This is a genomic window from Bradyrhizobium sp. USDA 4538 (assembly GCF_024171045.1).
Lineage (GTDB): Bacteria > Pseudomonadota > Alphaproteobacteria > Rhizobiales > Xanthobacteraceae > Bradyrhizobium > Bradyrhizobium australafricanum.
The window spans coordinates 8,121,633-8,177,773 of record NZ_JALJZE010000001.1 but is presented as its reverse complement, the minus strand read 5'-3'; the positions used below and the strand labels follow the sequence as shown (position 1 = coordinate 8,177,773).

Annotated in this window: 56 protein-coding genes and 1 tRNA gene (2 of these 57 cut by a window edge); 33 read left to right on the top strand and 24 right to left on the bottom strand. The window is 64.5% G+C overall.

Annotated features, from left to right (window positions below; genetic code table 11):
• The 4 genes from J2R78_RS37715 to J2R78_RS37700 all read left to right on the top strand — a co-directional run.
• A protein-coding gene (locus J2R78_RS37715) for a cysteine desulfurase (protein ID WP_253608770.1) crosses the window boundary here: on the top strand, window positions 1-405 show its 3' portion. It extends 843 nt beyond the left edge of the window; the window shows 405 of its 1,248 coding nt (coding positions 844-1,248); its start codon lies beyond the left edge, outside the window; it ends in the stop codon at window positions 403-405.
• Window positions 402-773 (top strand): SUF system Fe-S cluster assembly protein, encoded by a 372-nt coding sequence (locus tag J2R78_RS37710; RefSeq protein ID WP_016845787.1) that lies wholly within the window; start codon window positions 402-404, stop codon window positions 771-773. Before J2R78_RS37715 ends, J2R78_RS37710 begins: the two co-directional genes overlap by 4 nt.
• A 158-nt stretch (window positions 774-931) precedes the next feature.
• Entirely contained in the window at window positions 932-1,321 is a 390-nt protein-coding gene (locus tag J2R78_RS37705; RefSeq protein WP_146984699.1) for an iron-sulfur cluster assembly accessory protein, read from the top strand.
• Between the two features lie 176 nt (window positions 1,322-1,497).
• Complete coding sequence (locus tag J2R78_RS37700; RefSeq protein WP_253608769.1) at window positions 1,498-1,965, top strand: TfoX/Sxy family protein; 468 nt, start codon at window positions 1,498-1,500, stop codon at window positions 1,963-1,965.
• 115 nt (window positions 1,966-2,080) lie between these two features.
• Here the strand turns inward: J2R78_RS37700 and J2R78_RS37695 are convergent, their stop codons facing one another.
• The 4 genes from J2R78_RS37695 to J2R78_RS37680 all read right to left on the bottom strand — a co-directional run bounded on the left by J2R78_RS37695 (window position 2,081) and on the right by J2R78_RS37680 (window position 7,209).
• Window positions 2,081-3,148, bottom strand: coding sequence for a GGDEF domain-containing protein (locus tag J2R78_RS37695; RefSeq protein WP_253608768.1), 1,068 nt, complete (start codon window positions 3,146-3,148; stop codon window positions 2,081-2,083).
• Window positions 3,149-3,565: 417 nt separating this feature from the next.
• A complete protein-coding gene (locus J2R78_RS37690; RefSeq protein WP_057018600.1) occupies window positions 3,566-5,059 on the bottom strand; it encodes a DEAD/DEAH box helicase in 1,494 nt (497 codons plus the stop codon).
• A 251-nt stretch (window positions 5,060-5,310) separates the two neighbouring features.
• Window positions 5,311-6,027, bottom strand: coding sequence for a helix-turn-helix transcriptional regulator (locus J2R78_RS37685; RefSeq protein ID WP_253636036.1), 717 nt, complete (start codon window positions 6,025-6,027; stop codon window positions 5,311-5,313).
• A gap of 228 nt (window positions 6,028-6,255) precedes the next feature.
• Window positions 6,256-7,209: a helix-turn-helix transcriptional regulator gene (locus J2R78_RS37680; protein ID WP_253608765.1), complete on the bottom strand. Its 954-nt coding sequence runs from the start codon at window positions 7,207-7,209 to the stop codon at window positions 6,256-6,258.
• A gap of 230 nt (window positions 7,210-7,439) precedes the next feature.
• Between J2R78_RS37680 and J2R78_RS37675 the strand changes: the two genes are divergently transcribed.
• A complete protein-coding gene (locus J2R78_RS37675; protein WP_253608764.1) occupies window positions 7,440-8,936 on the top strand; it encodes a caspase family protein in 1,497 nt (498 codons plus the stop codon).
• A gap of 72 nt (window positions 8,937-9,008) precedes the next feature.
• Complete coding sequence (locus J2R78_RS37670; protein ID WP_253608763.1) at window positions 9,009-10,253, top strand: FAD-dependent oxidoreductase; 1,245 nt, start codon at window positions 9,009-9,011, stop codon at window positions 10,251-10,253.
• A 36-nt stretch (window positions 10,254-10,289) separates the two neighbouring features.
• On the opposite strand, the gene J2R78_RS37665 is transcribed toward J2R78_RS37670, so the two are convergent.
• From J2R78_RS37665 to J2R78_RS37650, 4 genes are all read right to left on the bottom strand, one after another.
• Window positions 10,290-11,060, bottom strand: coding sequence for an SDR family NAD(P)-dependent oxidoreductase (locus J2R78_RS37665; RefSeq protein ID WP_253608761.1), 771 nt, complete (start codon window positions 11,058-11,060; stop codon window positions 10,290-10,292).
• A 197-nt stretch (window positions 11,061-11,257) separates the two neighbouring features.
• Window positions 11,258-12,049: an outer membrane protein gene (locus J2R78_RS37660; RefSeq protein WP_076828706.1), complete on the bottom strand. Its 792-nt coding sequence runs from the start codon at window positions 12,047-12,049 to the stop codon at window positions 11,258-11,260.
• A gap of 226 nt (window positions 12,050-12,275) precedes the next feature.
• Window positions 12,276-14,336 carry a DNA topoisomerase IV subunit B gene (gene parE / locus J2R78_RS37655; protein WP_253608760.1) on the bottom strand — a complete coding sequence of 687 codons (2,061 nt, stop codon included), beginning with the start codon at window positions 14,334-14,336 and terminating at the stop codon, window positions 12,276-12,278.
• A 126-nt stretch (window positions 14,337-14,462) separates the two neighbouring features.
• On the bottom strand, window positions 14,463-14,831 hold the full coding sequence (locus J2R78_RS37650) for a hypothetical protein (protein WP_253608758.1): 369 nt from the start codon (window positions 14,829-14,831) through the stop codon (window positions 14,463-14,465).
• 185 nt (window positions 14,832-15,016) lie between these two features.
• Here J2R78_RS37650 and J2R78_RS37645 point away from each other — a divergent pair, with 185 nt between their 5' ends.
• From J2R78_RS37645 to J2R78_RS37615, 7 genes are all read left to right on the top strand, one after another.
• Complete coding sequence (locus tag J2R78_RS37645) at window positions 15,017-15,547, top strand: DedA family protein (RefSeq protein ID WP_028332199.1); 531 nt, start codon at window positions 15,017-15,019, stop codon at window positions 15,545-15,547.
• A gap of 141 nt (window positions 15,548-15,688) precedes the next feature.
• Window positions 15,689-18,340 carry a DUF3857 domain-containing protein gene (locus J2R78_RS37640; RefSeq protein ID WP_253608757.1) on the top strand — a complete coding sequence of 884 codons (2,652 nt, stop codon included), beginning with the start codon at window positions 15,689-15,691 and terminating at the stop codon, window positions 18,338-18,340.
• Between the two features lie 217 nt (window positions 18,341-18,557).
• Window positions 18,558-19,547: an MBL fold metallo-hydrolase gene (locus J2R78_RS37635; RefSeq protein ID WP_253608755.1), complete on the top strand. Its 990-nt coding sequence runs from the start codon at window positions 18,558-18,560 to the stop codon at window positions 19,545-19,547.
• Between the two features lie 337 nt (window positions 19,548-19,884).
• A complete protein-coding gene (locus tag J2R78_RS37630; protein WP_253608754.1) occupies window positions 19,885-20,559 on the top strand; it encodes an FMN-binding negative transcriptional regulator in 675 nt (224 codons plus the stop codon).
• Window positions 20,556-21,602 (top strand): N-acetyl-gamma-glutamyl-phosphate reductase, encoded by a 1,047-nt coding sequence (argC, locus tag J2R78_RS37625; RefSeq protein ID WP_253608753.1) that lies wholly within the window; start codon window positions 20,556-20,558, stop codon window positions 21,600-21,602. The genes J2R78_RS37630 and argC (J2R78_RS37625) overlap by 4 nt, the downstream gene beginning before the upstream one ends.
• Before the next feature lie 120 nt (window positions 21,603-21,722).
• Complete coding sequence (gene argC, locus J2R78_RS37620) at window positions 21,723-22,703, top strand: N-acetyl-gamma-glutamyl-phosphate reductase (protein ID WP_253608752.1); 981 nt, start codon at window positions 21,723-21,725, stop codon at window positions 22,701-22,703.
• Between the two features lie 14 nt (window positions 22,704-22,717).
• Window positions 22,718-23,308 (top strand): class I SAM-dependent methyltransferase, encoded by a 591-nt coding sequence (locus J2R78_RS37615; RefSeq protein WP_253608749.1) that lies wholly within the window; start codon window positions 22,718-22,720, stop codon window positions 23,306-23,308.
• 50 nt (window positions 23,309-23,358) lie between these two features.
• On the opposite strand, the gene J2R78_RS37610 is transcribed toward J2R78_RS37615, so the two are convergent.
• Both J2R78_RS37610 and J2R78_RS37605 read right to left on the bottom strand, forming a co-directional pair.
• Window positions 23,359-23,757 carry an MAPEG family protein gene (locus J2R78_RS37610; RefSeq protein WP_253608747.1) on the bottom strand — a complete coding sequence of 133 codons (399 nt, stop codon included), beginning with the start codon at window positions 23,755-23,757 and terminating at the stop codon, window positions 23,359-23,361.
• 73 nt (window positions 23,758-23,830) lie between these two features.
• Window positions 23,831-25,639: an alpha/beta hydrolase gene (locus J2R78_RS37605; protein ID WP_253608746.1), complete on the bottom strand. Its 1,809-nt coding sequence runs from the start codon at window positions 25,637-25,639 to the stop codon at window positions 23,831-23,833.
• A gap of 291 nt (window positions 25,640-25,930) precedes the next feature.
• Between J2R78_RS37605 and J2R78_RS37600 the strand changes: the two genes are divergently transcribed.
• The 7 genes from J2R78_RS37600 (at window position 25,931) to J2R78_RS37570 (ending at window position 33,652) form a co-directional block, all read left to right on the top strand.
• Entirely contained in the window at window positions 25,931-26,206 is a 276-nt protein-coding gene (locus J2R78_RS37600; protein WP_253608743.1) for a hypothetical protein, read from the top strand.
• Window positions 26,207-26,424: 218 nt separating this feature from the next.
• Entirely contained in the window at window positions 26,425-27,645 is a 1,221-nt protein-coding gene (locus tag J2R78_RS37595; protein WP_016842955.1) for an LL-diaminopimelate aminotransferase, read from the top strand.
• A gap of 38 nt (window positions 27,646-27,683) precedes the next feature.
• A complete protein-coding gene (locus J2R78_RS37590) occupies window positions 27,684-29,003 on the top strand; it encodes a homoserine dehydrogenase (RefSeq protein WP_028342125.1) in 1,320 nt (439 codons plus the stop codon).
• Between the two features lie 79 nt (window positions 29,004-29,082).
• Window positions 29,083-30,081 (top strand): class II fructose-bisphosphatase, encoded by a 999-nt coding sequence (glpX, locus tag J2R78_RS37585; RefSeq protein WP_050420275.1) that lies wholly within the window; start codon window positions 29,083-29,085, stop codon window positions 30,079-30,081.
• A gap of 120 nt (window positions 30,082-30,201) precedes the next feature.
• Window positions 30,202-30,921: a haloacid dehalogenase type II gene (locus J2R78_RS37580; protein ID WP_253608742.1), complete on the top strand. Its 720-nt coding sequence runs from the start codon at window positions 30,202-30,204 to the stop codon at window positions 30,919-30,921.
• Between the two features lie 55 nt (window positions 30,922-30,976).
• Window positions 30,977-32,818 carry a single-stranded-DNA-specific exonuclease RecJ gene (gene recJ / locus J2R78_RS37575; RefSeq protein ID WP_253608741.1) on the top strand — a complete coding sequence of 614 codons (1,842 nt, stop codon included), beginning with the start codon at window positions 30,977-30,979 and terminating at the stop codon, window positions 32,816-32,818.
• 18 nt (window positions 32,819-32,836) lie between these two features.
• Window positions 32,837-33,652, top strand: coding sequence for an SDR family NAD(P)-dependent oxidoreductase (locus J2R78_RS37570; RefSeq protein ID WP_253608740.1), 816 nt, complete (start codon window positions 32,837-32,839; stop codon window positions 33,650-33,652).
• A gap of 223 nt (window positions 33,653-33,875) precedes the next feature.
• Here the strand turns inward: J2R78_RS37570 and J2R78_RS37565 are convergent, their stop codons facing one another.
• Window positions 33,876-35,111, bottom strand: coding sequence for a lytic murein transglycosylase (locus J2R78_RS37565; RefSeq protein WP_253608739.1), 1,236 nt, complete (start codon window positions 35,109-35,111; stop codon window positions 33,876-33,878).
• 113 nt (window positions 35,112-35,224) lie between these two features.
• Window positions 35,225-35,800 (bottom strand): MarR family winged helix-turn-helix transcriptional regulator, encoded by a 576-nt coding sequence (locus J2R78_RS37560; protein ID WP_253608738.1) that lies wholly within the window; start codon window positions 35,798-35,800, stop codon window positions 35,225-35,227.
• A 95-nt stretch (window positions 35,801-35,895) separates the two neighbouring features.
• On the opposite strand from J2R78_RS37560, the gene J2R78_RS37555 reads away from it, so the two are divergent.
• The 3 genes from J2R78_RS37555 to J2R78_RS37545 all read left to right on the top strand — a co-directional run bounded on the left by J2R78_RS37555 (window position 35,896) and on the right by J2R78_RS37545 (window position 37,963).
• Window positions 35,896-36,375, top strand: coding sequence for a carboxymuconolactone decarboxylase family protein (locus J2R78_RS37555; protein WP_253608737.1), 480 nt, complete (start codon window positions 35,896-35,898; stop codon window positions 36,373-36,375).
• Window positions 36,376-36,416: 41 nt separating this feature from the next.
• The gene (locus J2R78_RS37550; RefSeq protein ID WP_253608736.1) at window positions 36,417-36,923 is read left to right on the top strand and encodes a cupin domain-containing protein; all 507 of its coding nucleotides are present in this window, start codon (window positions 36,417-36,419) and stop codon (window positions 36,921-36,923) included.
• A 146-nt stretch (window positions 36,924-37,069) separates the two neighbouring features.
• Entirely contained in the window at window positions 37,070-37,963 is an 894-nt protein-coding gene (locus J2R78_RS37545; RefSeq protein WP_253608735.1) for a dihydrodipicolinate synthase family protein, read from the top strand.
• Window positions 37,964-37,984: 21 nt separating this feature from the next.
• Here the strand turns inward: J2R78_RS37545 and J2R78_RS37540 are convergent, their stop codons facing one another.
• From J2R78_RS37540 to efp, 3 genes are all read right to left on the bottom strand, one after another.
• Window positions 37,985-38,407, bottom strand: coding sequence for a DUF805 domain-containing protein (locus J2R78_RS37540; RefSeq protein WP_253608734.1), 423 nt, complete (start codon window positions 38,405-38,407; stop codon window positions 37,985-37,987).
• A gap of 329 nt (window positions 38,408-38,736) precedes the next feature.
• Window positions 38,737-40,341: a M23 family metallopeptidase gene (locus J2R78_RS37535; RefSeq protein ID WP_253608733.1), complete on the bottom strand. Its 1,605-nt coding sequence runs from the start codon at window positions 40,339-40,341 to the stop codon at window positions 38,737-38,739.
• Between the two features lie 128 nt (window positions 40,342-40,469).
• A complete protein-coding gene (efp, locus tag J2R78_RS37530) occupies window positions 40,470-41,036 on the bottom strand; it encodes an elongation factor P (protein WP_016844580.1) in 567 nt (188 codons plus the stop codon).
• A gap of 416 nt (window positions 41,037-41,452) precedes the next feature.
• Here efp and epmA point away from each other — a divergent pair, with 416 nt between their 5' ends.
• From epmA to J2R78_RS37510, 4 genes are read left to right on the top strand one after another with little or no spacing between them, the layout of a single operon-like run.
• Window positions 41,453-42,505, top strand: a complete 1,053-nt coding sequence (epmA, locus tag J2R78_RS37525; protein WP_253608732.1) for an EF-P lysine aminoacylase EpmA — start codon at window positions 41,453-41,455, stop codon at window positions 42,503-42,505.
• Window positions 42,502-43,593, top strand: a complete 1,092-nt coding sequence (locus tag J2R78_RS37520) for a lysine-2,3-aminomutase-like protein (protein ID WP_253608731.1) — start codon at window positions 42,502-42,504, stop codon at window positions 43,591-43,593. The genes epmA and J2R78_RS37520 overlap by 4 nt, the downstream gene beginning before the upstream one ends.
• Window positions 43,562-43,813, top strand: a complete 252-nt coding sequence (locus J2R78_RS37515; RefSeq protein ID WP_225644190.1) for a hypothetical protein — start codon at window positions 43,562-43,564, stop codon at window positions 43,811-43,813. The genes J2R78_RS37520 and J2R78_RS37515 overlap by 32 nt, the downstream gene beginning before the upstream one ends.
• 43 nt (window positions 43,814-43,856) lie before the next feature.
• Window positions 43,857-44,102: a hypothetical protein gene (locus tag J2R78_RS37510; RefSeq protein WP_225644401.1), complete on the top strand. Its 246-nt coding sequence runs from the start codon at window positions 43,857-43,859 to the stop codon at window positions 44,100-44,102.
• Window positions 44,103-44,168: 66 nt separating this feature from the next.
• Here the strand turns inward: J2R78_RS37510 and J2R78_RS37505 are convergent, their stop codons facing one another.
• From J2R78_RS37505 to J2R78_RS37490, 4 genes are all read right to left on the bottom strand, one after another.
• Window positions 44,169-45,254 (bottom strand): 3-deoxy-7-phosphoheptulonate synthase, encoded by a 1,086-nt coding sequence (locus J2R78_RS37505; RefSeq protein ID WP_057018573.1) that lies wholly within the window; start codon window positions 45,252-45,254, stop codon window positions 44,169-44,171.
• A 236-nt stretch (window positions 45,255-45,490) separates the two neighbouring features.
• Window positions 45,491-46,063, bottom strand: coding sequence for an HdeD family acid-resistance protein (locus tag J2R78_RS37500; protein ID WP_253608730.1), 573 nt, complete (start codon window positions 46,061-46,063; stop codon window positions 45,491-45,493).
• An 88-nt stretch (window positions 46,064-46,151) separates the two neighbouring features.
• Window positions 46,152-48,011 carry an acyltransferase family protein gene (locus J2R78_RS37495; protein ID WP_253641400.1) on the bottom strand — a complete coding sequence of 620 codons (1,860 nt, stop codon included), beginning with the start codon at window positions 48,009-48,011 and terminating at the stop codon, window positions 46,152-46,154.
• 79 nt (window positions 48,012-48,090) lie between these two features.
• A complete protein-coding gene (locus J2R78_RS37490) occupies window positions 48,091-49,128 on the bottom strand; it encodes a PrsW family glutamic-type intramembrane protease (protein ID WP_028342108.1) in 1,038 nt (345 codons plus the stop codon).
• Window positions 49,129-49,509: 381 nt separating this feature from the next.
• Between J2R78_RS37490 and J2R78_RS37485 the strand changes: the two genes are divergently transcribed.
• On the top strand, window positions 49,510-50,379 hold the full coding sequence (locus tag J2R78_RS37485; RefSeq protein ID WP_253608729.1) for a TSUP family transporter: 870 nt from the start codon (window positions 49,510-49,512) through the stop codon (window positions 50,377-50,379).
• 7 nt (window positions 50,380-50,386) lie between these two features.
• Here J2R78_RS37485 and J2R78_RS37480 read toward each other — a convergent pair whose 3' ends face one another.
• Window positions 50,387-51,619, bottom strand: a complete 1,233-nt coding sequence (locus J2R78_RS37480) for a Zn-dependent hydrolase (protein WP_253608727.1) — start codon at window positions 51,617-51,619, stop codon at window positions 50,387-50,389.
• A gap of 166 nt (window positions 51,620-51,785) precedes the next feature.
• On the opposite strand from J2R78_RS37480, the gene J2R78_RS37475 reads away from it, so the two are divergent.
• From J2R78_RS37475 to J2R78_RS37455, 5 genes are all read left to right on the top strand, one after another.
• A complete protein-coding gene (locus tag J2R78_RS37475) occupies window positions 51,786-52,130 on the top strand; it encodes a hypothetical protein (protein WP_253608726.1) in 345 nt (114 codons plus the stop codon).
• An 84-nt stretch (window positions 52,131-52,214) separates the two neighbouring features.
• A complete protein-coding gene (locus J2R78_RS37470) occupies window positions 52,215-52,364 on the top strand; it encodes a hypothetical protein (protein WP_016844593.1) in 150 nt (49 codons plus the stop codon).
• A gap of 154 nt (window positions 52,365-52,518) precedes the next feature.
• Window positions 52,519-52,593: transfer RNA gene (locus J2R78_RS37465), tRNA-Glu, on the top strand.
• A gap of 168 nt (window positions 52,594-52,761) precedes the next feature.
• Window positions 52,762-53,019, top strand: a complete 258-nt coding sequence (locus J2R78_RS37460; protein ID WP_092083431.1) for a PilZ domain-containing protein — start codon at window positions 52,762-52,764, stop codon at window positions 53,017-53,019.
• 130 nt (window positions 53,020-53,149) lie between these two features.
• A complete protein-coding gene (locus tag J2R78_RS37455; protein ID WP_092083430.1) occupies window positions 53,150-53,398 on the top strand; it encodes a hypothetical protein in 249 nt (82 codons plus the stop codon).
• 18 nt (window positions 53,399-53,416) lie between these two features.
• On the opposite strand, the gene J2R78_RS37450 is transcribed toward J2R78_RS37455, so the two are convergent.
• The 4 genes from J2R78_RS37450 to J2R78_RS37435 form a co-directional block, all read right to left on the bottom strand.
• A complete protein-coding gene (locus tag J2R78_RS37450) occupies window positions 53,417-54,058 on the bottom strand; it encodes a glutathione S-transferase family protein (protein ID WP_253610018.1) in 642 nt (213 codons plus the stop codon).
• A 346-nt stretch (window positions 54,059-54,404) separates the two neighbouring features.
• Window positions 54,405-54,857, bottom strand: coding sequence for a VOC family protein (locus J2R78_RS37445; RefSeq protein ID WP_016844600.1), 453 nt, complete (start codon window positions 54,855-54,857; stop codon window positions 54,405-54,407).
• Between the two features lie 829 nt (window positions 54,858-55,686).
• Entirely contained in the window at window positions 55,687-55,893 is a 207-nt protein-coding gene (locus tag J2R78_RS37440; protein WP_253608725.1) for a hypothetical protein, read from the bottom strand.
• Window positions 55,894-56,108: 215 nt separating this feature from the next.
• Window positions 56,109-56,141: the end of a hypothetical protein gene (locus J2R78_RS37435; RefSeq protein ID WP_057018562.1), read on the bottom strand. Its footprint extends 195 nt past the window's final position; only the last 33 of its 228 coding nucleotides appear in the window; its start codon lies off the right edge, out of view; the stop codon is at window positions 56,109-56,111.

Genomic DNA, 56,141 nt, shown 5'->3' with positions numbered 1-56,141 from the left:
TTCGAGGCCGGGACGCCGCCGATCGTCGAGGCCATCGGGCTGGGGGCTGCGATCGACTACGTCAATTCGATCGGCAAGGAGCGCATCGCCGCGCATGAGCATGAACTGCTCACCTATGCGCAGGAGCGCCTGCGCGAGATCAACTCGCTGCGGGTGATCGGAACCGCCCGCAACAAGGGACCGGTGATCTCGTTCGAAATGAAGGGCGCGCATCCCCACGATGTCGCGACCGTGATCGATCGTCAGGGCATTGCGGTGCGCGCCGGCACGCATTGCGTGATGCCGCTTTTAGAGCGGTTCAACGTCACGGCCACCTGCCGTGCATCCTTCGGGATGTATAATACCAGGGAAGAAGTCGACCATCTGGCGCAGGCGCTGATCAAGACGCGGGAATTGTTCGCATGACCGATACAGCCGAAGTCAAGACGGCCACCATGGAAACCACCTCGGCACTGCCGGCGGAAGAGACCGAGCGCATGAGCGGCGAGATCGTCGCGGCGCTGAAGACGGTGTTCGACCCGGAAATCCCGGCCGACATCTACGAACTCGGCCTGATCTACAAGGTCGATCTCAAGGATGATCGCTCGGTCGACATCATGATGACGCTGACCACGCCGAACTGCCCGGCCGCCGGCGAGCTGCCGCAGATGGTGGAGAACGCGGTCGCCAGCGTTCCCGGCGTCGGCGTCGTCAACGTCAATCTGGTGTGGGATCCGGCCTGGACGCCGGACCGGATGTCGGACGAGGCGCGCCTCGTCCTCAATATGTGGTGATGCGTCGCAGCGTTTTCGAGCGAAGTGGATGCCGGTTCGCGTGAAGAAAACGCGTCAGAACAAGAGGTCAAGGTTCTGATCAAGAACCTTTACGGATTGGACTTAGGCTCAAGAAGATCGGCAATTGATTTGCCGCTGGGACTGACCACATGAGTGACATGACGCAAGTTTCACCGACCCCAGCCAAACCGAAGCGGCCGCGCCCGCAGGTCATGAAACTGACCGATGCCGCCGCGGAACGGATCACTGAGCTGACGAAACGCGCCGACTCGGAGATCGTCGGGCTGCGTGTCGGCATCAAGAACGGCGGCTGCGCCGGACAGTCCTATACCGTCGAATACGCTCACGAGATCCGTCCGACCGATGAAGTGGTCGAGGACAAGGGCGTGAAGATCCTGGTCGATCCGAAGGCCGTGCTGTTCCTGCTTGGAACCGAGATGGACTATGTGGCCGACAAGATGCAGGCCCAGTTCGTGTTCAATAACCCGAACCAGGTCTCCGCTTGCGGTTGCGGCGAATCGGTGCAGCTCAAGCCGGCCACGGTCTAGAGACGTCCGCATATCGATTGTTGTGTGATCGGCACCTGTGTTGCCCGTCATTGCGAGCGTAGCGAAGCAATCCATGTTTCCGCTTGTTGCGCGATGGATTGCTTCGCTACGCTCGCAATGACATGGATGGAGACGTGCTCCTTACCATGAGGCGACAGAACGGGGGCGATTGGCACATGGACCGCGAATTCCTCACCGACCTGTTCGCCGATTTCGGCCCGGTCACGCTGCGCCGGATGTTCTCCGGCTATGGTATCTCGGCTGACGGCACCAATTTCGCGCTGGCCCTGCGGGCCGGGCTTTATTTCCGCGCCGACGAGCAGACCATCCCGCAATTTGAGGCGGAGGGCTGCGGGCCATTCCAATATCAGACACGGTCGAAGACCGTCACGGTGAACTCCTACTGGCAGCTGCCGGCACGGCTGTTCGATGATTCGGAAGAACTCGCGGTCTGGGCACGGTCGGCACTCGGCGCCGCCCAGCGCGCCGCGCTGCGCAAGCGGCCAAGGAAACGAGCGGTTGCGCGAAAGTCGAAGGCGCCTGCGAAGAAGACTGCAGGCAAGAAAGCTACGGCAGAAAAGGCGGTTGCGAAGAGGCCATCGGCCAAGAAGAAGCGATCGGCAAAGAAGCGATCCGCATCCTGAGGCAGCCAATCCATCCACGTCATTGCGAGCGAAGCGAAGCAATCCATGGATCCGCATATGCGGCAGGTGGATTGCTTCGCTTCGCTCGCAATGACTGTGGAGGACGTGAGGGAAGTCACGCCACGCGGGTCTGGATCTCGGTGCTGTATTCCGGATCGGCCTCGCAGATCACACGGTTGCGGCCGGCGCGCTTGGCGGCATAGAGGCAGGCGTCGGCGCGCTCAATCAGCGAGTCGGTGTCGTCAGTCGGCTTCAGCATGGAGACGCCGACCGAGATCGTGACGCGGCCGAGGATCTCGCCGGTCGACTTCTTCTTCAGCTCCTTGGCCATCACGGCGCGGCGGATGTGGTCGGCGACCGTCAGCGCCTGCCGCAGCGCCGTGTTGGGAAGCACCACTGCGAATTCCTCGCCGCCATAGCGGGCGGTGATGTCCTGGCCCTTGATGTTCTGCTTCAGCGACTGTGCCACCAGCCGCAGCACCTGGTCGCCGGTGAGATGGCCGTAGGAGTCGTTGAACGATTTGAAGTGGTCGATGTCGAACATCAGGAGCGACAGCGGCTCGCCGCTGGCGAGCGCGGCTTGCACCGCCATGTCGATCGAGCGGTCGAAATATTTCCGGTTGCCGAGGCCGGTGAGCGGATCGGTCAGGCTCTCGGCACGGATCGCCTCGAGGCTATGCTGCAGGTCGCTGATCTCCGACTTCGACAGCGCGAGCCGGTTCTCCAATGCCTGATTGGTCTCGCGCATCTCGCGCGTCGATTTCGCCAGGCTATCGACGATTGCCTTGATGTGATCGCGGGTGGTCGCGCTCGCAAGCTTATCGCTGGCGCCGACGAGGCTGGCGTCATAGGTCGCGGACACGTCGAGCGCATCGGTGATCAGCTTCATGACGGCGTCGATCTCGCCGATGACGCGCGCGCCGACCTTGTCGATGCGGTCCGAGGTCTTGATGTGCGAAAGGTAGGTTTCGTAGATCTGCTCGAGATCGGATTCAGAGAGCTTGCCACTGCGCGCCAGCGTCTCGTTGATGACCTTGTTGAGCGGCGCGTTGTATCCGGTCGCGTAGACGTACCAGATTTCATAGTTGCGGGGGACTGCGGTCTGGCGAAGCGAGCGGATCTGGCCAAGCGCGACTTCGGCAAAGGCCAACGTACGTTCGTGTTCGTCCAGCAGCTTGACCACTGTCACGTCCTCAATGCACGCAATGCCGATTAAACCCGGCAGCAATGACTAAACTATTGGGGCGAGGGTACGGGACGAGAGTGAAGGCAAGGTAAACAGTGGAACTACGGGGAAGCCGGCTGCGGCGACCATGCGGCGCGCCCGATGTTTGTCCGCCTTGAGCGCCACTTTCGGGCGCTTTTCGTTTGTTCGCTAGAGCATGATCCGGAAAAGTGCGCAGCGGTTTTCCGAAAAGATCATGCTCAAACAACGAGCTAAGGCACAATGACGCTTCACGCAAATCTCATCGCGCTTTGTCGCGAGGCGCAAACTGCGCGCATTTGCTTCAAACGCTGAGGATCAGCGCGTGCGCCGGTCGCGGGCGGCAAGAGAATTGTCCGGAATACCGCCGCTAGCGCGGCGGCGTCAGAGCAGGCCTTATGCGCGTGCGCGCACAGGTCGCAGCAGGAAGGCGGGCAGGTGCGAATGATCGGCGGGCTCGTGGTCCACCTCGCGCTGCGGCCGCCGTGGCTCGGCACGCCCGATCGACGGCACGTGCGACGGAGCGGCCTGCGGAGCCGAATTGCGGCCGTGGCGCGGTTCACGCTCCGGCTTCGCTGCGCGCTCCTCGCGGGGCTCCCGCTCGTGACGCGCTTCGCGTTCACCGTGACGCGGCTCGCGTTCACCGTGGCGCGCCTCGCGCTCGCGGCGCGGCTTGCGGCCGCCGCGGGCACCATCGCGCGAACCTTCGCGGCCACGCGAGCGGCGCGGCGCGGCGTCCTCGTCGGAGGCTTCGCTGTGAACGGTGTAGTCGCCCTCAGCGCGCGGGATCGGCTGGCCGATCAGCTTCTCGATCGCGGTCATCGACTTGCTATCGAGCGAGGTGACGATGGAGATCGCAGTACCGGTGCGTCCGGCGCGGCCAGTACGGCCAATGCGGTGGACATAGTCGTCGGGGTGGTGCGGTACGTCGAAATTGAAGACGTGGCTCACCGCGGGAATGTCGAGACCACGGGCGGCGACGTCGGAGGCGACGAGCAGCGGAATCTCGCCCTTCCGGAATTGATCGAGGGCCGCGGTGCGGGCGGATTGATCCATATCGCCGTGCAGGGCACCGACGCTGAAGCCGTGCTTCTGGAGTGACTTGTGAAGGACGGCGACTTCGCGCTTGCGATTGCAGAAGATAATCGCGTTGTTGAGATCCTTGGCATCGCGCAGCAGGCGGCGGAGGATCTCGCGCTTGTCATGCGCTTCGCGACCGGCCGGGACCTGCAATTGCGTCACGGTGACGGCGGTGGTCGCGGGCCTGGAGACTTCGATCCGCGCAGGATTGTGCAGGAAGGCCTCGGTGATGCGGCTGATCTCCGGAGGCATCGTCGCGGTGAAGAACAGGGTCTGCCGCGTGAACGGGACGAGCTTGCAGATGCGTTCGATGTCGGGGATGAAACCCATGTCGAGCATGCGATCGGCTTCGTCGATCACCAGCAGTTCGACGCCGGTGAGCAGCAATCCGCCGCGTTCGGTGTGGTCGAGCAGGCGGCCGGGCGTTGCGATCAGGACGTCGACGCCGCGCATCAGCTTGGAGTCCTGGTCGCCGAACGAGACGCCGCCGATCAGGAGCGCCACGTTCAATTTCTGACCGGCGCCGTATTTGTCGAACTGCTCCTTCACCTGCGCGGCAAGCTCGCGGGTCGGCTCGAGGATCAGGGTGCGCGGCATCCGTGCCCGGGCGCGGCCCTTCTCGAGCAGGGTAAGCATCGGGAGAACGAAGGCAGCGGTCTTGCCGGTGCCGGTCTGGGCAATGCCGAGGACGTCGCGCCGGGCGAGAACGTGCGGGATTGCCTGTTCCTGGATGGGAGTGGGGTTGGTGTAACCGGTGGCCGCAACTGCGGCGAGGACCTTATCGGACAGGCCTAGATTGGAAAAAGACATTGAGCCTCTGGTCGAAACCGCCGTTCGGCATCGCAGGTAAAAGGCTGTCGCGTTCGGCCCCGAAACGGCTCGCTTTTCTATAAAGCTCGGGGGCTCTGACTAACGCCGACGGACGGCAAACCTGACGAATCGCGTTTCGATCCGAGGGCCGCGTTGCCCGCAACATAGGGGCGAAAGCGGTAAAGTCAATCTTGGAACCGGCCGGATAGCCGAAAAAGCTTAACGTTTTGACTGAAATACGCGCCTTTTCGTCATTTGGCGGTCAAATGAATCACGACCCCCGTCCCGGACGGCGAGGCCACAGCGGGGGCCTCCGCGCTGTTTTTCATCCTGAATCCGCCAGGCGTCAGGCCTTCGGAATCGCCGAATATCCGGTAGAAGGTGGCGAGGCTGCCGAACCCGCAGGTGAGGGCGATGTCGGCGATCGGCCGCGGCGGCTTCTCGCAAAGCAGCCTTCGGCTCTCGCTCAGGCGCTGGGCGGTGACGGTCTGCGAAAAGCTCGTCCCGGTCGCTTCGAACAAGACGTGCAGGTAGCGGACCGAGACGCCGAGGATGCCAGCGACCATCCCTGGCGACAGGCTTGGCCTGGCAAGATGGCGCGTGATCAGGCGGCGCGCGAGGCTGAGCCGGCCGACGCGCAGCGCCTGCTGCGCCCGGCGGCTGCCCGGCCTGATCACACCGCGCTCGATCAGCGCAAGGTCCGCCACGATCTTGACCAGCGCAGGAATGCAAGCGGTATCACCGGCCTCCGTGGCCTCCTTGAAGTCGGCGAGGCAAGCTTCGAGCAACGGCGCCCAGCCGCGATTGCTGGTCGCCGGTGAGCCCTCACGGGCAGGCTCAGACGCCTGGATTTGATCCGCCCGCGGGTCCGCGGCATCGAGATAAATGCGCGTCGCGCCTGTAGCTAGCGTTTCCTGGCTGTGATCCCCGTGCTTACCGCGCATCGTGACTGATCCCTCGCTCTGCATGAGCGCGCGCGTCGCCGGTAAGGAAATTTGCGGTGCCGAACCCGGGCGAAGCGCCGCAGTGGTTCTGGCGAAATGGCCGGAAAATATCTTCTCAATGCGCGCAGGCTGATCACTTCGGTTCAGCGAAAGTCGGATCGCGCGGCGATGTGAAGTTCAAGGAGCTGAAGGGGGCGCGGCCAAGCTTCGGCGAATTGCGAGCGTGGTGTCCCGGCCGGTCCGGACGGGCGCTCAGGCCGTTTGTGCGCGATAGTCGCCCGGCGTCATGGATTCGGATGCATTGAAGAGGCGGTAGAACGTCGCAAGGCTCTCGAAGCCGCAGGCAAAGGCGACCTCGGCGATCGTTTGCCTGGGCTGCTCGCGGAGCAGGCGGCGGCTCTGCTCGAGCCGGAGCGCGGTGACGGTCTCCGAGAAGCTCATCTCGGTTTCCTCGAACAGGATGTGCAGGTGACGGACCGAGATGCCGAGCAGGCCGGCAATCAGGGTTGGCGACAGCGCCGCACGCGCCAGGTGGCGCCGGATCAGGCGCCGGGCCAGCGACAAATGGGCGGTTCGCAAGGCCTGCTGCGCAAGCCGGCTCTTCGGCCGCATGATGCCGCGCTCGATCAGCGCGATATGGGCCAGCGCCTGCACCGTCGGCGCCGTGCCCGCCGCCGCGGCATCGTTGCTCTCGATGAGGTCGCGGAAGCATGCTTCCAGCAGGGCCCGCAGCGCGGTCTCATCCTGCACCGGCCTGGGGACGAGTTCGCCGAGCTCGGCGCCCGGCGGGACGATGTTCGCGACCGGGACCTTGATGATGCGCAGGTGGAAGCCGTCGTCGTGCAGGGGGACAGTGCGATAGGGCAGGTCCGAGTAGCTGGTCGCGAACATGCCGTCGCGAACGGCAAATTCATCGAGCCGCGCGCCGCCGAACCAGCCGCCGCCGCCAAGCTGCTGATAGATGCACAGGCTGTCGCTGGCCGCGTCGGCGATGTCGCCGGTGCGCCGTTCGACACGGTACGGCGAGGCGCGCAGCTCGACCAGCCCGGCATCGCCGAGCTTGCGCAGCGAGAACTCGCCGAAGAAGTCGCGGCGCCGGTCGGCTTCCAGCTCGGCGGTGACGCCGAACAGCCCCTTGGCGCGGACCTCGCGCCAATAGTCGAAGCGATCCTTGGGATCGACTTGATCAGTAGACCATGTGTGCACGGAAAAGCCGTTGCGACGTGCGGAGAGCTCGAACCGGATGGAGGTTCGAATCTATCACGCGGGCCGTAAAAAGAAACTTGACCTAAGACAAATCGGATCCCTCATTTCGGCCTGGCGTGGCCGGCCGGAACGGCCGTCCGCGGCCGGCCTTGAACCGGCGAAACGGCTGGTCCGACTATTAGGCGGCGGTCGCACGGGCGGCGCATTTGTCGTGCAGGCGGGAAAACGGGATGAAGAGCTGGCTTTCGAGACTTTCGGCGATCCTTTGGGCGGTTGCATTTGTCGCATCGGCCGCACCCGCCCAGGCCGAAAAGCGCGTCGCGCTGGTGATCGGCAACAATGACTACAGGAACGTGCCCAGGCTGCAGAAGGCGGTCAACGACGCCCGCACCATGGGCGACACGCTGAAGCAGCTCGGCTTCAGCGTCATGGTAGCCGAGAACCTCAACCGGCAGGCGTTCTCCGAGACGCTGCTCGCGTTCGACCGCTCCGTGGAACCGGGCGATACCGCGTTCTTCTTCTATGCCGGCCACGGCTTCGAGATCGCCGGCCAGAATTTCCTGCTGCCGACCGACGTGCCGGCCGCCACCGAAGGGCAGGAGGAATTGGTGCGCGACGCCTCTGTTCTCGCCGACCGCATCGTCGAGCGCTTGCAGAACAAGAAGGCGCGCACCTCGATCCTGGTGTTCGACGCCTGCCGCAACAATCCGTTCGAGCGCGCCGGCACGCGCGCGGTCGCCGGCGGCGGTGGCCTCGCGCCGATGACGCAACTGCCGGAGGGCGTGTTCTCGGTGTTCTCGGCGGGGCCGCGCCAGACCGCGCTCGACCGTCTTTCGAACGATGATGCCAATCCCAATTCGGTGTTCACGCGGACCTTCGCCAAGGAGCTGCTGCAGCCCGGCGAGAATCTCGTGCAGGTCGCGCAGCGCACGCGGCGCCTGGTCAGCGAGATGGCCGAGACCGTGAAGCACAAGCAGATCCCGGTCTATTTCGACCAGATGGTCGACGATGTCTTCCTGAACGGGATCGCGAAGGGGCAGGCCGAGGCGGCCAAGCCGTCCGCGCCGCCGCAGCAGGTGGCCGCGCTGCCGCCGGTCGCGGTGCCGAAGCTGCCGAAGGAGGATTCGATCAACGCGCCGATCGCGAGCTTCTCGCGGCACAATGGCGGCTGGACCGTGGTGTTCTCGATCGCCGATCCAACGCTCGGGATTTCCTGGCGGATCGGCGACAGCGGCGATTTCCGCGAAACCGGCTTCATCGACACGCTCGATCCGCGCACGCGCAAGCGGATGCCCAATCCGTCGGTCGAGCTGCCGGCCGATGCGCCGGCCGCAACGATCGAGATTCGCTATGTCGATACGCAAGGCATGATGCAGGGGCCGTTCCCGATCAAGTTCGATCCCGACGCCGCGCTGATCCGCGACCAGCGCAAGATCCTCGACATGACCGCGACCAGCTGGCTGTCATTCCGCGAGTTCAACGGACTGCTGGTCTACTATACGCACCTGATGTCGTATCGCTGCGCGATCCGCGAGGTGCGCATCGGCATCGACACCGCGGTGCCGGACAAGGTCCTGAAGATGCCATCCTGCAATTCGCGCGATCCCAGCGCGATCCCGTCTGACGCGCAGCCTTATCTGAAGCTTGCGCCGCAGACCAAGGCGGTCTCGGTCGAGCTGACCTATCGCGACGGCAGCGTGTCGGAAATCAAGACCTTCAGGCGATAGCCTTGCATCCTTGCCGCCCGATCCGCGTTACAATCGGATTCTGAGGGGCGAGGCAGCGGTGAGGACGGCATCATGGATGCAGGCAATCCGGCAGGGCCGAACACGCGTCAGATCAGGGCGCGCTGCTGCGTGGTCGGCGGCGGGCCGGCCGGCATGATGCTTGGCTATCTGCTCGGACGCGCCGGAGTCGATGTCGTGGTGCTGGAGAAGCACGCCGACTTCTTCCGCGACTTCCGTGGCGACACCGTGCATCCGTCGACCCTGCAGGTGATGGACGAACTCGGCCTGATAGACGGCTTCCTGAAGCTGCCGCATCAGGACATCCAGACGCTCGACGGCATGTTCGGCGGCACCTCGGTGCGGATCGCCGATCTCCGCCGCCTCAGCGTCAAATACCCCTTCATCGCGATGATGCCACAGTGGGACTTCCTCAATTACCTGCGCGAGAGCGGCAAGCGCTTCCCCTCGCTGAAGGTGCTGATGAAGGCCGAGGCGACCGATCTGATCCGGCGCGGCGATGCTGTCGCAGGCGTGCACGCGAACACGCCCGACGGCCCGGTCGAGATCGAGGCGGATCTGACCATCGGCTGCGACGGACGTCATTCGATCGTGCGCGAGCGCGCCGGCCTCGACGTCGAGGAGATCGGCGCGCCGATGGACGTTTTGTGGTTTCGCGTCGGGCGGCGTCCGGATGAGACCGAGAATTTGTTCGCCCGCGTCGAGCACGGCAAGATGATGGTGACGTTCGATCGCGGCGACTACTGGCAATGCGCCTATGTGATCGCCAAGGGCCAATACGAGGCGGTGAAGGCGAGGGGATTGCCGGCGCTGCTCGACGACGTGCTGCGGCTGGCGCCGATCCTCAAGGCCGGCATTGCCGACGTGAAGAGCTTTGACGACGTCAAGCTGCTCACGGTCGCGATCAATCGCCTGACGCGCTGGACCCGTTCCGGCCTGCTCTGCATCGGCGACGCCGCGCATGCGATGTCGCCGATCGGCGGCGTCGGCGTCAACCTCGCGGTGCAGGATGCGGTCGCGACCGCCAACATCCTGGCGGCGAAGCTCGTTCACGGCGTGCCGTCGGAAGACGAACTCGATGCGGTGCGGCGTCGCCGCGAATTCCCGGTGCGCGTGACGCAGCGCATGCAGGTGATTGCGCAGAACAACATCATCAGCGCGGCGCTGAAGGCCGGCGATCAGCCGGTGCCGTTGGCGCTGCGGTTGATCACGGCAATGCCCTGGCTGCAGGGCCTCACCGCACGTCTGGTCGCCGTCGGGGTGCGGCCGGAGCACGTGCATTCGCCGGCCGCGGGCTGAACTGCGCGCCGCGCGACCGGAAGAGCGCTTGTGCTTTCAGGCCATCACCGAATAGCCGCCGTCGACGGGGATCGCGGTGCCGGTGACGAAGTCCGACGCCGGCGATGCCAGGAACACAGCGATGCCTGCGAAGTCATCGATCGCACCCCAGCGTGCCGCCGGCGTGCGCGCAAGCACGCGCTCGTGCAGCCCGGTCACCTGCTGGCGCGCGCCTTTGGTCAGGTCGGTATCGATCCAGCCGGGCAGGATGGCATTGACCTGGATGTTGTCGGGAGCCCAGGCGTTGGCGCAGGCGCGGGTGTACTGCACGATACCGCCCTTGCTCGCGGCATAGGCCGCGGCGAAGCTCGCACCGAAGATCGACATCATCGAGCCGATATTGATGATCTTGCCGTGGCCCGACGCCTTGAGCGCCGGATAGGCCGCCTTCGAGCACATGAACGCGCTGGTCAGGTTGGTGTCGATCACCTTGCTCCACTCCTCCAGCTCGAGCTCGTGCGGAGGCTTGCGGATGCTCATGCCGGCGTTGTTGACGAGAATGTCGATCCGGCCGAACTCGCGAACGACCCGTTCGACCATGGCCGCGACGGCGGCCTTGTCGGTCACGTCGGTTGCCACCGCGATCGCCTTGGCGCCGCGCTTGCCGAGATCCTCGACGGCGGCCTTCGACTTCGCCTCGTTGCGGCCGACCACGGCAACCGCCGCGCCGGCGTCCGCCAGGCCGCGCGCCATGCCAAGCCCGATGCCGCCATTGCCACCGGTGACGATGGCGACCCGGCCCGAGAGATCAAACTGTCCGTTTTTCATTGTTGTTGTCCGCTGAGGTTTGAACCGGGCGCGAGAGTGCCCGATCGTCCCGGCGCTGACCAGATCGGCCACCGCCGGTCCGCCCTGCGCCGGCGGGCCTGCGCGTGGGGAGATTTCGATGACGTTCGGGCAACAAAAAAGCCCCGGACAATGCCGGGGCTTTTGGTCTGCTATCTCAGCAGGGATCAGTACGCAGCTCAGTACTTGGCAACAACCGGACCGGTCCAGTTGAAGCGGTAGACCAGCGAGGTGCTGATGGTCTGGACAAGCGGCTTGAAGGTGATGTCGCGGCCGTTCGAGAGGTTGGTGCCGTCGACCAGCTCCGAGATGTTCTTGTTGTCGTAGTAAGCGGCGCGATACTCGGTCTTCATGAACCAGCCCGGCGCGGTGATGCCGAAGATGTTCAGGTTGTTCTCGACGCCGCCGCCGACGAACCAGCCGCCGCGATCGAAGTCGTTGGTGTGCAGACCCGAGGGAAGCGCGCTCGCGGTGTTGAACAGCGTGGTGCCCTTCCAGTGCGAGCTGGAGTAACCGGCGTTGACGTAAGACAGGACGTTCGGCGCGATCAGGTAGCCGAGGCGCGCACCAGCCGCCCAGCTGTAGTCGTTCTTGATGTTGCCGGCGACGAACGGACCCTGATCCTGGATGGTGCCCTTCAGGCTGCCGAACTGACCGTCGGCGAACACGCCGATGACCCAGCTGTTGGCGGTCTGCCAGTCGTAACCGGCGCCGACGGTGCCGTACCAGCCATCGCCGCCCTGGCGCTGGTTGAAGCCGAGGATCGGCGCACCCGTGACGGTCGACTGGACGCCCGTGTCAGCATCCCAGACGCCGCCGCCGCCACCGCCGAAGATGTAGAAGCCGGTCCAGCTCGGAGCGACCGGAACCGGAGCAGGAGCCTTGGTGTAGGGGCGGGCGGCCAGATCGGCCGCCGACGCCGATGCCGTCATCGCAGCAACCGCGGTCAGAGCGAGCAAAATCTTCTTCATATCCAAATCCTCGACTAGCGTTCGATCAGGTCGCTCAGGGGAGTGCGCTGGCACCGATTCCCGAAACTCATGATCGAACTATACGTGGTTCCGTTGGAAATGCTGTTGCTGGTGAGACACATCCGGCTGAAAACGAAGCCACTGGGGCTCTCCGAACGGGCAAAATGGCAACGGCCGCCCCAATCTGGGAGCGGCCGGAAACTCATTTCAGATCAATCGGTTGGGCCTAGACGTCGAGCAGGTCGTCGCTGGCGAATTCGGCCTTGTCGGAAATAAAGGCAAAGCGGGCTTCGGCCTTGGTACCCATCAGCCGCTCGACCGAATCGGCGGTGCCCTCGCGATCGTCGGCCAGCAGCACCACGCGCAGCAGCGTGCGCTTGGCCGGATCCATCGTGGTTTCCTTCAGCTGCGCCGGCATCATCTCGCCGAGGCCTTTGAAGCGATTCACCTCGACCTTGGCGTTGGCGTTGAACTCGCTCTTCAGCAGCTCGTCCTTGTGCGCGTCGTCGCGGGCGTAGATCGACTTGGTGCCGTGCTTCAGCTTGTAGAGTGGCGGAACCGCCAGATAGAGGTGCCCTTCGTCGATCAGCCGCGGCATCTGCCGGTAGAAGAAGGTGATCAGGAGCGATGCGATGTGTGCGCCGTCGACGTCGGCGTCGGTCATGATGATGATGCGCTGGTAGCGCAGATCCTCTTCGCGGTAATGCGCGAGCGTTCCGCAGCCGATCGCCTGCACGAGATCGGAGAGCTGCGCGTTGGCGGTCAGCTTGTCCTTGCCGGCGGAGGCGACGTTGAGGATCTTGCCGCGCAGCGGCAGCACGGCCTGCGTCTTGCGGTCGCGCGCCTGCTTGGCGCTGCCGCCGGCCGAGTCACCTTCGACGATGAAGAGCTCTGAGCCTTCGGTACCGGCGTCGGAGCAATCGGCGAGCTTGCCGGGCAGACGCAGTTTCTTGCCGGCGGTCTTGCGCGCGGTTTCCTTTTCCTGACGGCGGCGCAGCCGTTCCTCGGCGCGATCGATCACGAAATCGAGCAGCCGGTTGGCCTGGTTCGGATTGCCTGACAGCCAGTGGTCGAACGGATCCTTCATCGCCTGTTCGACGATGCGCTGCGCTTCGGCGGTGGCGAGGCGGTCCTTCGTTTGGCCCTGGAATTCAGGCTCGCGCACGAACACCGAGAGCATCACGGCCGCGCCCACCATCACGTCTTCCGAGGTAATGGACGCCGCGCGCTTGCCCTGGCCCGCGCGTTCGGCGTGGTCCTTGAGACCGCGCAACAATGCGCTGCGCAGGCCGGATTCATGCGTACCGCCATCGGGCGTCGGCACCGTGTTGGTGTAGGACGACAGGAAGCCGTCGGCATCGGCCGTCCAGGCCACGGCCCATTCGCAGGCGCCATGCGCGCCGCTGCGGCCGGATTTGCCGGAGAAGATATCCTGATGCACCAGCGTATCGGCGTGGATCGCCGCGGCCAGATAATCCTTCAGTCCGCCGGGGAAGTGGAACTTGGCTTCCGACGGGACGTCTTCGATGCCCTTCAAGAGCTCCTGGTCGCAGTGCCAGCGAATCTCGACGCCGCCGAACAGATAGGCCTTCGAGCGCGTCATCTTGAACAGACGCTGCGGCTTGAAAGCCGCCTTGGCGCCGAAAATGTCGGTGTCCGGCTTGAAGCGGATGCGCGTGCCGCGGCGGTTGCTGACCTTGCCGAGGTCTTCGAGCTTGCCCTTGGGGTGGCCGCGCTCGAAGGTCATGCGATGCAACTGCCCGCTGCGCGCAACCTCGACCTCGAGCAGCGAGGAGAGGGCGTTGACCACGGAGACACCGACACCGTGCAGGCCGCCCGAGGTCTCATAGACCTTGGAGTCAAACTTGCCGCCCGAGTGCAGCGTGCACATGATGACTTCGAGCGCCGACTTCTTCGGGAATTTCGGATGCGGGTCGACCGGAATGCCCCGACCATTGTCGGTCACGGTCAGGAAGCCGTCGGCGGTCAACTCCACGTCGATGAAGGTGGCGTGGCCCGCCAGCGCCTCATCCATGCAGTTGTCGATCACCTCGGCGAACAGGTGGTGCAGGGCCTTTTCGTCGGTGCCACCGATATACATGCCGGGGCGCCGGCGGACCGGTTCCAGCCCTTCCAGCACCTCGATGTCAGCCGCCGTATAGCCGGCTTCGGCGCTTCCAGCGGATCGCGAAGCAGCCTTCGCCGGGGCGCGTCCCTTCGCTTCCGGGGCTCCGAACAGATCGTCGGCAGATTTACTTTTGGCGTTCGACTTCAATGATTTGGCCATGGTTCTTCAAGTGGCGCGCCGGTCACGGCGCGGCGAATCGGTTGCTCTGACTATGCCACGGATGGGCTGCCAATGGGGACGGCCGCGCCCTGGAGCCTGGCCATCCCCATAGATAGGAAACCGCGATTACGCCCGCGAGGTGCGGATTACAATGACCGTGAACAGGGCCATGGCGGCGACCACCAGCAGTGACCCGACGATCGGCGCCGCCTCGAACGACGGTCCCTTCAGCAGCACGGCGGCCACGCCGGCCGGGAACAGGACGCCGCCGACGATATGCAGCCAGCCCTGGATTCTGGCGAGCAGCATGCTGCCCGCTTCCGGCACCAGCCGGTAGTAGAGGCCGAACAGGAACAGCAGCACGCCGCCGACCAGATTGAGATGCGCATGCGCCGGTCCCAACGTGAAGTCGTGCTGGATACCCATGGCGATGCCCGCGAGCATTCCGAACAGCAGGACGAGAACGCTCACGCACATCATCAGCGATCCGATCATCCAGTCATTCCTTTTTCTTGTGAGGGAGATGCCAACCTGGACCTCAGGGGCCTTACGGGAAATCACGGTCGATCCCCGCCTTTGTGACTTGATGTCACGCAATCGGCTGGCTTACCTGTTCTTAGGCTGCGTGCCGCTAGAAAGGTTCATTCGAGGTTCAACGGAGCGGGAAGGCACACGACGAGATGGAAGACCTTGCGCGGGCCCTGGCCGAATTCGTGCGGCACCACCAGGCCTGGGCCGCTCCGATCGTCATGCTGCTGGCGTTCGCTGAATCGCTCGCCTTCATTTCATTGCTGGTTCCGGCCTGGGGTGCGCTGGTCGCGATCGGCGCCCTGATCGGCGTCAGCGGGATCAGCTTCTGGCCGATCTGGATCGCGGGCGGCGTCGGCGCTGCACTCGGCGACTGGGTCTCCTACTGGTTCGGCTATCGCTACAAGGAGCAGGTCGCGCAGATGTGGCCGCTGTCGCGCTACCCGGAGATCCTGCCGCGGGGCGAGGCCTTCGTGAAGAGCTGGGGCGTGCCCAGCATCTTCATCGGCCGCTTCTTCGGTCCACTGCGCGCCTCGGTGCCGCTTGCGGCCGGCATTTTCGAGATGTCGTACTGGCAATTCCAGATCGCCAATTTCGTCTCCGCGCTGGTCTGGTCGGCGGCACTGCTGCTGTTCGGCGACGTCATTGCCCATGCCATCGAGTGGGTGTGGCGGGTGGTGTAGCGCCGTCAGTCCGCGACATCGGACGGGTGCCCACACGCGAAAAGAGAAACCTAAAAGTTTTTCTATCCCGGCGAGGCGACGGTAATCTCGCGGTGCTAGCTCAACAGCCGACGTTTCGGTCGTCGTCGGGCTTGCATCACCATGATCGCGCGCATCTGTCTCCTTTTCGCTTTACTGCTACTGACGCCGTTGAGCTTTGCCGCAGCCGATACATCGACTTCAACGACTGCGGACCCGCACCGGGTCTGGATCGATCCGGGTTGGCGGCGGACGATCAGCCGCTATGCGATTACTTTCGACGAGCAAGGCCTGAGCACGACTATCTTCGATTTCGAAGCCCAGGCGCTCGATGAGAAGGGGGCCGAGGCGCTCGCTCGACGAACCTTCCGCTACAACAGCTATTTCTACGACTTGTCATCCAGCGAGCTCGCTACGTTGAAAGCCGACGGCCGGGTCATTGCGGTCGACGAACGCGCAATCCGAGACCAGCCGGCCTCGACGGATGGCTCCTCTCCCTATTTTGACGAGCAGCGGCAGCGGTTGGTTGCTTATCCGGACGTCGCTCCCGGCGACAAGGTCAAGGGGCGGTTGATCTACAAGGCGAAGCGAGCCGTGTTTCCCGGCGAATTTGCGGGCTACTGGAGTCAAATGGCGGATCAACCTCGCGAGGTGATGGAGCTCACGCTCGATGCGCCCGCGTCGAAGCCGTTGTATGTCGGGTTGCGCAATGTCGAACATGAAGAGGAGAGGCGAGGCGACCGGATCGTCCATCATGTTCTCTTCAGGCAAGAAACGCCGAGGCCGCGCGAGATGGACGCAGGGACATTCGACGATGCCCGGCGGTTCGAGGTCAGCACCTTCGCGGACTATGCAACTCTTGCGGCGGTATTGAACGCCCGTAACGCGCCGATGGCGCAGCCTGACGAGAGTTTGGAAAAGCTCTCTGCCGAGATCGTCGGCGACGCCGCGGACGCCCGAAGCAAAGTTGAACGAATTCACAACTGGGTCGCGCGGAATATCCGGTACGTTGGGATCGGGCTCGAGGATGGTGGCTTGACGTCGCAACCCGCATCCGCAGTCCTCGCGGCGCGCTACGGTGACTGCAAGGCGCATGCGACGATCCTCAAGGCGTTGCTCGCGGTTCAGGGGATCGAAGCCAACCTTGTCGTGGTGAATGCCGGCCTGCAGTACACGCTGACGGAGGTCGCGACGCAGAACTTCGACCACGCGATTGTCTATGTTCCGGCAATCGACCGCTATCTCGACCCGACCTCGTCGCTGGTGGCGTTCGATTCCCTGCCGCCGAACCTCGGCGGCAAACCCGCGCTCAACATCGACAAGGGGACGATGGGCCGTATCCCGGTGACGGCACCGCAGCGCTTCGTGTTGGCAGCGGATACGGAATACACGCTGCACAGCGATGGTACACGTCAGGCGCGCTCGGTGTTGTCCGGCAATGGACTGGGAGCAAGTGTTGGACGATCCGTCGCACTAGGCCTTGACGCGGGGGACCGGCAGAACGGCGCCAGGAAGCTGATCGAGCAGGCGGGGCTGAGCGGCACGGGCGACTACAGCTTCCCGAATCCGCGCGACCTGTCCGACAGCTATGCGATCACCACGAACTTCCAGATCACCAAGCCCGTCGGCCTCAATCATCTCGAGCGGATCAGGATGCTGCCGCTGACTGACCCGCGCCCCTCGCTGCTGCTGCTCGCCACCAGCGGGCCAACCGACCGGGCCTTTCCGTGCCGCTCGCTGGAATATCGGGAGACCAGTTCGCTCACCGTGCCTGAGGGAACCAACTTCTACGAAAAGCCAGCGCCGGTCATCTATAGCAAGAGTTTCAGCGGCAGCACGGCATACGGCGCTGCGACGGGGCGGATCGAGGTCAACGCGACCGCCACGCTCAGCAGCCGCACGATTCGCTCCAGCGCGTTGGTGCGATTCAGCGTCGACGCTGCGGTCTGTCCGGCGGAATTTGCTGCGGCGATCAAGGCTGGCTTGGACAAGTTCGCGGAGTTCAAATACGGGCCGATCGGATTGACGCCGAAACCGGTACCGCTCGTTACGGAAATCAGCGCCGAGTTTACCGATGGCGTGAACGCGTATCAGGCGCAAAACTACGTGCGCGCGATGGCTCTGCTCCGACCGTATGCCGAGCATGGCAACGCCAAGGCTCAATCCTATGTGGGGTACATGTACGAAAGCGGCTACAGCGTCGAGCGCAACTACGCCGAGGCGATCCGTTGGTTTCTGATGGCCGCCGAGCAGGGCGATTCCTACAGCCAGGGGAAGCTGGGCTACGCATATGAATACGGGCTTGGCACGGCGCGCGACGAGAAGGTCGCAGCCCAATGGTACGCCAAGGCAGCCGAGCAGGGCGATGTCTTCGGTCAGACCCACCTCGCGCGCCTCTATCGGGATGGCGCCGGTCTCGCCCAGGACTATCAGCAAGCTGCGACCTGGTTTTCGAAGGCTGCCGATCAGGGCTCGGCTTGGGCGCAGGGGAATCTCGCATTGCTCTACATTAAGGGCCGTGGCTTGCCGCTCGATCTATCACGGGGCATCGCGCTGCTTCGGGTTGCCGCCGATCAGAACGACAGTGAGGCCCAGTACAATCTGGGATATGCCTACGAGAGCGGCACGGGTGTTCCGAAGGACATCCGGGAAGCCGCCAAGTGGTACAGCAGGGCGTCCGATCGCGGTAATGCGCTCGCCCGCACGCGTCTCGAGGGATTGCTGGGAGGCGGCGGAATTTTGGGTCACCTGCGCCAACTCTTCGGTCGTCTTTGAGCTCCTGATCTGCCTACGCCGACGACCGTGCGCCAGCGCATCCGACCCACGAGAGCCGTTTGCCGACCGTCGGCCTCGGAATAAGGCCGCGGCGCAGGGGTTAGCCCGGACGATGGCCAAGTCGCGCAACCGTCATCGCGCGGGCATCGAAAGGCTGATACAACCTCGCCTGCCAACTGCGAATTCACCGGGCGCCGCTTCACTGGGAGGACACCACATGGAATTGACACGACGTCACGCTCTCGCGGGTGCTGCCGGCATTGCCGCTGCACCGTTGCTATCAGCCGTTCCTGCGGCCGCTGTGGCGGCGGTCGCCGACAAGCAGGCGCCGAGCTTCTATCGCTACAAGGTCGGCGACATCCTCGTCACCGTGGTGTCCGATGGCAAGAACGTCTTCAAGCTGGAAGACTCCTTCATCCCCAATGCGAAGCGGGACGACGTCAACGCGGCGCTGGAGAAGGCGTTCATGCCGCGCGACATGATGACGATCTGGTTCGCGCCACTGGTGCTCAACACCGGCGGCAAGCTGGTGGTGATCGACACCGGCAATGGCGCGCTGGCGAAGGCCAGCACGAAGGGCGCCAATGGCCTGTTCGCCGACAATTTCGTCGCCGCCGGCTTCGATCCCAAGAATGTCGACATGGTCGTGATCTCGCATTTCCACGGCGACCACGTGAACGGCCTCTTGACCGCCGAAGGCACGCCGGCATTCCCGAATGCCGAGGTGCTGGTGCCGGCGACCGAGTGGAAGTTCTGGATGGACGACGGCGAGATGAGCCGGGCGCCGGCCGGCCGCATGCAGGGCCTGTTCAAGAACAACCGCAATATCTTCGAAGCCGGCCTGAAGAAGAAGGTCACGCCCTACGAGTGGGGCAAGGAGATCGCGCCGGGCCTGACCTCGGTCGAGACCGTCGGCCACACGCCGGGCCACACCTCCTACGTGCTGGCCTCGGGCCCGGACAAGGTCTTCATCCAGTCCGACGTCACCAACAATCCGAACCTGTTCGCGACCAACCCCGGCTGGCATGCGTTCTTCGACCAGGACGGCGACGTGGCGGAGAAGACCCGCCGCCGCATCTACGACATGGTGGTTGCCGAGCGGCTCCAGGTGCAGGGCTTCCACTATCCGTTCCCGGGCCTCGGCAATGTGGTGAAGGACGGCGGCGGCTATCGCGTCGTGCCGGCACCGTGGAATCCGGCGATCTAGCCAGTCATTCCCCGGTGCGCCATTGCGCACCTGAGGGCGCGCGGAGCGCGAACCCCGGGATCTGGAGGTCCTAGCGCGAGATTCCGGGTTCGATGCTGTGCATCGCCCCGGAATGACAAGCAACAACTTGACGTCAAGGGGGCGCGGCCTTATAGCCGCGCCCATGATCAACGCCGCGACCATCATCATTGCCCGCCGCCGCCGCATTATCGCGGTATGGGCGGTCGCTCGCGTTTAAGACCATCGCCTCTGCCGCCGGACCCGATCCCGCGGCGCTCTCCTGAAAAAGACACGCGGTTCGATCTGGCGGCTCCTTCGTCATGCAGGAGCTTTGACCATGTATACGCCACCGCCCTTCAAGCCTGACCGTGCCGCGAGCCTTGCCTTCGCGGAAGCGCGCGGTTTCGGCATGGCCTGCGCGTGGGACGGCGGCAAGCCGATCGCCTCCGCGCTCCCGTTCTACTTGACTTACGCCGCCGACGGGACGCCGCGGGCGCTGTTTCATGTTGCCCGTCACAATCCGCTGGTAAAGCTGGCGGGCGGGTCACCTTGGCTGCTGGCCGTTACCGGCGCCGACGCCTATGTTTCGCCGGACTGGTACGTGTCACCCGATCAGGTGCCGACCTGGCTCTATCAGGCGGTGCATCTGACCGGGGCGGTGCGGACGTTGTCGGATGACGAGCTTGCCGTTCAGATCGACGCGCTGAGCGCCAAGTTCGAGGACGGGCTGCTGCCGAAAAAGCCGTGGGTGTCGGGCAAGATGACCGCCGCGAGGCTGGAAACCATGAAGAAGGCCATCGTGGGTCTCGAGATGATGGTGGAAGAGGTGGAGGGCAGCTTCAAGCTGAACCAGCACAAGTCTGAAACCGATTTCGCGGCGGTCGGCAACACGCTCGCTTTGCAGGCCGAAGCCGGTGCCCAAGACATCGCGGCCTTGATGCGCGAGGTGCGCCCGCAGGCTTTCGCGCTGATACAGACCGAGATGACTACGCTTCCGAGGAGCGAGCAATGACGAAGAAGAAAATCGGAATTTTGGGCGCGTCCGGCTACACCGGCGCCGACGCGGTGCGCCTGTTGGCGCGGCACCCGAATGCCGAAATCACCGCGCTTACCGCTAACACCCATGCCAGCAAGACGATGAGCGAGGTGTTTCCTCACTTCTTCATGCTCGACCTGCCAAAACTCGTGGAATGGGAAAAGGTCGACTGGACGCGGCTCGATGCCCTGTTCTGCGGACTGCCGCACGGGACGACGCAAGAGATCATCGCCGCGGTGCTGAAAGCCAATCCCAGAATCAAGATCCTCGATATGTCCGCGGACTTCCGGCTGCGCAACAAAGACAGCTATGCGCAATGGTACGGCCATGAGCACCGGGCGCTCGAATTGCAGGACGAGGCGGTCTATGGGCTGACCGAACTCTACCGGGAGGAGGTCACGGCCGCGCGGCTGGTAGCCTGTCCCGGCTGCTATCCGACGGCGGTGCTGCTGGCGCTTGTTCCGCTGGCGAAGGCAAAGCTGATTGACGTCGACGACATCATCATCGACGCAAAGTCGGGCGTCACCGGCGCCGGACGCGGACTGAAGCAGAACACGCTGTTCAGCGAGGCCGGCGAAGGGTTGTCGCCCTATTCGATCGGAAGCCATCGACACTCGGCGGAGATTGAGCAGGAGATTGGCGCGGCCGCTGGCTCGGCTGTGACGGTGAACTTCCCCCCGCATCTCATTCCGATGGCGCGGGGTGAGTTCTGCACATCCTATGTCAAGCTCAACGGGGCTACGCCGGACGATTTGCGCGCCGAGCTGGAAAGGGCCTACGCCAACGAGCCGTTCGTATATGTGACGAAGAAGGGTGTGCTGCCACAGACGCAGAACGTGCGTGGTTCGAATTATGTTCAGATCGGCGTCGTCGCCGACCGGATCAAGAACCGCGCCATCGTGCTCTCGACGCTCGATAATCTTGTGAAGGGTTCGGCCGGACAGGCGATCCAGAACATGAACCTGATGTTCGGCTTGCCCGAAACCACTGGACTGGAGCAGATCGCGCTGTTTCCATGAGCGGGGGTTGTTGTCGCTGGCGAGGGGCGCTCAATCTAAGGATAACTGCCCATCCCCGTTGGCGGCGCAGGCGCGGCCAGATGTGTTAAACGAAACGAACGAGCTCGAAAGGAACGTGCCATGACCCTCACCGACACCAACCAACCGAAAACCAGGAGCGGTGCGACCAAGGCCACCGTGTTCGTCGATGGCGCGTCCGGCACGACCGGCCTCGGCATCCAGGAGCGGCTGCTCTCGATCGGCGACGTTGCGGTGAAGCACATCGCCGAGGACAAGCGGAAGGATGCAGGCGCCAAGCGCGCGCTGATGGAGGAGGTGGATCTCGTGATCCTCTGCCTGCCTGACGAGGCCGCCAAGGAGACTGTGGCGCTGATCGACACGATGGGCAATGCCGCGCCGAAAGTGCTCGACGCCTCGACGGCCTATCGCGTTGCGCCCGACTGGGCCTACGGTTTCCCCGAGCTCGCGCCCGATCAGGCCGACAAGATCCGTAACGCGAAGAAGGTCTCCAATCCGGGTTGCTATCCGACCGGCGCGATCGCGCTGCTGCGGCCGATCGTCGACGCCGGCCTGCTGCCGGCGGATTATCCCGTCACCGTCAACGCGGTGAGCGGCTATTCGGGCGGCGGCAAGTCGATGATCGCCAGCTTCGAGGACGGCTCGGCGCCGGCCTTCGAACTCTACGGCCTCGGCTTCGAGCACAAGCACGTGCCGGAGATGCAGCTCTACTCGCATCTGACGCGAAGGCCGATCTTCATCCCGTCGGTCGGCAACTACCGGCAGGGCATGCTGGTCTCGGTGCCGCTGCAACTCGACGCGCTGCCGGGCAAGGTGACCGGTGCCGACCTGCAGGCTGTTCTCGCGAAGTGGTACGCGGGCAGCAAATATGTCTCGGTGATGCCGCTGCAGAACGAGGCCGCCAAGGGCGGGCGGCTCGAGCCGGAGGCGCTCAACGAGACCAACCAGCTCGAGCTCTACGTCTTCGCCAGCGACAAGCACCACCAGGCGGTGCTGGTCGCGCGGCTCGACAATCTGGGCAAGGGCGCCTCGGGTGCCGCGGTCCAGAACATGCGGCTGATGCTCGGGCTGGCCGACAGCTGACGGCGAAGCGGATCGTGGACGACGCCACGCTGCAATTCTATCGGCGCAATGCCGAGACCTATGCCGGGTGGGCGAAAGCCCCGTCCACCCGGCTGATCGGCTTTCTGAAGCTGCTGCCGCCGGGCGGCGCGATCCTCGAACTCGGTTGCGGCGCCGGCAATCATGCCGCTGTCATGCTCGCCGAAGGCTTTGTGCTGCGTGCGACCGACGGGTCGCCCGAGATGGCCGAGGTCGCGGCGCGCCGCATCAATCATCCCGTCGAGGCGATGCTGTTCGACGAGCTCGAGGACCGCGAAGCCTATGACGGCGTCTGGGCCAGCGCCTGCCTGCTGCACGTGCCGCGCGACGAATTGGCCGGCATCATCGGCCGCATCCTTCGGGCGCTGAAACCCGGTGGCTTGTTCTACGCGAGCTACAAGATCGGCCATGGCGATGGCCGCGACAGCATCGGCCGGTACTACAATTATCCCGCGGCGGACTGGCTCGCTGCGACCTACGCCGCCTCAGGGGCGTGGACGCAAGTCTCGTCCGACACCAGCGAGATCAAGAGCTTTGACGAGGCTCCCGCGACGATGCTGCATATCGTGGTGCGCAAGAGCCGGTAGTTGATGCCGCGCCGGCGCGGCTGTCGCCGCAACCGGCGGGAATATTTGGATCAGACGATCTTGAAGATCGCGAGCGCCAGCACCGCCTGGGCGAGGAAGCCGACCGTGAAGGCCACGCTGCGGAACACCGGCAGGCCCAGCGTGTACACGATCAGATGGGCGACGCGGGCCCAGAAATAGACGGCGCAGGCGAGCACGGTCCATTTCGTGGAATAGTCGGCCGCGTTGAGGATCAGGACCAGCGGCGCGAAGATCACGAGGTTCTCGACCGCGTTGTCATGGGCGAACATCAGCCGGTTGGCCCATTCCGCGTGCGGCTTGTCGCCACGCGAGGGATTGCCGATGACGCCGGAGAGGCCGCGCACCTGCCAGCGGTTGATGAGGTAAGGAATCCACAGCAGCCCGGTCAGGATCACCGTCAGCGACAGCCAGAACAGTTCGCGCGTCATCGTCTCCCCCTCACGTGAATTCGATTCCCGACCGTCGGGACCGTCTGTTTATAGCTGAGCGGAAGAGTTGGCGCTACGCGCGGACGCGGACATAGCTGCCCGGGGCGTCCTCGAGCACCTGCGTGCCGTTGGAGCCGACCATGCGCGCCGGGACCGTCTCCGGGTCATGGCTTTCCAGCCAGCCGCGCCAGTCGGGCCACCACGAGCCCTTGTGCTCCTCGGCTCCCTTCAGCCAGTCGGCGAGCTTCATGTCCTTGATGTTGTCGTTGGTCCAGTACTGGTACTTCTTCGACGCGGGTGGATTGACCACGCCGGCGATATGGCCGGAGCCGGACAGCACATATCTCACCGGGCCGCCGAAGAACTGCGAACCGTAGAGCACCGATTCCGCCGGCGCGATGTGATCCTCGCGGGCGGCGAGGTTGTAGACCGGCACCTTCACCTTCGACAGATCGAGCAGCGTGTTGTCCAGCACCATGGTGCCGGTCGACAGCCGGTTCTCCAGATAGCAGTTGCGCAGGTAGTAGGAGTGGTTCGACGACGGCATCCGCGTCGCATCCGAATTCCAGTGCAGCAGGTCGAATGAGGAGGGCGTCTGGCCCTTCAGATAATTGTTCACGACATACGACCAGATCAGGTCGTTCGAGCGCAGCATGTTGAAGGCCATCGCCATCTTGCTGCCCTCAAGCACGCCGGATTCCTGCATGTCGCGTTCGAGCGCCGAGATCTGGTCTTCGTCGACGAACACCAGGAGATCGCCGGCATGGGTGAAGTCGACCTGCGCGGCAAAGAACGTCGCCGACGTCACACGCTGGCGGCGCTTCTCGGCGAGATAGGCGAGCGTCGAGGCGAGCAGGGTGCCGCCGACGCAATAGCCGGCGGTGTGCACCTTCATCTCGCCGGTGACCTTCTCGATGACGTCCATCGCCGTGAGCGGGCCTTCGGTCATGTAGTCGGCCCAGGTCTTCTTGCCGAGCTCCCTGTCCGGATTGACCCAGGAGATCACGAACACCGTGATGCCCTGGTCGACGCACCATTTGATGTAGGATTTCTCGGGGCGCAGATCGAGGATGTAGAACTTGTTGATCCAGGGCGGCACGATCAGGAGCGGCGTGCGCAGCACGTTCTCGGTCGCCGGTGAATACTGGATCAGCTGCATCAGCTCGTTCTGGAAGATCACCTTGCCCGGCGTCGTCGCCATGTTGACGCCGACCTCGAGATTGCTCGAGTCGGACTGGCGGATCCGCAGCGTGCCGTGGCCGGCCTCGATATCCTCGGCCAGCATCTTCATGCCGCGCACCAGATTGTCGCCGTTGGTCTCGACGGTGGCGCGCAGCACCTCCGGATTGGTCAGCACGAAATTCGACGGCGCCAGCGCGTTGGTGATCTGCTGGACGTAGAATTCGGCCTTCTTGCGCGTGTGGGGATCGATCCCGTCGGCGTCATGGACCAGCTGCTGCGCCCATTTCGAGGTCAGCAAATAGAGCTGCAGGATGAAGTCGAAGAACTGGTTCGACTTCCATTCCGGATCCTGGAAGCGCTTGTCGCGCGGGGCCGGGGCGATCGCCGGCTTGGCGTCTGCCTCGCCGGCCATGCGGCGCACCGCCGAGCCCCAGAGATCGAGATAGTCCTTGCCGAGCTGCATCTGCAGCGACGAGGCGCGCTCCTTGTCGGACAGCCAATATTCGGCGATCACGCTGAAGGTCTTGATGACCTCACCGAGCTCATTCGGCGGCTTGTCGCGGACTTCTCCCGTCTGGCGCGGCTTGAGATAGGCTGCCAGCGCCTGGCCGCTGCTCTCCATCGCCCGCGCGATGTTCATGGCGAAGGCTTCGGCGTTGAATTTCGGGGTGGCCTGGGTGTCGGTACTAACGTTGCTCATCTGAGGTACAATATCGCGTCGTTTGGAGGGCGTCATCGCGCGGTGCGGCAACGCAAATCAGTCAAAATCCAGCATTTCGCTCTGTTGCGGTGCGAGAAAAAATCTTTGTTCCGTCATATTGAAGCCTCAGGGTTCGCTTTTGGTGTTCCCGCTTTAAGCGTTTCGGGCGACAATGGTTTGAAACGCTGAAGTCGAAATTAACGCAGCGGGGACGCTGCAAGGCTCGTACCAGTGCGACCCGTGTCGGCAACGTGCGACGTGCGCGCTAGCTTGTTGGGGACAATTCGGCGCATGCCGATCGATCGAATGAACAGGGGGCTCGCGGCCGCAGTGCTGCTCGCGTCGTTGGTGGCGCTGAGCGGGTGCTCGAGCACGATCGCCGATATGACGATGCCGGCCGATGCGCCGGCGCGCGAGAAGGACGCCACCGGCTACCTGCCGGTCCATGATCTTCCGCCCGACCGCGCCGACCCGACGATCAAGCCGGCGGACCAGGCCAAGATCGAGCAGGAGCTGATTGCCGCGCGCGCGCGCCAGGCCTCGACGGCTGCCCAAAGCGGGAAGTAGCACCCGACAAACGGCCGATCAGCGCTGGCGCCGCCCGGTGTCCGTGCTAAAAGAAACCCAGTTCAACCGCAGATCCGGCCGCAGCCCCCAGATCGTGCGCCTGAATTCGCTCTAAGTCATTGATTCAGTGCGATTTCTGTCAGAGGCCGAGCCGGCTTCCGCAAGCTAGGACCAAGGGGGGTCGATTCTGGCATCGCGGTTGTCGGAGCAAGGGTCCCATGGAAGATTTTTACCGCATTCGCCGTCTGCCGCCTTACGTCTTTGAGAAGGTCAACCAGGCCAAGGCGGCCGCGCGCAACGCCGGGGCCGACATCATCGACATGGGCATGGGGAACCCGGACCTGCCGACCCCGCCGCATGTGATCGAGAAGCTCAAGGAGACGCTGGGCAAGCCGCGGACCGACCGCTACTCGGCCTCGCGCGGCATCAACGGCCTGCGCAAGGCCCAGGCCGCCTATTATGCGCGCCGCTTCGGCGTCAAGCTCAACCCCGACACCCAGGTGGTTGCGACGCTCGGCTCGAAGGAGGGGTTTGCCAACGTCGCGCAAGCGATCACGGCGCCCGGCGACGTCGTGCTGTGCCCCAATCCGAGCTACCCGATCCATGCCTTCGGCTTCCTGATGGCGGGCGGCGTGATCCGCTCGGTGCCCTCGGAGCCGACGCCGCAGTTCTTCGAGGCGGTCGAGCGGGCGATCATCCATTCGATCCCGAAGCCGATTGCGCTGATCGTCTGCTATCCGTCGAACCCGACCGCCTATGTCGCGGACCTCGACTTCTACAAGGACCTCGTCGCGTTCGCGAAGAAGCACGACATCTTCATCCTGTCCGATCTCGCCTACGCCGAGGTATATTTCGACGAGAACAATCCGCCGCCGTCGGTGCTGCAGGTGCCCGGCGCGATCGACGTCACCGTCGAGTTCACCTCGATGTCGAAGACGTTCTCGATGGCCGGCTGGCGCATGGGTTTTGCGGTCGGCAACGAGCGGATCATCGCGGCGCTGGCGCGGGTCAAATCCTATCTCGATTACGGTGCGTTCACGCCGGTCCAGGTGGCGGCGACCGCGGCGCTGAACGGTCCCGACGACTGCATCCGCGAGATGCGCGACACCTACCGCAAGCGCCGCGATGCGCTGGTCGAGTCATTCGGCCGCGCCGGCTGGGACATTCCGCCGCCGCAGGCCTCGATGTTCGCCTGGGCGCCGCTGCCCAAGGCGTTCGAGGCGGTCGGCAGCATGCAGTTCGCGACCCTGATGGTGGAGAAATCCGGCGTCGTGGTGTCGCCGGGCGTTGCGTTCGGCGAGCATGGCGAGGGCTATGTCCGCATCGCGATGGTGGAGAACGAGCAGCGCATCCGGCAGGCCGCGCGCGGCGTGCGCCGCTTCCTTGAAAGCGGCATCGAAACGTTGCACAACGTCGTTCCTCTCGCCAACCGACGCTAATCCTTCCAGGTTGCTTAATCTCCAGGTCCCTTAAATCCATGGTCGCACCCCTGAACGTGGGCATAGCGGGGCTCGGCACCGTCGGTGCCGATGTCGTCCGCCTCATCGAAACGCAAGGACGGGCGCTGGCCGAGCGCAGCGGCCGCGGCGTTCGCGTCGTCGCGGTCACGGCGCGCTCGAAAGCCAAGAAGCGCGGCCTCGACCTGCGCGGCATCGCCTGGGCGAAGAGCCCCGAGGCGCTCGCCGAAGATCCCAATATCGACTGCTTCGTCGAATTGATGGGCGGCGCCGGAGATCCCGCGCTGTCCGCGATCGAGACCGCGCTGAAGGCCGGCAAGTCGGTCGTCACCGCCAACAAGGCGTTGATCGCCAAGCATGGACTGCGTCTCGCCGCGGCTGCCGAAAAGCACGGCGGCGCCCTGAATTTCGAGGCGGCGGTCGGTGCGGCGATCCCGGTCATCAAGACGCTGCGCGAGGGCCTCGCGGGCACCAGCGTCAACCGCGTCTACGGCATCCTCAACGGCACCTGCAATTACATCCTGACCCGGATGGAGCAGGAGGGCCTGTCGTTCGAGGAGTGTCTGAAGGACGCCCAGCGGCTCGGCTATGCCGAAGCCAACCCGTCATTCGACGTCGATGGTCATGACACCGCGCAGAAGCTCGCGATCCTGGCCAGCCTCGCCTTCGGAACCAAGGTCGCGGAAAGCGCGGTTTACGTCGAAGGCATCTCCTCGATCACGCCGGAAGACCTCAAGGCCGCCGCGGAACTCGGTTACCGGGTCAAGCTGCTCGGCGTCGCGGTCCGCACGGCAAAGGGCATTGAGCAGCGCGTGCACCCGACCATGGTGCCGAAATCATCCTCGATCGCGCAGGTGATGGGCGTCACCAATGCGGTGGCGATCGACGGCGAGGGGATTCCGCCGATCACGCTGGTGGGACCCGGCGCCGGCGGCGGCGCGACGGCCTCCGCCGTGGTCGCCGACATCGCCGACGTCGCCCGCGGCATCCGCGCTAAGCCGTTCGGCCGTCCGGTGGAGCGGTTGCGCGACACCACCAAGGCGCCGATGGAACGCCATGAAGGTGGCTATTATATCCGCCTGATGGCGCGCGATCTTGCAGGCACTGCCGCAACAATCGCCACCCGGCTGGCGGAACAGAAGATATCTCTGGAATCCATCGTGCAACGGCACCCGGATGGCGTCGATGTGAACGGCGCGGCCAAAAAACCTTCACCGGTCCCGGTCATTCTGATTACCTATGCGACCAGCGAGGATGCCGTGCATCGTGCGCTGGCCGCAGTGCAGCGCGATAAGGTCATCAGCGGGCGGCCGCAGGTGATCCGGATCGAGAAAAACTAGCGCATGGCCTGAACGGGTCGGGCGTGAGACGATTGATGCGGGCAGGCTGCCCTGTCCCAGAGGCTTAAGGAGTACGCCGATGTCGACCCATATTTCCGTTCCGCCGCAGATGCTGCTCGAGCGCATCCTGACGCTCGAAATCGTGCGCGTGACGGAGCGCGCTGCGGTGTCGGCCGCGCGGCTGCGTGGCCACGGCCAGGAGAAGGCCGCCGACAAGGCCGCGGTCGACGCGATGCGGCGCGAGCTCAACAAGCTGCCGATCGAGGGGACGGTCGTAATCGGCGAGGGTGAGCGCGACGAGGCACCGATGCTGTTCATCGGCGAGAAGGTCGGCCTCAATGCTGGCCCGAAGGTCGACATCGCGGTCGACCCGCTCGAAGGCACCACGCTGTGCGCCAAGAACATGCCGGGCTCGATCGCCACGATGGCGATGGCCGACGGCGGCACGCTGCTGCACGCGCCCGACGTCTACATGCAGAAGATCGCGATCGGCCCGGGCTACGCCAAGAACGTGATCGAGCTCGACGCGCCGCCGGCCGACAATGTCCGCCGGCTCGCCAAGGCCAAGGGCGTCGACCCGACCGCCATCAACGTGCTGGTGCTCGATCGTCCGCGCCATGCCGACATCATCAACAGCGTGCGTTCGACCGGCGCTGCCGTGCAGCTGATCACCGACGGCGACGTCGCTGGCGTCATTCACTGTGCGAAACCCGATGAGACCGGCGTCGACATGTATATCGGTACCGGCGGCGCGCCAGAGGGCGTGCTCGCGGCGGTCGCGCTGCGCTGCATCGGCGGCCAGATGCAGTGCCGCCTGATCCTCGACACCGAGGAGAAGCGCGAGCGCGCGCACAAGATGGGCGTCACCGATCCGAAGATGATCTACGGCATCGAGGACATGGCCAAGGGCGACTGCCTGTTCGCCGCTACCGGCGTCACCACCGGCTCGCTGCTGACCGGCGTGAAGTTCAAGAAGGACGTGATCGAGACCGAGACGGTCGTGATGCGCTCGGTCACCGGCACCGTGCGCTACATCAAGGCCGAGCATCGGCAGCTCGAGAAATTCCACCTGGACTAATATCCGCTGTCATTCCGGGGCGTCCGAAGGACGAACCCGGAATCTCGAGGTTCCGGGTTCGATGCTCCGCATCGCCCCGGAACGACAGCGTAAACAACAACAAGAAAAAGGGAGGCACCCATGTCCGATCTGTCCGGGGTCAAGGCGCTGGTATTCGACGTGTTCGGGACCGTGGTCGACTGGCGCACCAGCCTGATCAACGACTTCACCAGATGGGGCGAGACATCAGGTATCAAGGCCGATTGGACCGCGCTGGTCGACGGCTGGCGCGCGGTCTATGCGGCCTCGATGGACGAGGTGCGCAAGAACCCGCAGAACGGCTACGTCATCCTCGACGTCTTGCACCGCCGCTCGCTGGAAAAACTCGTCGCGCAATTCGACATCAAGGGGCTGACCGAGGCCGATTTGCAGCATCTGACGCTGGGCTGGCATCGCCTGCACGCCTGGCCCGACAGCGTCGCCGGCCTGACCCGGCTGAAGACCAAATACATCATCTCACCGCTCTCCAACGGCAACGTCGCGCTGCTCACCAACATGGCGAAGTTCGCAGGGCTCCCGTGGGATCTCGTGATGTCGGCCGAACTGTTCGAGCACTACAAGCCCGATCCGGAAACCTACCTCGGCGCCGCGAAGCTGCTCTGCCTGCCGCCGGAGCAGGTGATGATGGTCGCCGCGCACAATTACGACCTGAAGCACGCGCAGAAGCTCGGCCTGAAGACCGCCTTCGTGGCGCGTCCGACCGAATACGGTCCGCTGCAGAAGTACGATTTCGAGGCCACCGGCGAGTGGGACATCGTGGCCAAGGATTTCGGGGAAATCGCCAGCCGAATGGGCTGCTAGAACTGGTCCACAAATCATCGAAGCGTTACGATTCCTGCCTGATTGGGAAGGGCTCATGACGCTGCACGCATCCGCACTGCCCGTCGAGGCGCCACAGGCGTTCCTCGGCGTGACGCGGTCGCTGACCGGAAAACTCTGGCGCGACCGGCTGGATCCGCGCGGGGCGGCGCGGGCGCTCGCGATCGTGCAGCGCTATCAATTGCCGGAAATGCTGGCGCGCGTGCTGGCGGGGCGCGACGTCGGGATCGACGAGGTTCCCGACTTCCTCGACCCGACCATCCGCAAGCTGATGCCGGATCCTCACACGGTCACCGAGATGGAGCACGCCGCCAAGCGCATCGCGGATGCCGCGGTGCGCGGCGAGAAGGTCGCGATCTTCGGCGACTACGACGTCGACGGCGCGACCTCGGCCGCGCTGCTGACCTGGCATCTGCGCCATTGCGGGCTGGACCCGCTGATCCACATTCCCGACCGTATTTTCGAAGGCTACGGGCCGAACGTCGACGCCGTGCGTGCGCTGGCGGCGAAGGGCGCGACGCTGCTGGTCACGGTCGATTGCGGCACCACCAGCATCGAGCCGCTGGCGGAAGCCAGGAAGCTCGGCATGTCGGTCGTCGTGATCGATCATCACCAGACCGGCGATGTGTTGCCCGAGGTCGACGCGCTGGTGAATCCGAACCGGCCCGACGATCTCTCGGGGCTCGGCCATCTCGCGGCGGTCGGCCTCGTGCTGGTGACCTTGGTCGCGGTCAATCGCGAACTGCGCCAGCGCGGCTTCTGGACCGGCGAGATGCCGGAGCCGGACCTGCTCAGCGTGCTGCATCACGTCGCGCTCGGCACCGTGGCAGACGTCGCGCCGCTGATCGGGCTCAACCGGGCCTTCGTCGCCAAGGGCCTGATCGCGATGCGCCGCCGCGACCATGTCGGCCACACTGCGTTGATGGACGTCGCGCGGCTGAACGGGCCGCCGGAGGCCTGGCATCTCGGCTTCATGCTGGGACCGCGCATCAATGCCGGCGGCCGCATCGGGCGCGCCGATCTCGGCGTGCGGTTGTTGCTCGAAGGCGATATATCCGAAGCCGCGCGGATCGCGGCCGAGCTCGATCGTCTCAACGCCGAGCGGCGCTTGATCGAGCAGGCGGCCGAGGCGCAGGCCGAGGCCGAGGCGCTGGCTTCGCTCGGGCTCGAGGACAAGGGTGCTGTCATCGTCACCGCGGCGGAAGGCTGGCATCCCGGCGTGGTCGGGCTGGTTGCGGCGCGGCTGAAGGAGAAGTTCGCGCGTCCCGCGTTTGCGATCGCGCTGGAGCCCGGCGGCATCGGCACCGGATCGGGCCGTTCGATCGGCGGCGTCGATCTCGGCAAGGCGGTGCGGCAGGCGGTGCACGACGGCCTTTTGATGAAGGGCGGCGGGCACGCGATGGCGGCCGGCGTCACGCTGCGCAAGGAGAAGCTCGCCGAATTCCGCGCCTACATGGAAGGCGCGCTGGCGGCCGACGTCGCCAATTCGCGGCACGAGAACGAGCTGTTCATCGACGGCGCCGTGACCGCGCGCGCGGTGACGCCGGAGTTCGCCGCGACACTCAATCGTGCTGGCCCGTTCGGCAGCGCCAATCCGGAACCGGTGATCGCGCTGCCGTCGCATCAGCTGGTCTATGCCGACGAAGTCGGGCAGGCGCATCTGCGGCTGCGCTTCAAGTCAGGCGACGGCTCCATCGTCAACGGTATCGCGTTCCGTTCCGTCGGACAGAAGCTCGGCAGCGCCTTGACGCAAAATCGCGGCCAGCAATTGCACGTGGCGGGCTCTCTTGCGGTCGACCGTTGGCAAGGCACCGAACGTGTGCAATTCCGTGTCCTCGACGTCGCGGTGCCGGATCAGGGCCCGACGGTGATCCGATAAGAAACGTTGGGAGAGGACATGTCAGGACAGGTAGAAGGCAAGGTCGCGCTGGTGACCGGCGGCGCATCGGGCATTGGCGAGGCCATCGTTGAATTGTTCGCGCAGGAAGGCGCGACCGTTATTGCGACCGATATCGATGAGTTGAGGGGACCCGAGCTCGCCGCGCGGCTCACCAAGGCCGGGCGGAACGTGACCTTCTTGCCGCAGGACGTCACCAGCGAGGAGCGCTGGATCGAAATCATCAGTGAGATCGGCAAGCGCCATGGCCGCCTAGATATCATGGTCTCGAATGCCGGCATCGGCATCGGAGCGCCCTCGATTGTCGAGATGTCGCTCGCGGACTGGCGTCGCCAGACCGCCATCAATATCGACGGCGTATTCCTGTCGGTGAAGCACTCGCTGCCGCTGATGCGCAAGCACGGCGGCGGCTCCATCATCATGATGTCGTCGCTGGCTGGCCTGCGTGGTGCGGCGACCCTTTCCGGCTACAGCGCCACCAAAGGCGCGGTCCGCTTGTTCGCCAAGTCGATCGCGATGGAGTGCGCGCAGGTCAACGACGGTATCCGCGTCAACTCGGTGCATCCCGGCATCATCGACACGCCGATCTGGGGCAAGATCCCGACCGGCGCGACCGGTGCCGGCCAGAACGCGCCGATCGATCCGGAGGAGCGGGCAAGGTTCGCCACGCCACTCGGACGCGCCGGCCAGGCCATCGAGATCGCCCAGGGCGTGCTCTATCTCGCTTCCGACGCGTCGCGCTACGTCACGGGCAGCGAGCTCGTGATCGACGGCGGCATGAATGCCGGCGGCGTGGTGCGGCAGCCTGCGAAATAGTCTCCGTCATTGCGAGGAGCGAAGCGACGAAGCAATCCATAGTCCCGCATATGCGGAGGGATGGATTGCTTCGCTGCGCTCGCAATGACGGTGAGCGGTCAATGTGGCAGCCTGCGAGCCGATAGGAGCGAACTGTCGTAGCCCGCATGAGCGGAGCGATATGCGGGAAATGCGTGCCCGGGTATCGCTTTCGCTCACCCGGGCTACGCAGATCGCATGATGCCTACCCGCCTTGCCGTAGCCGCGCCAGCACCTTGAGCCCGCCGTAACCGTCGGCGGGCAACAGGCCCATCTTGATCTGAAAATCCTTGATCGCCTTCATGGTGTCGTTGCCGACGCGGCCGTCGGTGCCGCCGGTGTCGAAGCCGGCCTTGGTCAGCCGCGTCTGCATCTCCTGCACCTCGGCCAGTGTCAGCGCGCGTTCCGAGCCCGGGAAGGGCTGGATGAAGGGCGGCCCGCCGAGGCAGCGATCGCCGAGATGGCAGATCGCCAGCGCGTAGTTCATCGACGGGTTGTAGCTCTTCACCGAATTGAAGTTCGGACCGAGCAGAAAGGCCGGACCACCCGCGACCGGGATCCACAGTTGCGCTGACGCATTTGGCTGCGGAAACGGCTGGCCGTCGGCGCGGGTCACACCGGCGCTGGCCCAGGCCGCGTAGGTGCGGCTGCCGCTGGCGCCGCCGCCGGGCGCGCGGACCTCGTAGCCCCAATGCTCGCCGCGGTGCCACTTGCCGCGGTTGACGAGATATTTCGCGGTCGAGCCCAGCGCGTCGTCGGGCCGGCCGAACGGCGAGACCTTGCCGTCGCCGTCATAGTCGAAGCCGACATTGAGCCAGACTTCCGGCATCCACTGCGAATGACCCATCGCGCCGGCCCAGGAGCCATTCATCTCCTGAGGCGTGCTCCAGCCGCGCTGCACGATCTTCATCGCGTTGATCAGTTCGGTCTCCCAATAGGCCTTGCGGCGCGGCTCGTTCCAGGCGAGCGCCGCCAGCGACGGAAACACCGGCGTCATGTGGTTCTGCTGCACCAGCGGATCGCCATAGGCGGATTCGACGCCCCACAGCGCGAGCAGCGTGCCGCGCTCGACGCCGAAATCGCGTTCGATCCGGCCGAACAGCGCCTCGTTCTTCTTCAGCGCCTCCTTGCCGTGAATGACCCGCCAGTCGGAGACGCGGCGGTTGATGTACTGCCAGATCTGCTCGTGGAATTCAGGCTGGTTGCGCATCTGCCTGAACACGCTCATGTCGGGCTCGATCCGCCCCATGCAGCGATTCCAGGTCGCCTCCGAGATGCCCTTGGCGAGCGCGCGAGCGCGAAAATTGTCGCGCCACTGGTCGAAGCCCGGAGGGGCGGCGGCGAGCGCGCCGAGCGGATTGACGAGCACCACGCCGGCCGCGAGCCCGGCCTTCAGGACGGCGCGGCGGGCAGGGGATTTCGGAGAATCAGGCTGTTTCATCGGGCCAGTCTAGCGGCGCCGATCGGGTGAGCCAAAAGCCACGCCGCCGCAGGAGCTATAGTTTTGAGCATGACCTCATCGGAAAACCGGTTCCCACTTTTCCGGGTCATGCTCTAGCTATCCTGCAAATCTGTGGCGATTTTTGACAGCCACCGGCGCACCACCTGTTCCGACCTGGCATCGAGGCCGGCGGCGAGCCGGCGTTCCTGGGCCTGGGCGATCTGCCGGCATTTCTCCAGCAGTCTGGTTCCATGGCTGGTCAGGGTCCATTGCAACACGCGGCCGTGGACCGGGTGCGCCGTCTTGCCGATCGCGCCGTCGCGCTCGAGGTTGCGGATGATCACGCTCACGGTCTGCGGCGTCAGCAGCGCGACGCGAGCCAGATCGGCGCCGGAGAGCCCCGGATAGGCCTTCAGCATCGTCAGCACGACGAATTGCGGCGAGGTGACGCCGAGCCGTCCCAGTTGGCGCTCCATCGACAGCCGCGAGGCCGCGTGGGCCTGACGCAGCAGATAGGCGAGATAGCCCTGCTCGCCGCGCTTGCCTTCGCCCGGCGCCGGAACGGAAGGGGCGAACACGACGTCGCCAGCGCTCGATCCCGCATTCACTGCGGCCCTTCGGCCGGCGGCTTTTCCGACTGGACGCCGTTCGGCGGTGCCGAATTTGCCTCGTTTCTGCATTGCCGCCATGTCGCCTGCTGTCGCCTCGGCCGATGCCCGCATCTTGCCGATGATATCAGAGCTCTGATAATATCTCAGTACACTGATAACATGAGGCCGGACCAATGTCACATGCCCGCAAGGAATACACCGACTTCGAGAAGCTCGCGCCCGACGTCTTCGCCGCGGTGCGCGCACTCGGCCAGTTCGCGGCCAAGGCCGGCCTCGACAAGCAGCTGCTCGAACTCGTCAAGCTGCGCGCCTCGCAGATCAACGGCTGTGCGTTCTGCGTGCAGTATCACATCCTGCAGGGCGAGAGCCTCGGCGTGCCCGCCGACAAGCTGAACCTCGTCGTGGTGTGGCGCGAGGCGCCGCAGTTCACGCCGCGCGAGCGCGCCGCGCTGGCCTGGACCGAAGCGTTAACGACCCTGCCGAACGGCGTCAGCGACGAGGTCTATGCCGAGGCCACCGCTGAATTCTCCGAGCAGGAGCTGACTTACCTGACCTCGGCGATCGCATCGATCAATGTCTGGAACCGGTTCGGCGCGGCCTATCGCTGGACGCCGCCGCCGCGCCGGCAGCGCGCGGACGCGGCGGCTTCGTAACGTCGAGACGGATCAAACGGCAACCGACAGGGAGAAAAACAATGACCTCGATGGCGATGACACCATCCCTTCCATTCGCGCGGCCGCCGCGGCCGGTCATGCTGGCCGTGATCGCGGGACTGGTCTCCGCCTTCGTGATCGGGAAGGCACTGCCGACCCCGATGGACGCGATCTCCTCCGTCATCGCGCCGCTGTGCGCCAGCGCCAATGCGGCGTCGCCGCTCGACAAGGTCGAGGTCATCAGCTCGCACGCGCTGCCCAATGTGGCGGGCAAGCGTGTCACGGTGGTGCGCGTGTTCTATGGTCCCGGTGGCTTCACGCCGCCGCACCGCCATTCCGGTTCGGTGACGGCCTACATCACCAAGGGTGAAATCCGCTCACAGCTCGGTGGCGGGCCGGTCGAGACCTTCAAGGTCGGCCAGTCCTTCTTCGAGCCGCCGGGCTCGACCCACATGGTCTCGGCCAATGCGAGCACCACGGAGCCGGCGGAGCTGATCGCGGTGTTCGTGGCGGATGAGGGCGCGCAGCTGACCACGATGCTCGATTAGCGATCGGTTGGCGCTCGTTCTGCTAGACATGCGCACTGGACCAGTTTGGTGCCCAGTTCGCGTGAAACTGGACCTTGCGCGCAACGGGGCGTGTCGATTGATTGCAGGACACGTTGCGGCGACGATTGCCGACGAGGGACAAACCGATGATCAGCCTGAAGGGGCTCTCTGCCTTCCCGATCACGCCTTCGAACCGGGATGGACGGGTCGATGTGGGTGCGCTCCGCGCCTTGCTCGACCCCCTGATTGCGGCGAAGGTGGATTCGGTCGGGCTGCTCGGAAGTACCGGCTCATATCCGTATTTCAGCCGCGATGAGCGGCGGCGCGCCGTGCAGGCGGCCACCGCCTTGGCGGACGGCAACACACCAATACTGGTTGGCATCGGCGCACTGCGCACCGACGATGCGGTGCGGCTGGCGAAGGATGCGCGTGATGCCGGCGCGACGGCGGGCCTGTTGGCAGCGGTTTCCTATACGCCGCTGACCGATGACGAGGTCTTTGAGCACTTCCAAACCGTGGCCCGCGAGAGCGGGTTGGCGATCTGCATCTATGACAATCCCGGAACGACTCATTTTCAATTCACGCCGGCTCTCATCGGCCGTCTGAGCCGGGTCGAGGGAATCGTCGCGGTGAAAAGTCCGGCGCTGGATGCTTCGACCGTGGCGGGCCATCTCGGGGAATTGCGGGCTGTGGTTCCGGACGGCGTTGCGTTGGGATACAGCGCCGACTGGAATTGCACCGAGGCGCTGCTGGCGGGCGGAGACACCTGGTACAGCGTTCTCGCAGGAATCTTCCCGAAGGTCTGCGTGGACATCGTGCGCGCCGCGACGAGCGGCGATGCGGCCCGCGCGCGACAGCTCAACGGGCGACTGCAGCCGATTTGGGATCTGTTCAGGACATATTCCAGTCTGCGTGTCGTCTACGCACTTGCCGATCTCAGAGGGGTCTGCACGGCCGAGCCTCCACGTCCGATATTGCCGCTGCCCGCGGACGCTCAGAGGCGGGTCAAGGAGACGTTGGCGGCGATGGAGATCGACTGATCGCAACCACGGCGGAGGGCGCTAGATGCCGGCGCGCGCCATCGGGTCGCGGCCGAACCGGTTGTCACCCTTCGATCCCGGCAGCACGCTCAGCGTTGCGACGAGCGCCAGATAGGGGATCCAGTATTTGACGTGCAGCGCGGCGGCGAGGTGGGGAATGGCGAGGATCGTCAGCGCCCACCAACCCGAGACGTTGAGGTCGTGCAGCCGCTTCACCAGGATCGCCGCGAATGGCCACAATGACAGCATGAGCAGCAAGCGCAGGACGGACAGGTCGTCGGCGGGCGGGCTGCTGTCGTAATAGCGTGGACCGGGGTCGAGCCTTACGCCGACGCGAATGACGAGCATGTCGACCAGCATAAGGCCGAAAAATCCCAGGCTGAATTCCTGCCGGCTGATGCGGCCTTTCACCGAAAGAAAGAACCAGCTGAAGGTCGAGAGCATGCTTGGTTGTGGTCCAGCCTGAATGGGCATCTGATAGAGACTTGCGTCCGATGGTCAAAGCGGGACGGGTTCCCGCCGTTTGCTGCTTCCATCATGATCATTGAAGCTGGCAATTGTCGCCGCGACATGGCGCGCACCGACGCGATTCCGAATGGAACCTGCGGTGGGGCGTTTGCACAATTTCGGAATAATGGAATAATGCCGCTGATTTGCCCGACGTGTCAAGTCGTCGTGTCGAACGACGGCAGCCGCCGGCTACTTTGCATGGGGTTGTTTTCGATATTTTGGCAGTGCGCCCCGAACCGGTGTCCCCTTCGGTCGACAACACTCTAATTGCCGCCGCCTTCCTGGGTGTCGATGCGATGCACGACGTCGTCGGGCAGGGCATGGGCCACGGCGGCTGCAAGCCCGGGCTCCGGTCCGATCTCGCGGCCGCGGCCGCGGATCAGCCGCTCATAGGCCGACACCAGCGTGGTGTAGGGATTGACCCACAGCCAGCCGTCGCGCGTGAACAGCTGGACGTCGAAATGCAGATGCCGCGATGTGCCGTTGGGGTGGTCGAGATAATTCGAGACCACGCCGATCTTCTCGCCCTCGCTGACGCGGCGCCCGTTGAGCAGGCCGTCGGCATCCATCACTGACGGGTTCATGTGCATGTAGCGGAAACGGACATGCTCGGTGCGGGTGTTGACCTGCAATGTCGCGGCCTGCTGTTGCGCCGAGCGGATCACGATACTGTCGCGCACCGCAACGACCGCCTGCTGCTTGGGGTCGCAGCCATCCTTGCTGTCGACAGGACACGCGCCGGGGCGGATGTCCTGGCCCTGATGGCCGTAGCCGCTGGCGCATTGGCCGACCTCGAAGCTGCGCGCCTCGCAGAAATTGTCTTGCCAGGGATACGTGTCGATGGCCGCGCCGGGCTTGCGCTTGGCGAAAGATTGCGAGTGGGCGAAGGCCGGCGCCTTCTCGAGCGGAAAGCGGATCTGCGAATAGACGGTGAAGTCGGCGTGGCCGCCTTGTTGCCTGCGGCCGCCGCTGCCCGCGACGATGTCGCCGCTCGGGTGGTAGGTGAAGTCGGCGGATTGCACGGCCGGCCGCTCGGCGATATCGGAGGCGACGTCGCTGCGCGGCCGTGACGGCTGGCCGCCGGCGATGCGCAGGGCCTTCAGAAAGCGCTCGGCGACCGGATAGGCCTCGCGGCAGGCCAGCCGCTTCGGCCGCGGCGCGCTGTCGAGGCACTGGATCGAGACCACATAGGGGATTCCGAAGCGGGTGAAGGCGTAGCGGACATAGCCCTCGCGAACGAAGCGGCGCAGGTCCGGAAACTGCGCGGCCAGCGTCCTGACCGGCTCGCCCTTGCCGCCGAGCCGGTCGGCGAGGTCGTAGACGAGGATCGAGCCGGAAATCTGCACCTCGACCGGCTTGGCAAATGTCCGCGGCGGCAGGCCGTCGCCGGCGCCGGGGTCGAGCGAGAACACGGCATCGTAGCCCGACGCACCGGCATGGAAGAAATCGACCGCGCGGAAGTCGGCCTGGTAGCGCGCGATCGACAGGCTGTCCGGCGCACCGTTTTGTCGCGCGTCGAGATAGCTTGCGGGGTCGAACGGCAGCAGCACCGGGATCGGGCTCTGCGCAATGCCGGGAAACAGCGGCGCTGTCACCGCGTTCAACTGCACCAGCGCAGGCGTCGCCCGCGGATCGGTGGCGGGGACGCGGCGCTGGCCTGCGAAAGTGAAGCCGGCGGCGATGGCCGGGCGGCTACCGATCTCCTGCCGCAGCTGGTCGAGCACGGCGCGCCATTCGACCCGCATGGCCGAGATCGATGGCGTTCGGAATTCGTCGGCATGGGCGCCGGGAAGAGGCGAGAGCAGGGCTGCCAGCCAGCAACTGACGAAGCTGACCACCTTCCTGTTCACTGCACACCCCGGGCTCATGTCTGATCGCCCGAGAGACTAAAGCAAGTTCCGGAAAAGTGTGTAGCGGTTTTCGGTAAAGTTGACGCTTAACCAACAAGTTGAGGCGCGGTGACGATTCATTTCAAATCCCACCGCGCCTCAAGCGCTCAGTCCTTGGCGCGTTCGACGTAGGAACCGTCTTCGGTCATGACCACGATGCGCGTGCCCGTGGTGATGTGCGGCGGCACGCCGGTGCGCAGGCCGTTGGACAGCATGGCCGGCTTGTAGGACGAGGAGGCTGTCTGGCCCTTGGTCACGGGCTCGGTCTCGACCACTTCCAGCGTCACGCGCTGCGGCAGCTGGATCGCGACCGGGTTGCCCTCGTGCATCGAGAGCTTCACGGTCATGTTCTCCTGCAGATACGGCGCGGACGAGCCGACGATCTCCTTGGAGACCTGGACCTGGTCGTAGTTGTCGTTGTTCATGAAGTGGAAGCCGTCGCCATCTTCATAGAGGTAGTTGTAGTTGTGGTCCTCGACGGTGGCCTTCTCGACCTGGTCGGTGGTCTTGTAGCGCTCCGAGACCTTCACGCCGTCGCCGATGCGGCGCATTTCGATCTGGCTGACCGGGGTGCCCTTGCCGGGATGAATGTTCTCGGCGGAAAGGACCACATAGAGCTTGCCGTCCTGCTCGATGACGTTGCCCTTGCGGATGGAACTGGCGATGACTTTCAAAGGTGTTTTCCTGAATTTGAGAGCCTAAGGGCGCCAACCGGATCGGCAGCCCCTCGGTCATGGCGGCGATTTCGGGCTGCAACATACTGATTTGTCCCTGAGATGCCAGTCTTTTGCGGCCGAATTCGCAAGGTTGCCAACCGTCCCGGCCGTCCCGATCGGCCCTATTTTTCGGCCATGGGCTCATCCGTTTCAGCGAATCTGCCGATGGGACGCGCGAGCCGTCGTTCAAGTTCAGCCACGTGCGCGCATGGACAAGGTGCGCGTCTTTCGACAAGAAGGGATCAGCCTCGCGGCGTTCCGCGGAGGCTCGGGCTGTGTAGGCTTATGAACTTGCGTAGAATCAATCGGTTGCGCAGTACTCTTGAGTGCGGATGGCGGCTCGTTGATGTTGAATCCATGAGGATGCTCTGGCGATGACAGCTCATGACCGGCCGTCGCCCTGGTGGATGCCGCAGCGCTATGCCGACCGCAGGCCGTTTCTGCAGGCGCGGACGGCGATCACGCGAGCGCTGCGCGCCTGGTTCGAGGAGCAGGGATTTGCCGAGGTCGAGACCGCGATCCTGCAGATCTCGCCGGGCAACGAGACCCATCTGCACGCTCCTCGCACCGAGCTCAGGCAGGCCGATGGCTCACATGCGCCCCGCTATCTGCGCACCTCGCCGGAGTTCGCCTGCAAGAAGCTGCTCGCGGCCGGCGAGCCGAAGATTTACGAGTTCGCGCGGGTGTTCCGCGACCGCGAGCGCGGCGACCTGCATCTGCCCGAATTTACCATGCTGGAATGGTACCGCGCCAATGCCGGCTATGACGCCATCATGGCCGACACGATCGTCGTGATCGCCCATGCGGCGCAGGCGACCGGGATCGGGCGGTTTTCCTTCCGCGGCATGACGGCCGATCCGTTTGCGGAGCCGGAGCTGCTGACGGTCGCGGCGGGTTTCGAGCGCTTCGCCGGCATCGATCTCCTGGCGACGATCTCAGGCGGCGAAGGCGACCGCGAGGCGCTTGCGGCGGCTGCAGCAGCGCGGGTGCGGGTTGCAGATGACGACACCTGGACCGATATCTTCAGCAAGGTGCTGGTCGAGCATATCGAGCCTCATCTGGGACAGGGCCGTCTGACGGTGCTGTTCGAATATCCGTCGCCAGAGGCCGCGCTGGCGCGCACCAAGGCCGGCGATCAGCGCGTCGCCGAGCGTTTCGAGGTCTATGCCTGCGGCGTCGAGCTCGCCAACGGCTTCGGCGAACTGACCGACGCGGCCGAGCAGCGCCATCGTTTCACCGCAGCGATGGACGAGAAGGCCCGCCGTTATGGCGAGCGCTATCCGCTCGATGACGATTTCCTTGCCGCGGTCGGCCAGATGCCGGAGGCCAGCGGCGTCGCGCTCGGCTTCGACCGGCTGGTGATGTTGGCGAGCGGCGCGCCACGAATTGATCAGGTGGTCTGGACGCCGCCTGCGGGAGAGACATGAACAGGATCGATCCAAAACTGGCGGCGACGCTGCGACAGCCGCGCGAGCTGGTCGATGCCGGGCTCGCGCCGGTCGCAGCACTGGCCGGGCTCGAGCGGGTTGCTGCGCGCTACGCGGTCGCGGTGACGCCGGAGCTCGCCGCGCTGATTGATCCGGCCGATCCCGCCGACCCGATCGCGCGGCAGTTCATCCCGAGCGCCGACGAACTCGTCGAGCAGCCGGGCGAGAACGCCGATCCGATCGGCGACGATGCGCATTCGCCGGTCGCCGGAATCGTGCATCGCTATCCCGATCGGGTGTTGTTCAAGCTCGTCCATGTCTGCGCGGTGTATTGCCGGTTCTGTTTCCGGCGCGAAATGGTCGGGCCGGGAAAGGCCTCGGCCTTGTCCGATGACGCCTACCGTGCGGCGCTGGATTACATCCGCAGCCATCCGGAGATCTGGGAAGTCATCCTGACCGGCGGCGATCCCTTGATGCTGTCGCCGCGCAGGCTGACCGAGATCATGGCCGATCTCGCCGACATCAATCATGTGAAGATCGTTCGCCTCCACACCCGTGTTCCGATCGCCGATCCGGGCCGTATCAATCCCGAGATGATCGCGGCACTGCGGGTCGAAGGCGCGACGACCTGGATTGCGATCCATGCCAACCATCCGCGTGAGCTGAGCAACAATGCCCGCGCAGCGTGCGCGCGCCTTGCAGACGCCGGCATTCCCTTGGTAAGCCAGTCCGTCCTGCTGCGCGGCGTCAATGACGATGCCGCGACGCTCGAGGCGCTGATGCGCGGCTTCGTCGAGTGCCGAATCAAGCCCTATTATCTGCATCACGGCGACCTTGCGCCCGGCACAGCGCATTTGCGCACCACGATCGAAACCGGGCAGGAACTGATGCGGGCGTTGCGCGGGCGTGTGTCCGGACTTTGTCAGCCGGATTATGTGCTCGACATCCCCGGCGGCCACGGCAAGGCGCCGATCGGCCCGAGCTATTTGTCGCAGCCGGCTTCCCGCGAACGTGAAGATCCGGTGGAACGGCGCTACCGTATCGTCGATTATTGTGGTGACGTTCATCTTTACCCGCCGCAATCCTGAGGCGGCGATGAGCGGGGCCGGGGACGGACGGCAGGAGCCGCCCGAGGATGAGGGCAACCGCAGCATCGAAAATGCTGTGATGTTCGGCTTCTTTGTGGTGCTGGTCGCCGCGGGAATCTGGCTCCTTGGCACGATGGCCGATATACGGAAGGTACAGGATTGCGCAGCGCAGGGGCGACGCAACTGTGCTACCGTCGAGGTGCCGGAACGGGCGCGATAGGGTTGAGAAGCGGAGACGCGAGATGCGGAAGACAGTTTTGTTGATGGCTCTGATGATGGTTGCGGCCGGAGCGCCCCAGCTTGGCATCTCCCAAGCCTGGGCGCAGCAACAGGGCGGATCGTCCTCCATGCAGAAGGGCGGGACGGTCCCGGAGGCGCCGATCGGACATCGTCAGCCGCGCCGCGGCGACGTTGGCAGCGAGAAGAATATCAGCGATCCGAACAGTCAGGCCAACAAGGAAGACGCGGCGCTCGACAGGAAGATCAAGAGCATCTGCCGCGGTTGCTAACCCACGCAGCTGACCGGCGAGGCGCGATATTCGCCCCGCCGGCAACGCTCAATCCGTTCGGCCGCGTCAGGCCGAACGCTCCTGCAGGCCGTCACGCCGCACGCTGCGCCTTGCGTCGACGGCATCGGCCAGCTGCTTCAACACGTCAGCCGTCGTCCCGAGGTCGATGCAGCCATCCGTGATGCTCTGGCCGTAGGTCAGCGCCTTGCCTGGCACGACGTCCTGGCGTCCCGCGACAAGATTGCTCTCGATCATCACGCCGATGATGCGCTGTTCGCCGCCTGCGACCTGGCGCGCGATGTCGGAGGCAACCGCTGGCTGGTTCTCCGGCTTCTTGCTGCTGTTGGCGTGGCTGGTGTCGATCATCAGCCGCGCCGCGACACCGGCGCGGCCGAGCTCGGCGGCGGCAGCATCGACGCTCGCGGCATCATAGTTCGGCGCCCGGCCGCCACGCAGGATGACGTGGCAGTCTTCGTTGCCGCTGGTCGCGGCGATCGCTGAACGGCCGCCCTTGGTGACCGCCATGAAGTGATGCGGGTGCGAGGCCGACTTCACCGCGTCCGCCGCGATCCGCACGCCGCCGTCGGTGCTGTTCTTGAAGCCGACGGGGCAGGACAGGCCGGAAGCCAGCTCGCGATGGATCTGGCTCTCGGTGGTGCGCGCGCCGATCGCGGCCCAGGAAACCAGATCGGCGATGTATTGCGGCGTCGTCATGTCGAGGAATTCGGTGCCGGCCGGCAGGCCGAGATTGTTCACCGCCGACAGCACGTTGCGGGCGAGCCGCAGGCCCTTGTTGATGTCGAAGCTGCCGTCGAGATCGGGATCGTTGATCAGCCCCTTCCAGCCGACGGTGGTGCGCGGCTTCTCGAAATAGACCCGCATCACGATCTCGAGGCGGTCGGCGAGCTGTTCGCGCAGGCTGGCGAGGCGCTCGGCGTAATCGACGGCCGCCGCGGGATCGTGGATGGAGCAGGGGCCGACGACGACCAGCAGGCGGTCATCGGTGCCGTTCAGGATCGCGTGGACGGCGTTGCGGGCGCCCATCACCACCCGGGTCGCCGTCAGGGTGCGCGGGACCTCCCGCATCACCTCCTCGGGCGTACTGAGCTCTTTCAATTCCTTGATGCGAAGATCGTCTGTCGTACTCAACACGGCTGGCTCCTTTGGATTTCGGGACCTGCCGGCACACAAAAAAGCCGCCAGGTCTGGCGGCTTGTTTTGGACGTTTGCTGCAATTCTTCAGATTGAGCGCGATCCTCCTGCCGCCAGCGAGCTGTCGTAGCTAAAGTACCAAAAATAGCTGGTGGCGACGGTGATCATGGGGCGGCTCTATAGCGCAGGGATTTGGGGCTGTCACCCCCCAAATGCAAGCCCCCCGCGGTTCGGCGTCAGGTGTTGCGCGCCGCCAACGCCATGCCGATCAGGGTCGCCCCGCCAAACATCAGATTGAGGCCGACGAGGAGGCCGATCGCCCATCCCGCGGATTCCGGCAAGCCCGCGATGATGAAGAAGGCGATCACGATGTCCATCAGGCCGGCGATCAGCAGCCAGGACCAGCGTCCCGACAATTCGCGGCGGTGCTCCAGCGCGTACATGACGGTGGCGACGCCCTCGGCGACGAAATAGGCGCCGACCACGATGGTCAGCGTCAGCACACCCTGCATCGGACGGGCGAGCAGCACCATGCCGGCCAGCACGGCGAGCGCGGCCGAAATCAGCGACCACCAGAAGCCCGGCATGTTGCGCGCCCAGAACGTCACGATCAGCCCGCCGATCCCTGAGATCAGGAACATCCAGCCGAGGAAGATGGTGACGGCGAGGCTCGCGAAGGTCGGCACGATCATCGCGGCGATGCCGAGGATCACCAGCAGGATGCCTTCGAACAGGAACGCCTTCCAGTGCGCCTTCACCGCGGCCTGCATTTTCGATCGCAGCTTGTCGAGGTCGTTGGACAGGGGCATCGCGGCTCTCCGGATCTGCGCGTGTGCAGTCTATCCTAACCGGTTATAAATGGTCAGCCCGTCAGTTGCGGCGGCAATAGCTGTGCGCTCATCTTTCTGCATGGCGGTTTTCGACAGCCAGAATCCTTGGCACAAGCCTGGCCGCCAGATATCGCGAGGCGCGTGGCGACAGATGCAGGAAGTCGGCCGATACCAGGTCGTTTGCGCTGGTCCCGACCCTCGTCAGACATCCGTCCGCGTTGCAGAGCTCGTCATAGGGCGACAGATATTCGATCCCGAGATCGGCGGCGATCTGCCCAATCCTGTCGTCAGTCTGCTTGGTCGATCGCACATCGTGGCTGCGTTCCGGGATCAATGTATGATGGCGCAGGAAATATTGCACCGTCAGATGGGGCACAGTGTCGGTCCAGACCGGGACAGGGCCGACCAGGATGACACGGGCGGCGCCGGCCTGTCTGAGGGCGACAATCGTCGGGCGGAGATCGTCGGCGGTGGGTTCTTTGCTCCACGCCAGGTGCAGAAGCACGACATCGGGGTGCGAGCGGGCAACCGCAGCAACGATGTGGCGATTGGTTTGAACACAAAACGGAATGGTCTCGGCCTGCGCGGTGAAGAGTGGCGGGCAGGAATTGACGGTGAACTGGGCTAACCCGAATTGATCGCCCTGGACTTGCCGCAGCCCGGCGGCAAGCATGCCGGCGGTCGAATCGCCCCATACGAAAACAAGCGGGCGCTTGCTGGCGTCAACGCAGCTCGGATCAAATGCGGGATCGGCGGAAGCCGAGATATGACATTCGCCGTATCTCAGGAAGTCCCTGGATACGGTCATGGCGCCGGCTTCGCGAACGATCGCCGGAAGCCGAAAGGCAAAGCCGTCGACGATCGCCAATGCTCCCACCGATGCAACGGCCACCATCGATGCCGCAAGGACCGGCGCCACCCGCCACTGCCCGAACCTGATTGGGCGCTCGACGTAGCGATAGGTTGCCCAGGCCAGAATGAAGCTGGCCCCAACGGCCAGCCCGTTCTCGGCCAAAGTCAGGGGACGACCTTTGAAGCTCGCCGCAAAAACCAGGATCGGCCAATGCCAGAGGTAGAGCGGATAGCTGATCAGCCCGATCGCGACCGCGGTACGCGTCGAGAGAAATCGATTGCGACCTGACATGATGAGGGCGGCGGCAGCGGCGACCGGCGCCACCGCTGCGATCCCGGGGTAGGTCATGGAGGGCGAATAGAACGCGGTTACCGCCGCGATCACCGCGAGCGCGGACCATCCGAGAAGGTCGCGCGCCGCGGAGAATCCGCTGGGCAGGCAGACGGCCACCAATGCTCCGGCCGCGAGCTCCCACGCCCGCGTGAACGGCTGGTAGAATGCGGCTTCAGGGTTGGTTCGAACGACCAGGATATTTGCGACAAGCGATGCGATGAAGATCAGGGCAAGGGGAGCGGCGGCGGCGATCCGCCATCGCACCAGCGCCCACAGCAGCAAGGGCCAGACAAGGTAGAACTGTTCCTCGATGCCGAGCGACCAGAGATGGAGCAGCGGCTTCGTTTGCGCGGCCGCATCGAAATAGCCACCCTCCGAATAGAACAGCAGGTTTGCCGAGAAACCCGCGCCTGCCGCAATCTCCTTTCCAAGGGCCACCAACTCGCTCGGCATCAGAAGTTGCCATCCGGCAACGAAGGCGGCGATCAAGACGACGATCAGGGCAGGAAAAATCCTGCGAATGCGACGCGCATAGAACGTCGCAAGGCTGAAGCTCCCGTTCTGAATGTCGCCATAGATGATCCCGGTGATCAGGTAGCCGGAAATGACGAAGAAGATGTCGACCCCGACGAAACCCCCGGGAACATATTGCGGGAACGCGTGGCCGAGCACGACCAACGAGACGGCAACGGCCCGCAAGCCGTCGATATCCGGCCGATAATTCTTGTAGTTGTGCCCCATCGTCCTCTCGCGCCTGGTCTGTGTCTCTCCCTGAACCCGCCGAGGTTGTTTTGCAAGGGGAGCGGTGCCGGCCGGGGCGCTAGCTTTGACCGGGAGCGGACGGAAAGCCCTCCGAGGCGGTCCGCATCCGGTTGCGGCCGAGGAAGTAGACGGCGGTGGTCGCGATGAGCAGCGCCAGTCCGATCAGGATCGAGGTGAAGCCGATCGGGACCAGGATGAACGACGCATTGCGCTCGGGATTGACGTACCAATGATGCAGCGAGGTGAGCAGGAAGGAGACGCCGGCAAAGCCGGCGCCGCCGCCGATCAGCAGCAGCGCCCACATCCGCCGCAGCTGGCTGAGCCGCTCGCGCGCAACGTCGGTGCGCGGCGCATGATGCTTGCCGAGGCGTCGCACGAGGCGGATTGCAAAGCCGATCGAGGAGAAGCCGATCAGCACGCTGGCCGAGCCGAGCAGCAGCCGCGTGGTCGAGCCGAGATCGGGGATGCGCTGGAGCGCGAGCAGCGGAAAATCGAACGCCGCGTGCAGCGCGACCGGCGCGACCAGCACCAGCGCCCAATTCGTCATGCGCGCCCAGTCGCGGTGACCCCGGTAGGCGCCGAGCGCGCCGCCGGAGCGCGCGATCGCAAGATAGGCGCCGGCGATGATGCCGAGCGCGCCGTGGAACGGCACCGTGAGCACGCTGCGCAATGCCGCGAGCGCGCGCCACATGTCCTTGTGCTGGACCAGATAGGCGAGGTTCTCATAGGCGGCAAACCCAAGTCCGGCGGCCGCGCCATAGACCACCGTATCCATCGGATCGGCGAAGGCGCGGCGCCGCGTCGAGATGACGACGATGACGAGCACCTTGACGATCTCCTCCGGTGCCGCGACTCCGAAAGCTGCACGCACCGCCTGCGTCGCCCAGGGATTGTCGGGAATCGCAAGCAGCGCATTGAACGGAATTCGCGCCAGGCCGAGCAGGGAGATGCTGGCCGCGCCGAGCACGAAGGCGAGCCACACCTGAACCGGCGGTCCGGGCCGCTCGTCGGCGGCGATGACCAGCCACAACACCAGCAATGCGGGGGCAATGGCGGCGGCGCCGATGACGGTTGGAAGCGACTCAAGCAACAACATGAGCCGGACGGGCCCCTTTGATGGCACCAAAGCGATGCGTGCCGAAGAAATGGCAGCAAGTTCAGCGGATTGCAAATCGGTCTGATGCCGTTCTCGTGACCAATATGCCACGGTGCCTTACGAAAGCAGGCTGGAAAGGTGCCGTTGCGGGCCTTGATCAGCTAAGGGCCGAGCGCGGCTCCCGGACAGGTTCCTGACGGCGGCAGGTCCATGGCGTTCCAGGCGCTTTGGTAGCCCGACGATTCCGGGATCGCGACCTGTGGGTCCGATCAGCTTTCGGCACCGCGTCCCCGTCGTTGGGCTATAATGCCGTGGGCAAGGCGACTGATCCGGTAAAAGCCAGAGATGCTTTCGATTGATTCTGCTGTGATCGTTCTTGCCGTGATCGCGCTGTTTGCGGCGTTTGTAAATGGCGCGCTTGGTTACGGGTTTTCCTCGCTCACGGTGCCGGTCGCACTCGTCTTCTACACCAACCGCGTCCTCAATCCCGCGGTGGTCATCGTCGAAGTCTTCGTCAATCTGTATGTCCTGTGCATCAACCTGAGCGGCGTTCCGGCCGTGTGGCGGCGCGTGCTGCCTATTCTCATCGGCATGCTGCCCGGTATCGCGGTCGGAGCCTTTGCGCTGACGTCGCTTCAGCCCGGCTGGACCAAGTTCGCCACCTACTCGATTATTCTGCCGCTCATTCTGTTGCAGGCGGCCGGTTGGCGGAGGCCGATCCAGTCGAAATGGCTGGTCGGTTTGCCCTTCGGAACGATGCTCGGGATCTTGTACTCGGTCACGACCATTTCGGGCCCGCCGCTGGCGATCCTCTTCAACAATCAGGGCCTCGTCAAAGATGAGTTTAGGGCCGGTCTCGCGCTGGTTCGGGTGACGGAGTCCAGCCTGACTGCAATCGCATATTACAAGCTCGGTCTGTTCATCGACGAGAGCCGGAGCATCCTGCTCGTGCTGGTTCCCTGCGTTGTCGTCGGCATACCGCTCGGTGCCTGGCTGATCCGGCGGTTGGACGCCGAGACGTTTCGCCGGATCTGCATGAGCTTTGATGCGTGGGTCGTGGGATTCGGCCTGTCGCGCGTATTGATCGAAGTGAAGCTGATGGAAAGCCCGTGGGCCTACAGCGTCATGGCCGGCACGATCCTGATCGACATCTGCTTGCTGTACGTTTTCTTCACCGCGAGGAGAAGCACCGTGCAGAACTCGCACGCGTTGGCTTCGCTGAAGTCGGGCAACCGGGGCGGTCCGACCTGAAGGTGCTCTAACCTGCGAGCAGGCGCCGGCAGGTTTCGACAAATACCTCGGCACCCGTGACGATATCGGCATCGTCGGTGTTCTCGCTCCAGTGATGGCTGATGCCGCCGATCGACGGAACGAACAGCATCGCCGCCGGCATGATGGTGGCGAGGACCTGGGCGTCATGGCCGGCGCCGCTCGGCATGCGGATCGATCTGCCGCCGGCGCAGGCTGCGCTCGCGGCTTCGATCGCATCCTGGAATGCGCGCGTCATCATCGCGGGCACTCCGGTGCGGATGCGCTCAACCTTCACGCCGCAACGGCCCTGAGCGGTGGCCTCGGCCGCCAGGCGATGCAGCTGCTCCTCGAGACGTGCGATCACCTCGGGATTGTCGTCGCGAATCTGGAATAGCATCTCGGCGCCGCCTGCAATGATGCTCGGTGCGCCTGGGTCCAGCGTGATGCGGCCGGTGGTCCACACCGTGCGCGGTCCCGACAGGGCAGGGAAGCTGTCGTCGATCGCGACGCAGAACCGCGCCAGCGCGAGGCCGGCGTCCTTGCGCACCGCCATCCGCGTGGTGCCGGCGTGGTTCTGCTCGCCGGTGAACGTGATGCGATACTGCCAGATGCCGACGATCGAGGTGACGACGCCGATCCTGAGCCCGCTGCTTTCCAGCGTGTCGCCTTGCTCGATATGCGCTTCGAGATAGCCGATATGACGGCCGGCCTCGGCATTGAGGCGCGGGCGGCCGGCGAAGCCTGCGTCGCGCAATGCATCGCGCATGGTGCGATCGCTGGAGCGGTCGCGGGCTGCATCGATGTCGGCTTCGGTCACCGCACCGACAAACGACCGGCTGCCGAGGAAACTGCCGAAATGTCCTTCCTCGTCGCACCACGCGGCGACCTCGACCGCGCCGTTCGCGTCCGGGTCGGTGTTGATGACGCGCGCCGCCTCGAGCGCGTAGATCACGCCGAGCGGCCCATCGAGCCAGCCCGCGTGGTTCTGGCTCTCCAGATGCGAGCCGGCGAGCAGCTTTGGTCCCGCCTTCGCGCTGGAGCCGAGCACATTGCCGATGCCGTCGATTGTTGCGGTGAGATTGGCGTCGGGCAAACGCGTCGCGAGCCAGTCGAGCGAGCGCAGATGCGGTTCCGAGAATGTCGGCTTGTGCACGCCGGTCTTGTAGGCGCCGATCGCGCGCAGCGCGTTGAGATCGGCGAGCACGCGCTTGCCGTCGAAGCGACCGTTGATGCCTGGCATGATTGGACTCCGGATTGCCGTCTTGATTTTACGTCTTGATGTGCGCCTTGGCGCCTCAATCCCGTCTTGATGCCGACGCGGTTGGATGCGACGGAACAATCAGGGCAAACGATTTCTTAGCGGTTCTGCTCTTAGGTCGCAGTACGAATAGCGTGAGAGTGTGATCATGTCTGCATTCCGGAACTGGGCTCGCAAGGCCGCTGTGCTGTTTCTTCCGATCGCTGTCGGCGCCTGCGCGCAGGTCTCGCAGCAATACAGCATGACCACGCCGCCGCCGGGGACAGGTCCGCTGGCCTGGGACGGTGCCGGACAGGACCCCAATCTCCCGCAGCCGCGGCGCCATGCGCGGAATGCGTCGCCCGCGGTGGCGGAGGCGTCGCCTGAGCAACTGTCGGAAGCGGATGCCGACGACCGGCTGGCGCGCAAGCTCGTGATCTGCAGCACCTGCATCAAGCGGACGCCCGTGGCGGCGCAGCCGAATAATCGTCAGAACGTCGCCAGCAATCACTAGCGGCTGGCGCTGAGCGCTGTTGCCGGACATCGAGCCGGCCCGCAGGCCTTAGTTAGGCCACGATGTCGGTCGATGCGCAGGCCCATGTCGATCCGAAGATTCATTGTTCCCGTCGTCGTCGTCGCCCTTGCCGCCGCAATCCTGATTCACGTCGGCGGTTCGCGGGCGCATGCGCATGTGCCGACGCATTGCGGCTTCTGGACCTCGATCGAGGCCGGATTGTCCTGCAGGTGATGTCCTTCCGGTGATCCCAGCGGCAACCCGGGAAAAGCGTTCTGAACGCTTGCCCGCCTGGCCAATCGCCACTATACGTTCGCCGGTCGCGGCTTGAGGGCTGTGGCCGGTCCGGCGCATCTCACGTCTAACGTATTGATTTGCCGGGAGTTTTGCTCCCTTCGTCTATCGGTTAGGACGCCACCCTTTCACGGTGGAGAGAGCGGTTCGATTCCGCTAGGGAGCGCCATCACGGCCAGACTGGAAATCCAGCCAACTCAACGCATTGTGCTCGGACGGACGCTCTCGCCGCGCCGTCTCGGCCGTTGTGCACGGGTCGGCGGATCGCTGCAATCCGCAGCTGTTTCGCAACCCTTTGGTAAGTTAGCGGCGATACGGCTGGGCTCGGGATGATGTGATGGCTCCAGGGACCAAGAAGCGCGAAACGCGCAAATCGCTGCGGCAATCCGGCTGGATCACGCTCGACGGCGGATTCGCCGCGCGGCCCTGCGTGGTCGAGGACATGTCCTCGTCGGGCGCCAAGATCACGGTCCAGGACAACAACACACTGCCGGCCAAGCTGCGGCTGGCGTTCTCGCGCGACGCCCGCACCGGGCGCGCCTGCGAAGTGGTGTGGCGCGAGGGCAGGACGTTCGGCGTCAAGTTCGTGCGATAGAGCATGATCCGGAAAAGTGGATCCGGTTTTCCGAACAGATCATGCTCAAGAAAAGAGCTAGCTCATGCTGCGACCCTTCCCGATCGCATCATGAGCTAGCCTCATCCGGTGGCGTGGGATAAAAGGCCGGATGCGCAAGACCTGCATTGCCATCATCGCCGTCCTGCTTCCAGCCGCCGCGTTCGCCCAGCAGGGCGACCGCCGCAATTTCCAGACGCCCACTGATGCCGGCAAAACCTTGCCGTCGAAATCCGCGACGCGGAGCAATCCATGCGCGTCGTACGGACCCGGCTTCGTCAAGGTGGAGGGCTCCGACACCTGCGTGAAACTCGGTGGCGCCGTCAGCGTCGGTGGCGGGATGTCCAGCGGCGGGCGTTGAGCGGCTTGCCGCCCGCGCTCACGACATCGGCGGCGCGATGAACCGCACGAAGGCCGGCCGCCCCGCGATCTCACCGAACCAGCGTTCGAGATGGGGCAGCTTCGGCTTGGTGACGCCCTGGACGCCGAGCCAGCGCCGCGCAAAGGCGCCGAGCGCGATGTCGGCGATCGTGAACTGATCGCCCTCGATGAAGCGGCGCCTTGCAAGCTGCGCCTCGACGACGCGCCACACCACGCCCTCGGCATCGGCGTCCTTCTGGATCTGGACCATATCGCGCTTCTCCGGCGGCGTGCGCACCAGCCCCCAGAACACCGGCCGGTCGACCGGCTGCAGCGTCGACAGCGTCCAGTCGAGCCAGCGGTCGACGGCGGAGCGCGCCTTGGGCGCTTGCGGATAGAGCGGCGCGCCATGACCATAGGCCATGCAGAGATAGCGCATCACCGAATTGGATTCCCACAGCACATAGTCGCCGTCGACCAGCGTCGGGACACGGCCATTCGGATTCATCGCGAGATAGTCGGGCTGATCGTTCTTGCCGAACTGCATGCCGGCATCGATGCGCTGATAGGGGAGGTCGAGCTCGGCGAGACACCAGAGCACCTTCTGCACGTTGACCGAGTTCGCCCGACCCCAGATCGTCACTTGCGGCTTACTGTCCATCACGCGTTTCTTCCCGCTGTTGTGCTTTGCGCGCGTTCATAGCTGAAGCGTCGGGGAAAAGCGCGGGGTGAATTGTACCGAGAGCAAAAAAAGGCTCCGCCGCATAGCGGCAGAGCCTCGCTGATCGCTATGCATCAAGACGCCGTCAGTGACCGAACAACAACCACAACACGATGATCACCGGGATCGGCACACCCAACAGCCAAAGCAAAATTCCTCTTCCCATCGTTGCCTCCTCGCATGCTTGTGAGGGAGCAACGTCAACGATCGTGTCGCGTTCCTCGCGATCGCTCGGCGCTTCAGCAAGGGCGAAACGCCGACAGGAACGTAGGAGCGGGCGCGGTGTTTACCAATGGCCGGTGTTCGGCATCGATGCCCACGGCTCGGCCGGGGCTTTCGGCTCGCCCTTTTGCAGGATCTCGATCGAGTGCAGGTCGGGCGAACGCACGAACGCCATGTTGCCGTCGCGCGGCGGACGATTGATGGTGACGCCCATCTTCATCAGCTTCTCGCAGGTCGCGTAGATGTCGTCGACCTCGTAGGCGAGATGGCCGAAATGGCGGTCCTCGCCGTATTTCTCCTCATCCCAATTGTAGGTCAGCTCGACCAGCGGCGCGCCGCGGGTCTGCGGCAGGGACTTGAGCAGATGGAGGTCTTCCTCCGCGCAGAGAAACACCAGCGTGAAGCGGCCCTTCTCATTGTCGATGCGGCGCACTTCCTTCAGCCCCAGCGCGTCCTGATAGAATTTCATCGCGACATCAAGATTGCGGACGCGCAGCATGGTGTGCAGATAGCGCATTTTTTTATCCTCCTGCAGATTCAGAGATTTTGTTTGGGCTCGGGCGAGACGGGGCAAGGAATAGCAGCAAAACGCGACGCGGGGCAGGGGTTAGCGCGAGTTTTGCCGATCGCATTTCGCCTTCGCATGCTCACGCCTTCGCGAGCGTTGGCTCCGGTTGCGCCGCGCGATCACGCGGCCGGATATGGACGGGACGTGCCGCGACACGCTTGCGCAGCAGCGGATGCAAGAAAGCCCCGCCCAGCGAAATTTCTGGGACGGGGCTTGTGGTCGAGCCTTGGAGGCGCGGCCTCTATCGCACCGATTGCCGATCACGGCCAATCAAGGACGCGCGAGGTTGGACGGCCTCTAAAGCGCAAAACCCCGCGAGTGGGCTCGCGAGGTCTATGCCGACCGGCCTTGGGGAGATCGTGCCGGCAACCGGGCAGACAATGTCGCTGCGCGCGGAAGGTTCCTGGGTCCGGAAAATAGAAAGCCCCGCAGGCTGGATGCGGGGCTTTCCCAGCTGACGGACTGGGGATCTCTCAGGGCGTGAGCCGTCAACTGTTGGAGACCAAACTTAAGGTTGAATTTGTAAAATGCAACAGCGCCGCGTAGACGGAGTATGTTCGTCCCACAGCGCTGCGCCGGATGCTGGGCCCTGAAATCCCCCAGCGCCCTTTATGTCTTCGCGCCGCGCGAAAGGTTCAAAAGAAAGACCCCGCGAGGGGGGGGCGCGGGGTCTTCCAAAGCCGACAGGGCGGTGAGCTGTCGGCACCACGCGTGATGTGCCGTTGCGCTGTTCAACGCGGTTCCGGCCGGCTGGGGTCCGCCGGCTGGCCGATCGGCGTCAGGAACGTCCGGCTTTCCAATCGGGCTGCGCCTCGTATTCATCGACCCGCTCGACGCGATAGCCGGCGGGCAGGATCTGGCCACCGAGTTCGTCTGCGACCGGAACATCCTCGACAAGACCGTCGATCAGCGCCGTCTCCCAAACTTCCTTCTCCGTCGCGAACGATCTTCCGAGCTGAGTCTTGCCGCGGAACAGGGCGTACATGGGCGCCTCCACAAAACAAAAACCCCGCCAGTTACCGAAGTAAGCTGACGGGGCTTGTTGAGCTGATATTTCCGGTGGATTTCTCCCTCGTTGTACCGCTCGCCAAACTAACGGCGGAACGAGAGACTCGTTCCTTCCTTTTTTTGATGGTCGCGTCTTTTTTTTTAAGGTCGTTTTTTAAGGTCGCAGCTTCCCGGACGTTCCGTCGTGGGAACCTACTTTTTTGCGTCGTCCCTTTTTGCCGCGCC

Coding starts and splice junctions, on each gene's coding strand:
- J2R78_RS37640 (WP_253608757.1), top strand. CDS start 15,689: ATGATCGCGCGCATCTGTCTCCTTTTCGCTTTACTGCTACTGACGCCG.
- J2R78_RS37690 (WP_057018600.1), bottom strand. CDS start 5,059: ATGTCTTTTTCCAATCTAGGCCTGTCCGATAAGGTCCTCGCCGCAGTT.
- J2R78_RS37520 (WP_253608731.1), top strand. CDS start 42,502: ATGAACAGGATCGATCCAAAACTGGCGGCGACGCTGCGACAGCCGCGC.
- parE (WP_253608760.1), bottom strand. CDS start 14,336: ATGGCCAAATCATTGAAGTCGAACGCCAAAAGTAAATCTGCCGACGAT.
- J2R78_RS37440 (WP_253608725.1), bottom strand. CDS start 55,893: ATGTACGCCCTGTTCCGCGGCAAGACTCAGCTCGGAAGATCGTTCGCG.
- J2R78_RS37545 (WP_253608735.1), top strand. CDS start 37,070: ATGATCAGCCTGAAGGGGCTCTCTGCCTTCCCGATCACGCCTTCGAAC.
- argC (WP_253608752.1), top strand. CDS start 21,723: ATGACCCTCACCGACACCAACCAACCGAAAACCAGGAGCGGTGCGACC.
- J2R78_RS37460 (WP_092083431.1), top strand. CDS start 52,762: ATGGCTCCAGGGACCAAGAAGCGCGAAACGCGCAAATCGCTGCGGCAA.
- J2R78_RS37470 (WP_016844593.1), top strand. CDS start 52,215: ATGTCGATCCGAAGATTCATTGTTCCCGTCGTCGTCGTCGCCCTTGCC.
- recJ (WP_253608741.1), top strand. CDS start 30,977: ATGACGCTGCACGCATCCGCACTGCCCGTCGAGGCGCCACAGGCGTTC.
- J2R78_RS37645 (WP_028332199.1), top strand. CDS start 15,017: ATGGAAGACCTTGCGCGGGCCCTGGCCGAATTCGTGCGGCACCACCAG.
- J2R78_RS37455 (WP_092083430.1), top strand. CDS start 53,150: ATGCGCAAGACCTGCATTGCCATCATCGCCGTCCTGCTTCCAGCCGCC.
- J2R78_RS37675 (WP_253608764.1), top strand. CDS start 7,440: ATGAAGAGCTGGCTTTCGAGACTTTCGGCGATCCTTTGGGCGGTTGCA.
- J2R78_RS37510 (WP_225644401.1), top strand. CDS start 43,857: ATGGCTCTGATGATGGTTGCGGCCGGAGCGCCCCAGCTTGGCATCTCC.
- argC (WP_253608753.1), top strand. CDS start 20,556: ATGACGAAGAAGAAAATCGGAATTTTGGGCGCGTCCGGCTACACCGGC.
- epmA (WP_253608732.1), top strand. CDS start 41,453: ATGACAGCTCATGACCGGCCGTCGCCCTGGTGGATGCCGCAGCGCTAT.
- J2R78_RS37685 (WP_253636036.1), bottom strand. CDS start 6,027: ATGCAGAGCGAGGGATCAGTCACGATGCGCGGTAAGCACGGGGATCAC.
- J2R78_RS37570 (WP_253608740.1), top strand. CDS start 32,837: ATGTCAGGACAGGTAGAAGGCAAGGTCGCGCTGGTGACCGGCGGCGCA.
- J2R78_RS37480 (WP_253608727.1), bottom strand. CDS start 51,619: ATGCCAGGCATCAACGGTCGCTTCGACGGCAAGCGCGTGCTCGCCGAT.
- J2R78_RS37610 (WP_253608747.1), bottom strand. CDS start 23,757: ATGACGCGCGAACTGTTCTGGCTGTCGCTGACGGTGATCCTGACCGGG.
- J2R78_RS37635 (WP_253608755.1), top strand. CDS start 18,558: ATGGAATTGACACGACGTCACGCTCTCGCGGGTGCTGCCGGCATTGCC.
- J2R78_RS37700 (WP_253608769.1), top strand. CDS start 1,498: ATGGACCGCGAATTCCTCACCGACCTGTTCGCCGATTTCGGCCCGGTC.
- J2R78_RS37710 (WP_016845787.1), top strand. CDS start 402: ATGACCGATACAGCCGAAGTCAAGACGGCCACCATGGAAACCACCTCG.
- glpX (WP_050420275.1), top strand. CDS start 29,083: ATGTCGACCCATATTTCCGTTCCGCCGCAGATGCTGCTCGAGCGCATC.
- J2R78_RS37590 (WP_028342125.1), top strand. CDS start 27,684: ATGGTCGCACCCCTGAACGTGGGCATAGCGGGGCTCGGCACCGTCGGT.
- J2R78_RS37555 (WP_253608737.1), top strand. CDS start 35,896: ATGTCACATGCCCGCAAGGAATACACCGACTTCGAGAAGCTCGCGCCC.
- J2R78_RS37500 (WP_253608730.1), bottom strand. CDS start 46,063: ATGCCCCTGTCCAACGACCTCGACAAGCTGCGATCGAAAATGCAGGCC.
- J2R78_RS37670 (WP_253608763.1), top strand. CDS start 9,009: ATGGATGCAGGCAATCCGGCAGGGCCGAACACGCGTCAGATCAGGGCG.
- J2R78_RS37535 (WP_253608733.1), bottom strand. CDS start 40,341: ATGAGCCCGGGGTGTGCAGTGAACAGGAAGGTGGTCAGCTTCGTCAGT.
- J2R78_RS37665 (WP_253608761.1), bottom strand. CDS start 11,060: ATGAAAAACGGACAGTTTGATCTCTCGGGCCGGGTCGCCATCGTCACC.
- J2R78_RS37605 (WP_253608746.1), bottom strand. CDS start 25,639: ATGAGCAACGTTAGTACCGACACCCAGGCCACCCCGAAATTCAACGCC.
- J2R78_RS37550 (WP_253608736.1), top strand. CDS start 36,417: ATGACCTCGATGGCGATGACACCATCCCTTCCATTCGCGCGGCCGCCG.
- J2R78_RS37705 (WP_146984699.1), top strand. CDS start 932: ATGACGCAAGTTTCACCGACCCCAGCCAAACCGAAGCGGCCGCGCCCG.
- J2R78_RS37490 (WP_028342108.1), bottom strand. CDS start 49,128: ATGTTGTTGCTTGAGTCGCTTCCAACCGTCATCGGCGCCGCCGCCATT.
- J2R78_RS37445 (WP_016844600.1), bottom strand. CDS start 54,857: ATGCGCTATCTGCACACCATGCTGCGCGTCCGCAATCTTGATGTCGCG.
- J2R78_RS37595 (WP_016842955.1), top strand. CDS start 26,425: ATGGAAGATTTTTACCGCATTCGCCGTCTGCCGCCTTACGTCTTTGAG.
- J2R78_RS37495 (WP_253641400.1), bottom strand. CDS start 48,011: ATGGGGCACAACTACAAGAATTATCGGCCGGATATCGACGGCTTGCGG.
- J2R78_RS37450 (WP_253610018.1), bottom strand. CDS start 54,058: ATGGACAGTAAGCCGCAAGTGACGATCTGGGGTCGGGCGAACTCGGTC.
- J2R78_RS37630 (WP_253608754.1), top strand. CDS start 19,885: ATGTATACGCCACCGCCCTTCAAGCCTGACCGTGCCGCGAGCCTTGCC.
- J2R78_RS37650 (WP_253608758.1), bottom strand. CDS start 14,831: ATGATCGGATCGCTGATGATGTGCGTGAGCGTTCTCGTCCTGCTGTTC.
- J2R78_RS37600 (WP_253608743.1), top strand. CDS start 25,931: ATGCCGATCGATCGAATGAACAGGGGGCTCGCGGCCGCAGTGCTGCTC.
- J2R78_RS37565 (WP_253608739.1), bottom strand. CDS start 35,111: ATGAAACAGCCTGATTCTCCGAAATCCCCTGCCCGCCGCGCCGTCCTG.
- J2R78_RS37475 (WP_253608726.1), top strand. CDS start 51,786: ATGTCTGCATTCCGGAACTGGGCTCGCAAGGCCGCTGTGCTGTTTCTT.
- J2R78_RS37580 (WP_253608742.1), top strand. CDS start 30,202: ATGTCCGATCTGTCCGGGGTCAAGGCGCTGGTATTCGACGTGTTCGGG.
- J2R78_RS37540 (WP_253608734.1), bottom strand. CDS start 38,407: ATGCTCTCGACCTTCAGCTGGTTCTTTCTTTCGGTGAAAGGCCGCATC.
- J2R78_RS37560 (WP_253608738.1), bottom strand. CDS start 35,800: ATGGCGGCAATGCAGAAACGAGGCAAATTCGGCACCGCCGAACGGCGT.
- J2R78_RS37660 (WP_076828706.1), bottom strand. CDS start 12,049: ATGAAGAAGATTTTGCTCGCTCTGACCGCGGTTGCTGCGATGACGGCA.